The organism is Bacteroides sp. Marseille-P3684 (genome assembly GCF_900291465.1).
GTDB lineage: Bacteria > Bacteroidota > Bacteroidia > Bacteroidales > Bacteroidaceae > Phocaeicola_A.
In genome coordinates, this window is the sequence record NZ_LT985808.1 from 2,030,880 (window position 1) to 2,088,550 (window position 57,671).

At 54.8% G+C, this 57,671-nt stretch carries 42 protein-coding genes, 4 tRNA genes, 1 pseudogene and 1 riboswitch (1 of these 48 only partly in view); of the genes and pseudogenes, 14 read left to right on the forward strand and 33 right to left on the reverse strand.

From position 1 onward, the window contains the following. From C8275_RS07870 to C8275_RS07920, 11 genes and pseudogenes are all read right to left on the reverse strand, one after another. Positions 1 to 231, reverse strand: partial view of a thiamine phosphate synthase gene (locus tag C8275_RS07870; protein WP_022386076.1) — the 5' end (the start) only. It extends 378 nt beyond the left edge of the window; the window shows 231 of its 609 coding nt (coding positions 1-231); its start codon is at positions 229 to 231; its stop codon lies off the left edge, out of view. Between the two features lie 53 nt (positions 232 to 284). Continuing rightward, a complete protein-coding gene (locus C8275_RS07875; RefSeq protein ID WP_106484730.1) occupies positions 285 to 980 on the reverse strand; it encodes a HesA/MoeB/ThiF family protein in 696 nt (231 codons plus the stop codon). Between the two features lie 142 nt (positions 981 to 1,122). After that, entirely contained in the window at positions 1,123 to 2,256 is a 1,134-nt protein-coding gene (thiH, locus tag C8275_RS07880) for a 2-iminoacetate synthase ThiH (RefSeq protein ID WP_022386078.1), read from the reverse strand. A 37-nt stretch (positions 2,257 to 2,293) separates the two neighbouring features. Next, a complete protein-coding gene (thiC, locus tag C8275_RS07885; RefSeq protein ID WP_106484731.1) occupies positions 2,294 to 3,994 on the reverse strand; it encodes a phosphomethylpyrimidine synthase ThiC in 1,701 nt (566 codons plus the stop codon). Positions 3,995 to 4,059: 65 nt separating this feature from the next. Further along, positions 4,060 to 4,836 (reverse strand): thiazole synthase, encoded by a 777-nt coding sequence (locus C8275_RS07890; protein ID WP_106484732.1) that lies wholly within the window; start codon positions 4,834 to 4,836, stop codon positions 4,060 to 4,062. Between the two features lie 27 nt (positions 4,837 to 4,863). Beyond that, on the reverse strand, positions 4,864 to 5,484 hold the full coding sequence (locus C8275_RS07895) for a thiamine phosphate synthase (RefSeq protein WP_106484733.1): 621 nt from the start codon (positions 5,482 to 5,484) through the stop codon (positions 4,864 to 4,866). A gap of 5 nt (positions 5,485 to 5,489) precedes the next feature. Beyond that, the gene (thiS, locus tag C8275_RS07900; RefSeq protein WP_022386082.1) at positions 5,490 to 5,690 is read right to left on the reverse strand and encodes a sulfur carrier protein ThiS; all 201 of its coding nucleotides are present in this window, start codon (positions 5,688 to 5,690) and stop codon (positions 5,490 to 5,492) included. 66 nt (positions 5,691 to 5,756) lie between these two features. Next, a riboswitch (TPP riboswitch) is annotated at positions 5,757 to 5,850 on the reverse strand. Between the two features lie 291 nt (positions 5,851 to 6,141). Further along, positions 6,142 to 7,713 (reverse strand): sodium:solute symporter, encoded by a 1,572-nt coding sequence (locus tag C8275_RS07905; RefSeq protein WP_106484734.1) that lies wholly within the window; start codon positions 7,711 to 7,713, stop codon positions 6,142 to 6,144. Positions 7,714 to 7,847: 134 nt separating this feature from the next. Beyond that, positions 7,848 to 9,653 (reverse strand): corrinoid protein, encoded by a 1,806-nt coding sequence (locus C8275_RS07910; RefSeq protein ID WP_106484735.1) that lies wholly within the window; start codon positions 9,651 to 9,653, stop codon positions 7,848 to 7,850. A gap of 23 nt (positions 9,654 to 9,676) precedes the next feature. Continuing rightward, positions 9,677 to 11,927 (reverse strand): annotated as a pseudogene (locus tag C8275_RS07915) (alpha-xylosidase). Positions 11,928 to 11,956: 29 nt separating this feature from the next. Then, the gene (locus tag C8275_RS07920; RefSeq protein WP_106484736.1) at positions 11,957 to 13,822 is read right to left on the reverse strand and encodes a right-handed parallel beta-helix repeat-containing protein; all 1,866 of its coding nucleotides are present in this window, start codon (positions 13,820 to 13,822) and stop codon (positions 11,957 to 11,959) included. Positions 13,823 to 14,031: 209 nt separating this feature from the next. Between C8275_RS07920 and C8275_RS07925 the strand changes: the two genes are divergently transcribed. Further along, complete coding sequence (locus C8275_RS07925; RefSeq protein WP_106484737.1) at positions 14,032 to 16,482, forward strand: prolyl oligopeptidase family serine peptidase; 2,451 nt, start codon at positions 14,032 to 14,034, stop codon at positions 16,480 to 16,482. Between the two features lie 47 nt (positions 16,483 to 16,529). Further along, positions 16,530 to 17,342, forward strand: coding sequence for a bifunctional hydroxymethylpyrimidine kinase/phosphomethylpyrimidine kinase (gene thiD / locus C8275_RS07930; protein WP_106484738.1), 813 nt, complete (start codon positions 16,530 to 16,532; stop codon positions 17,340 to 17,342). 135 nt (positions 17,343 to 17,477) lie between these two features. Here the strand turns inward: thiD and C8275_RS07935 are convergent, their stop codons facing one another. The 3 genes from C8275_RS07935 to C8275_RS07945 form a co-directional block, all read right to left on the reverse strand. After that, entirely contained in the window at positions 17,478 to 18,119 is a 642-nt protein-coding gene (locus tag C8275_RS07935; protein WP_106484739.1) for an MBL fold metallo-hydrolase, read from the reverse strand. A 64-nt stretch (positions 18,120 to 18,183) separates the two neighbouring features. Further along, positions 18,184 to 18,810, reverse strand: a complete 627-nt coding sequence (rsmG, locus tag C8275_RS07940) for a 16S rRNA (guanine(527)-N(7))-methyltransferase RsmG (RefSeq protein WP_106484740.1) — start codon at positions 18,808 to 18,810, stop codon at positions 18,184 to 18,186. Positions 18,811 to 18,867: 57 nt separating this feature from the next. Beyond that, the gene (locus C8275_RS07945; RefSeq protein WP_106484741.1) at positions 18,868 to 19,665 is read right to left on the reverse strand and encodes an RsiV family protein; all 798 of its coding nucleotides are present in this window, start codon (positions 19,663 to 19,665) and stop codon (positions 18,868 to 18,870) included. 651 nt (positions 19,666 to 20,316) lie between these two features. Between C8275_RS07945 and C8275_RS07950 the strand changes: the two genes are divergently transcribed. Continuing rightward, entirely contained in the window at positions 20,317 to 21,132 is an 816-nt protein-coding gene (locus C8275_RS07950; RefSeq protein WP_106484742.1) for a DUF6261 family protein, read from the forward strand. Positions 21,133 to 21,273: 141 nt separating this feature from the next. On the opposite strand, the gene C8275_RS07955 is transcribed toward C8275_RS07950, so the two are convergent. Beyond that, positions 21,274 to 25,680, reverse strand: coding sequence for a translocation/assembly module TamB domain-containing protein (locus C8275_RS07955; protein WP_106484743.1), 4,407 nt, complete (start codon positions 25,678 to 25,680; stop codon positions 21,274 to 21,276). A 266-nt stretch (positions 25,681 to 25,946) separates the two neighbouring features. On the opposite strand from C8275_RS07955, the gene C8275_RS07960 reads away from it, so the two are divergent. Then, entirely contained in the window at positions 25,947 to 27,347 is a 1,401-nt protein-coding gene (locus tag C8275_RS07960; RefSeq protein WP_106484744.1) for a C1 family peptidase, read from the forward strand. Between the two features lie 95 nt (positions 27,348 to 27,442). On the opposite strand, the gene C8275_RS07965 is transcribed toward C8275_RS07960, so the two are convergent. The 8 genes from C8275_RS07965 to C8275_RS08000 form a co-directional block, all read right to left on the reverse strand. Next, entirely contained in the window at positions 27,443 to 28,468 is a 1,026-nt protein-coding gene (locus tag C8275_RS07965) for a low specificity L-threonine aldolase (RefSeq protein WP_106484745.1), read from the reverse strand. A gap of 79 nt (positions 28,469 to 28,547) precedes the next feature. After that, a complete protein-coding gene (gene serS, locus C8275_RS07970; RefSeq protein ID WP_022386097.1) occupies positions 28,548 to 29,822 on the reverse strand; it encodes a serine--tRNA ligase in 1,275 nt (424 codons plus the stop codon). A gap of 128 nt (positions 29,823 to 29,950) precedes the next feature. Next, positions 29,951 to 30,214 carry a 50S ribosomal protein L27 gene (gene rpmA / locus C8275_RS07975; protein ID WP_022386098.1) on the reverse strand — a complete coding sequence of 88 codons (264 nt, stop codon included), beginning with the start codon at positions 30,212 to 30,214 and terminating at the stop codon, positions 29,951 to 29,953. Between the two features lie 20 nt (positions 30,215 to 30,234). Continuing rightward, complete coding sequence (gene rplU / locus C8275_RS07980; protein ID WP_022386099.1) at positions 30,235 to 30,552, reverse strand: 50S ribosomal protein L21; 318 nt, start codon at positions 30,550 to 30,552, stop codon at positions 30,235 to 30,237. Positions 30,553 to 30,723: 171 nt separating this feature from the next. Next, complete coding sequence (locus tag C8275_RS07985) at positions 30,724 to 31,242, reverse strand: C40 family peptidase (RefSeq protein ID WP_022386100.1); 519 nt, start codon at positions 31,240 to 31,242, stop codon at positions 30,724 to 30,726. A 118-nt stretch (positions 31,243 to 31,360) separates the two neighbouring features. Continuing rightward, positions 31,361 to 32,305 (reverse strand): thioredoxin-disulfide reductase, encoded by a 945-nt coding sequence (gene trxB, locus C8275_RS07990; protein ID WP_022386101.1) that lies wholly within the window; start codon positions 32,303 to 32,305, stop codon positions 31,361 to 31,363. Positions 32,306 to 32,334: 29 nt separating this feature from the next. Beyond that, complete coding sequence (locus tag C8275_RS07995) at positions 32,335 to 32,973, reverse strand: LolA-like putative outer membrane lipoprotein chaperone (RefSeq protein WP_022386102.1); 639 nt, start codon at positions 32,971 to 32,973, stop codon at positions 32,335 to 32,337. 23 nt (positions 32,974 to 32,996) lie between these two features. Continuing rightward, positions 32,997 to 35,489, reverse strand: a complete 2,493-nt coding sequence (locus tag C8275_RS08000; RefSeq protein WP_106484746.1) for a DNA translocase FtsK — start codon at positions 35,487 to 35,489, stop codon at positions 32,997 to 32,999. A 388-nt stretch (positions 35,490 to 35,877) separates the two neighbouring features. On the opposite strand from C8275_RS08000, the gene C8275_RS08005 reads away from it, so the two are divergent. The 6 genes from C8275_RS08005 to C8275_RS08030 all read left to right on the forward strand — a co-directional run bounded on the left by C8275_RS08005 (position 35,878) and on the right by C8275_RS08030 (position 39,951). Beyond that, positions 35,878 to 38,190, forward strand: a complete 2,313-nt coding sequence (locus C8275_RS08005) for an ATP-dependent helicase (RefSeq protein WP_106484747.1) — start codon at positions 35,878 to 35,880, stop codon at positions 38,188 to 38,190. 97 nt (positions 38,191 to 38,287) lie between these two features. After that, complete coding sequence (gene nspC / locus C8275_RS08010; protein WP_106484748.1) at positions 38,288 to 39,481, forward strand: carboxynorspermidine decarboxylase; 1,194 nt, start codon at positions 38,288 to 38,290, stop codon at positions 39,479 to 39,481. A gap of 79 nt (positions 39,482 to 39,560) precedes the next feature. Then, positions 39,561 to 39,633, forward strand: a tRNA-Gly gene (locus C8275_RS08015). Between the two features lie 43 nt (positions 39,634 to 39,676). Further along, positions 39,677 to 39,758: transfer RNA gene (locus C8275_RS08020), tRNA-Leu, on the forward strand. 30 nt (positions 39,759 to 39,788) lie between these two features. Beyond that, a tRNA-Leu gene (locus C8275_RS08025) sits at positions 39,789 to 39,872 on the forward strand. A 6-nt stretch (positions 39,873 to 39,878) separates the two neighbouring features. Further along, a tRNA-Gly gene (locus C8275_RS08030) sits at positions 39,879 to 39,951 on the forward strand. A 173-nt stretch (positions 39,952 to 40,124) separates the two neighbouring features. Here the strand turns inward: C8275_RS08030 and C8275_RS08035 are convergent. Both C8275_RS08035 and C8275_RS08040 read right to left on the reverse strand, forming a co-directional pair. Next, positions 40,125 to 41,117 (reverse strand): transposase, encoded by a 993-nt coding sequence (locus C8275_RS08035; RefSeq protein ID WP_199881879.1) that lies wholly within the window; start codon positions 41,115 to 41,117, stop codon positions 40,125 to 40,127. Beyond that, entirely contained in the window at positions 41,083 to 41,469 is a 387-nt protein-coding gene (locus C8275_RS08040) for a hypothetical protein (RefSeq protein ID WP_106484096.1), read from the reverse strand. Before C8275_RS08040 ends, C8275_RS08035 begins: the two co-directional genes overlap by 35 nt. Positions 41,470 to 41,589: 120 nt before the next feature. Here C8275_RS08040 and C8275_RS08045 point away from each other — a divergent pair, with 120 nt between their 5' ends. Next, positions 41,590 to 44,556, forward strand: coding sequence for a DUF4982 domain-containing protein (locus C8275_RS08045; protein ID WP_106484749.1), 2,967 nt, complete (start codon positions 41,590 to 41,592; stop codon positions 44,554 to 44,556). Between the two features lie 118 nt (positions 44,557 to 44,674). Here C8275_RS08045 and C8275_RS08050 read toward each other — a convergent pair whose 3' ends face one another. Continuing rightward, positions 44,675 to 44,911 carry a hypothetical protein gene (locus C8275_RS08050; protein ID WP_106484750.1) on the reverse strand — a complete coding sequence of 79 codons (237 nt, stop codon included), beginning with the start codon at positions 44,909 to 44,911 and terminating at the stop codon, positions 44,675 to 44,677. An 81-nt stretch (positions 44,912 to 44,992) separates the two neighbouring features. On the opposite strand from C8275_RS08050, the gene C8275_RS08055 reads away from it, so the two are divergent. Together C8275_RS08055 and C8275_RS08060 are read left to right on the forward strand one after the other, a co-directional pair. After that, positions 44,993 to 46,720, forward strand: a complete 1,728-nt coding sequence (locus tag C8275_RS08055) for a transglutaminase domain-containing protein (protein ID WP_157948213.1) — start codon at positions 44,993 to 44,995, stop codon at positions 46,718 to 46,720. Positions 46,721 to 46,733: 13 nt separating this feature from the next. Next, complete coding sequence (locus tag C8275_RS08060; protein ID WP_157948215.1) at positions 46,734 to 47,657, forward strand: FimB/Mfa2 family fimbrial subunit; 924 nt, start codon at positions 46,734 to 46,736, stop codon at positions 47,655 to 47,657. A 93-nt stretch (positions 47,658 to 47,750) separates the two neighbouring features. Here the strand turns inward: C8275_RS08060 and C8275_RS08065 are convergent, their stop codons facing one another. Both C8275_RS08065 and C8275_RS08070 read right to left on the reverse strand, forming a co-directional pair. Continuing rightward, positions 47,751 to 48,950 (reverse strand): FprA family A-type flavoprotein, encoded by a 1,200-nt coding sequence (locus C8275_RS08065; protein ID WP_106484753.1) that lies wholly within the window; start codon positions 48,948 to 48,950, stop codon positions 47,751 to 47,753. Positions 48,951 to 48,961: 11 nt separating this feature from the next. Next, a complete protein-coding gene (locus C8275_RS08070) occupies positions 48,962 to 49,903 on the reverse strand; it encodes a TIGR01212 family radical SAM protein (RefSeq protein WP_106484754.1) in 942 nt (313 codons plus the stop codon). A 203-nt stretch (positions 49,904 to 50,106) separates the two neighbouring features. On the opposite strand from C8275_RS08070, the gene C8275_RS08075 reads away from it, so the two are divergent. After that, complete coding sequence (locus tag C8275_RS08075; RefSeq protein WP_106484755.1) at positions 50,107 to 52,317, forward strand: S9 family peptidase; 2,211 nt, start codon at positions 50,107 to 50,109, stop codon at positions 52,315 to 52,317. A 382-nt stretch (positions 52,318 to 52,699) separates the two neighbouring features. Here the strand turns inward: C8275_RS08075 and miaA are convergent, their stop codons facing one another. From miaA to lpxD, 5 genes are all read right to left on the reverse strand, one after another. Further along, positions 52,700 to 53,614 carry a tRNA (adenosine(37)-N6)-dimethylallyltransferase MiaA gene (miaA, locus tag C8275_RS08080; RefSeq protein WP_106484756.1) on the reverse strand — a complete coding sequence of 305 codons (915 nt, stop codon included), beginning with the start codon at positions 53,612 to 53,614 and terminating at the stop codon, positions 52,700 to 52,702. A 171-nt stretch (positions 53,615 to 53,785) separates the two neighbouring features. Continuing rightward, positions 53,786 to 54,340, reverse strand: coding sequence for a hypothetical protein (locus C8275_RS08085; RefSeq protein WP_022384144.1), 555 nt, complete (start codon positions 54,338 to 54,340; stop codon positions 53,786 to 53,788). A 53-nt stretch (positions 54,341 to 54,393) separates the two neighbouring features. Beyond that, positions 54,394 to 55,161, reverse strand: a complete 768-nt coding sequence (lpxA, locus tag C8275_RS08090; RefSeq protein WP_106484757.1) for an acyl-ACP--UDP-N-acetylglucosamine O-acyltransferase — start codon at positions 55,159 to 55,161, stop codon at positions 54,394 to 54,396. Between the two features lie 52 nt (positions 55,162 to 55,213). Further along, a complete protein-coding gene (locus C8275_RS08095) occupies positions 55,214 to 56,599 on the reverse strand; it encodes a bifunctional UDP-3-O-[3-hydroxymyristoyl] N-acetylglucosamine deacetylase/3-hydroxyacyl-ACP dehydratase (protein WP_106484758.1) in 1,386 nt (461 codons plus the stop codon). Positions 56,600 to 56,609: 10 nt separating this feature from the next. Next, positions 56,610 to 57,653: a UDP-3-O-(3-hydroxymyristoyl)glucosamine N-acyltransferase gene (gene lpxD / locus C8275_RS08100; protein ID WP_022384141.1), complete on the reverse strand. Its 1,044-nt coding sequence runs from the start codon at positions 57,651 to 57,653 to the stop codon at positions 56,610 to 56,612. Positions 57,654 to 57,671: the final 18 nt, after the last annotated feature.

The window sequence follows — 57,671 nt, forward strand, 5'->3', positions numbered from 1 at the left end:
GTTCAGGTGGATACCCAATAGGTTGAATTCTTCCGTCAGGTAGAAATGGTCATGGACGACAATACGTTTGTGGTATTGTTCGGGGATGAGTGTCAGCAGACGCTCTGCATAGATAGGCTCTGTTCCCGGTTTGCGCAGGTGCAGGTAGTCCAGGCCTTCTTCAAACAGGGCGGTGATGATCTGGTCTTCCTCGGTGAAGAATGTCGGGGTAGTTATGACTATAAGTTTCATTCTGGTTCCAATTTTCCGCAAAAGTAGTAACATCTGTTCTAAGTGCGAACAGTTTAGAGCAAAATAATGTTTGATTGCATCGTTCTTAAATCAATCGTCCACAGTTTGCCGATGAGGGGCTCGCCGAATCCCGTGATGACTTTGAGGGCCTCGCATGCCTCTACGCAGCCTACTACGCCGGGGGTAACGCCCATGACTCCCTTGGGTGGAGCGGGCATGGAGAGCATCTCTTCTTCATCGGGATAGAGGGTCCGGTAGTTGACCGGATGCTCCGGATGGTTGAAGACGGCGACTTGTCCGTCGAAGGCGCGGATGCTGCCATAGACATAGATTTTCCCCAGCCGGACACAGGCGTCGTTGATGAGATAGCGGGTGGCAAAGTTGTCGCATCCGTCGATGACCAGGTCATAGGGAGCGATGAGGCTGTCCGCATTTTCGGCTGTGAGTCGGTAAGGATAGGTCTGGATATGGACTTCGCTGTTGAGCCGCTCCAGGCGTTGCCGGGCTTGTTCGGCTTTTGATAGTCCCAGTTCGTCTTCGGCATAGAGTACTTGTCGTTGCAGGTTGCTGTGGTCGACCACGTCGTCATCGACCAGTCCCAGTGTACCGATGCCGGCGCCGGTAAGATAGAGGGCGATGGGAGAGCCCAGTCCGCCTACTCCGACGAGCAGCACTTTGGCACGGCGGATTTTCTCTTGTCCTGCGGCTCCGATTTCGGGGAGCATGGTTTGTCGGTTATATCGGTCCATGTTGAGTATATATATAAGGTGGGTGAATAAGTATAAACGGGGGGATTGTCCAATGACAGGATGGCACGGACGGTTTCATGCTTTCCGGGGAGGGGAAGCTTCCGTTCGTCCGTGCCATCGGTGTCAGGGGTATTGCAAGGAATTATCTTCCGGCAGCTCTTGTCGCATCAAAGCTGGCGTCCCAATCTTTCCAGACCGGTTCGCGTCCCAGACGTTGGAGTGCCTTCCATACTTCGACAGCCTTACGCTCGTCGCTGACGTGGAACTGTTCCAAGGTCTGCGGGTAGCTGTAGTATCCGCCCGGTTCCGTCTTGCTCTCGGCGCTCATGGTGGTCACGCCCAGCGTAGCCATGTGGTCACGGAACTCTGCGCTCTCGCGAGTGGAATAGGAGATATCCACGTCGTGGTCAAAGATGCGCATGGCAAAAGTCAGCTGTGCCAGTTCGCGGTCGCTCATGATGACGTTGGGTTGGAAGCCTCCATTTTCCGAAGGACGCATACGCGGGAAGTTGACACTGTACTTGGTTTTCCAGTAATGCTTCTGCAGGTAGCGCAGGTGATAGGCCATCATGGTGACGTCGGTGCGCCAGTCTTCCAGACCGATAAGGACGCCCATGCCGATGGAGTGCACTCCTGCCTGTCCCATGCGGTCAAAGCCGTTTACACGCCATTCGAAGTTGGATTTCATGCCACGGGGATGGTAAATCTTGTAGTTTGCCTTGTTGTACGTCTCCTGGAAGCAGATGACCCCGTTCAGTCCGTGATGGGTCAGCTCCTCATACTCCTCGGCGCTCAGCGGCATCACCTCAATCTTCAGGTTACTGAAGTAGGGCTTTGCCAGGTCGAGCGCACGGGCAATGTAGGGTACACCTGCCTTGGCTGGATTCTCTCCGGTCACGATCAGCAGGTTCTCGAAGGGGGCAAGCTTCTTGATGGCCTTGTATTCGTTGACCATCTCCTCCTCGGTGAGGATGGTACGCTTCATCGGGTTGCTGGCATGGAAGCCGCAATAGATGCACGAGTTGGTGCACGAGTTGGTGATGTAGAGCGGTACGAACATCGAGATGGTCTTGCCGAAGCGCTCCAAGGTATATTTCTGGCTCAGGCGGGCCATGGTCTCCAGATAGGGTTCTGCCGCCGGCGAAATCAGAGCCATGAAGTCTTCCACGTCACAGTGTTCTTTACTCAAGGCTCGGCGTACGTCGGCGTCAGTCTTTGAAAGGATTTTCTTCGTGGTCTCATCCCACGAAATCTTTTCCAGTTCATCACTAAACATGATTCTTGCTTTTCTATTGATTGTTATAGTCGGTTACTCATTCTTTCTTGACACCTTTCAGGTCGCGGCTGAGCTTCATGGCACAGAAGTTCGGACCGCACATGGTGCAGTATTCTCCGTCGGCATGACCGCCTGCGTTGAAGTATTCCAAGGCACGGTCGGGGTCAAGGCTCAGGTGGAACTGGTCGCGCCAGCGGAACTCATACCGTGCCTTCGACAAGGCGTTGTCCCGTATCTGTGCGCCGGGATGTCCCTTGGCAAGGTCTGCGGCATGGGCAGCAATCTTGTAGGTGATTACTCCGGTACGTACGTCTTCGCGGTTGGGGAGTCCCAGGTGTTCCTTCGGAGTCACGTAGCAGAGCATCGCAGTACCCAGCCAGCCGATTTGGGCAGCTCCGATGGCGGACGTGATGTGGTCGTATCCCGGAGCGATGTCGGTCACAAGCGGGCCGAGGGTGTAGAACGGTGCGTTGTGGCAATGGGTGATCTGACGCTCCATGTTCTCCTGAATCTTGTGCAAGGGCACGTGGCCGGGACCCTCGATAAATGCCTGTACGTTCTTGTCCCAGGCACGGGTAACCAGTTCGCCCATGGTGTCGAGCTCGGCAAACTGTGCCTCATCGTTGGCGTCGGCGATGGAGCCGGGACGCAGACCGTCGCCCAGGGAGATGGCTACGTCGTAGCGGGCGAGGATGTCGCAGATGTCGTCGAAGTGTTCGTAAAGGAAGCTCTCGCGGTTGTGTGTCGTGCACCACTTGCTCATGATACTGCCGCCACGGCTGACGATACCGCACAGGCGCTTGTCTGCCAGGTGTACATTCTTCAGGCGGATGCCGGCGTGGATGGTGAAGTAGTCCACTCCCTGCTCGCACTGCTCGATGAGTGTGTCGCGGTAAATCTCCCACGTCAGGTCTTCCACCTTGCCGTCTACCTTCTCCAATGCCTGGTAGATGGGCACGGTGCCTACCGGGACGGGGCAGTTGCGTATAATCCATTCGCGTGTCTCGTGGATGTTGGCTCCCGTGGAGAGGTCCATCAGGGTGTCGCCTCCCCACTTGCAGCTCCAGACAGCCTTGTCGACTTCCTCGTCGATGCTCGAAGTGGTGGCGGAGTTGCCGATGTTGGTATTGATTTTCACGAGGAACTTGCGGCCGATAATCATCGGTTCACTTTCCGGGTGGTTGATGTTGGCAGGCAGTACGGCACGTCCGGCGGCAATCTCCTGACGGACGAATTCCGGTGTGATGTAGGTGTCGATGCCCAGCTCCTTGCAGTTCATGTTCTCGCGGATGGCGACGTACTCCATTTCCGGGGTGATGATGCCTTGTTTGGCGTAATACATCTGCGTGCAGCACTTGCCTTCTTTGGCGCGGTAGGGCAGGGCGATGTGTTCGAAGCGCAGGTGGTCGAGGCTGTGGTCGTCCCGGCGCATCTTCCCGTACTCGGACGTGATGGAGTCGAGCTGCTCGACATCGCCGCGTCCGGTAATCCAGCTTTCACGCATACGGGGAAGGCCTTTCTTCAGGTCGATTTCCACATTGGGGTCGCTGAAGGGGCCGCTGGTGTCATAAACGTACACCGGTGCATTAGGGGTGACGATACGTTCGCCGTTGACAACTTCTACGGTCGGCGTGAGGTTCACCTTCTGCATGCCTACACGGACGAAAGGATACATGGTCCCTTGCATATAGGCTTTCTCTGCATGTGCGTATGCTTTGTTTTCTGTCTTCTTTTCCATGATAGTGTCTATTTATATAAGGTGTATAAGTAGTTCCTATTGGTTGTGGGTTGATGGTGGATGAATCAGTTGTTCAGGAAGGCTGTCAGGGGAGAGCTGGCGGACGCTTCCAGTGTGTTGCCTACGCTGCCCAGTCCGGCTTCATAGGCACGGCGTCCGGCGATGACGGCTTCCTTGAAGGCTGTTGCCATCTCGACAGGGTTGCCGGCAACGGCAATGGCGGTGTTGACCAGGCAGGCCGATGCACCCATCTCCATGGCTTCGGCTGCATGGCTGGGAGCGCCGATGCCTGCATCCACGACGACAGGGACTCCCGCCTGCTCGATGATGATGCGGATGAAGTCTTTCGTCTGCAGTCCCTTATTGGTCCCGATGGGGGCAGCCAGCGGCATGACGGTGGCGGCACCGGCTTCCTCCAGCTGACGGCAGAGGACGGGGTCTGCCTGGCAGTAGGGCAGTACGACGAAGCCCATCTTCACCAGTTTCTCCGTTGCCTTCAGTGTCTCGACGGAGTCGGGGAGGAGGTAGCGCGGGTCAGGATGGATTTCCAGCTTCAGCCAGTTGGTGCCGAAGGCCTCGCGTGCCATCTGTGCGGCGAAGACGGCTTCCTCGGCATCCCGCACGCCTGACGTGTTCGGCAGGAGCTGGATGTGCGGATGACGGATGTGCTTCAGCATGTCGTCTTCCTTGTTGTCCAGTTCGATGCGCTTCATGGCTACGGTCACCATTTCGGTGCCGGAAGCAAGGATGGCTTGTTCCATCAGTTCGTTGGAGTTGAATTTACCGGTTCCCAGGAACAGACGTGAGTCAAACTCACGTCCGGCTATGATTAATTTTTCCATAATGTTATGATGAATTTGTGATTAAGATTAGACATTGATTCGGACGATGCGCGCCACCTCAGCCACCGGGTCGGCAGCACGGAGGATGGACCCCGAGAGGGCGATGCCCTGTACACCGGTCTGCATGATGGCGGGGATGTCGTCGTAGGTGATGCCCCCGATGGCAACCACCGGTAGCCGGATGCCGCTTTCCCTCATCTGACGGATGATGTCGCGGTAGCCCTCCAGTCCCAGCACCGGGCTGAGATTCTTTTTGGTGGTCGTGAAGCGGAAGGGACCGCACCCGATGTAGTCGGCTCCAGCGCGGTGATGGCTGCATACGTCGTCAAACGTGTTGGCAGTCCCGCCAATCAGGTATTCTTCACCCAGCAGCTGCCGGGCTTCGGCAATGGGCATGTCGTTCTTTCCCAGGTGGACACCGTCGGCATGGATTTCCTTCACCAGCTCCACGTGGTCATCGATGATGAAGGTGGCTTCGTGCTGGCGGCACAGTTCCTGCACCTGGAGGGCCGTTGCCTTCAGTTCGTCAGCGGACGCGTCCTTCATGCGCAGCTGGACCCACTTGCAACCGCCTTCGAGTGCGATGCGGGCAGAGTCAAGGTAGGAATACTGTTCGGTGAAATGAGTGATGAATTGTAAGGGCAGCATCGTCGTTATCCTCCACAGGCAGCTTTAATGATTACAACATGCGCTTCGGCGGGAATCTCTGTCGCGTTCCATTCCGTACGCGGAATCATCTTGTTGTTGACTGCCAAGGCTACACCTTGCCCGGGAAGTTCGAGTTGGGCTGCCAGCGCATCCACATGGATGTGTTCGGCAACCTCGTGCTCTTTGTTGTTTACATAGATTTTCATAAGCCTGTATTTAAATGGGTTCGGGAAACAAAGAGAGTTGCCGGGGAAGGCAAATGGGAGAGAAGAGTTGGATTCCGTAACAATCCCTTCGGCGGTACTAACCGCATCAGGTTCGTAGGGTATGATCTCAGCCCGCCAGTGGGCACCCCTTTGTTTGTTCGGGGGCAAAAGTAATAATAAAGCCGGAAAAGCATGTTTATTTCTTGGAATTTCTTTCGTGATTTTGTGACCATGTCGGGCTGTGACCTCTGTCATCTGCGGCTTCCGGCAGGCTTTCGGGCTCGTCTGTGTACGTCAGAGACTTGATACATGTGGGGGACAGGTGGACCAAAGTATTATACTTAGGTAGGCTAAGTATCATACTTAGGCACCCTAAGTATAATACTTTGGTCTGTCTATCCCGTACCTTCATGCGATACGGGCTGGGGATGTGTGTGATGGGAACGAGGGCTTAGTGTCCGTTGAAGAAGATGTAGAGGGCAATCATGACTACAATCAGGGCCGCCCACAGGAATACGACCGACTTGGCAGGCTTGCCCAGCTTGCCATAGTCCAGCTTGTTGCCTTCGGGTTTCTTGTCGAGCAGGCTGATGATGGTCATGCCCACACAGATGGCGACAAACAGGTCAAACGACAGCATCATGAAGTGAGGCCAGATGCCGGGATACTCTTCCGCCGGGAACACCCACAGGTAGAGGATGCCCACCAGGATGCTGAAGGCTGTTCCGAAGGTCAGCGCAAAGTTGGCGGCACGGGTGGTGGCACGCTTCCAGAAGACGCCGAAGAGGAACACGGCGGACATCGGGGGAGCGATGAAGCCGAGGACCGACTGGAAGATGTTGAACAGGTCCAGTCCCTTGATGCTGTCAATCGCCACACAGATGATGATGGAGATGATGGAGCCGGCGACCGTCACCATACGTCCCACACTGATAATCTCCCGGGTAGAGGCATTCGGACGGTACTTCTTCAGGTAGATGTCGATGGTGAACACCGTGCTCAGGGCATTCAGTGCCGAGCCGACCGTGCTGACCAGGGCAGCCGTCAGTACGGCCATCACCAGTCCGACCATGCCGATGGGGAAGAGGTTGGTGACCATGGTCATGTAGGCTTCGTCCGGGTTCTGGAGGGTGGGGAACAGGGCGAAGCAGATGATGCCGGGGATGATGTAGAGGGGTACGTCGAGAATCTTCAGCCAGCCCGTCAGGTTGGCACCCAGCTGGCCCTGCTTGAGGCTCTTGGCAGCCAGCACCGGCTGGACCATCGACTGGTCCGTACACCAGAACCACACGCCCATGACCGGATAGCCCAGGAGGATGGGCAGCCACGGGAAGGCGGGGTCATCGTTGGGGCGGAACAGGTTCCAGTAGTCCGCAGGGACGGCGGCGGCAAGCCCTTCGGGACCGCCGACTTTCACCAGTCCGACGCCCGTCAGGATGGCGGAGACAACGATGAGCAGCACCATCTGGAACACGTTGGTATACGCCACCGCCTTCAGACCTCCGGCAATGGTGAAGAATGCCGAGATGAGCAGCAGTATCAGGGCGGACTGCCACATGGGGATTTCGAATATCTGACGGATGAGGATGCCGCCGGCAAAGAGCGTCAGGGCAAGCCATGAGATGAGGATGGTCACGATGGTGTACCATGCCAGGATGTTGCGGGTGGACTGACCGAAGCGGCGTCCCATGAATTCCGGGAGGGTGGTCACCTTGGCTCCCAGGTAGCGGGGAGCGAACACGAAGGCAAGCAGGCAGATGAACACGAAGGCATACCAGGCGTAGTTGCCCGAGACGACACCGGTCGTGAAGCCTGCGCTGGCTGAAGCTATCAGCATCGAAGGGCCGACATTGGTGCCCCACATGGAGAAGCCGATGTGATGCCAGCTCAGGGAGTGGTCCGCCATGAACAGGCTGCTGTCCTTCTTACGCTTCATGCTTGCCCAGATGCCGATGGCCATCAGGATGACGAAGTAGGCAGCCAGGATGACCCAGTCGAGGGGCTCGAGAAATCTTGCACTCATAATGTTTGTATCAGATAAAAGGTTAGTAATTCAGTGTTCGCATGCCCGGCTCCTCCGTTGGCAGGAGAAGCCGGGCGGATGCGAAACTTGAGTCAGTAAATCAAAAGTTCAAAAAGTGATGTGGGGGTGCCGCGTCAGGCTACACCCAGCAGCCGTTTGGCAACGGTGACGGCGGAGTTGGCATTGTCGCTGTAGCCGTCGGCGCCAATCTCGTCGGCAAAGGCCTGGTTGACGGGAGCGCCGCCCACCATGATTTTCACCTGGTCGCGGATGCCGGCTGCGCTCACCGCATCGATGACGTCCTTCATGTAGGTCATGGTCGTGGTCAGCAGGGCGCTCATGCAGAGGATGTCGGCATGCTGGTCTTTCACGGCTTGCACAAACTTCTCGGCAGGCACGTCGATGCCGATGTTGATGACCTCGAAGCCGCTGCCTTCCAGCATCGATGCCACGAGGTTCTTGCCGATGTCGTGCAGGTCGCCTTTGACCGTACCGATGACCACACGTCCGATGGTGGTCGAGGCACTGCCCTGAAGGAGGGGCTTCAGCAGCTCCAGGGCACCCTTCATGGCGCGTCCAGCCATCAGCAGCTGGGGCACGAATGCCTTGCCGTCCTGGAAGCGTTGTCCCACTTCGCCCATCGCCTTGATCATGTAGTTGTTGATGATGTCCTGCGGGGGCACTCCCTTCTCGATGGCTTTCCGGGTCACCTCGACAGCCGGTTCCAGCTTGCCGCCGACAATGGCGTCGAACAGCGGCTTCAGCTCTTCATCCTCTTCCCGGGGAGTCTGTACACGGACGGCTTCGCTGTCGGCAGGCTTCTCCTGTTCGGCTGACGGAGCCTGTGCCTCTGTCGGGGTCGAGGACGACTTGCCGCGATACTCCTCGACGATGCGCAGTGCCTGTTCCACCTCCCGTTCGTTGTGGAAGTCCATTTCGAGGTGTACGCCGTCGGCACCGATGTTGTCGAGCAGCGGTTTCAGTTCGTCCAGGGTCACCCAGCTTGCCAGGATGCTCTTGCCGGCGGCGAGGATACGCTTGTAGAGGTCATACCACTTGGGCGACCCGCCTTGCGGCTCACCCACGCCCGGCGTCCACTGGATGGCGTTCAGTTTCTCGATTTCGAGCAGGGCGGGCAGGTGGCGCATGGCGCCTACGCCGTCGAGATGGTAGAGTGTGTAGTCAATCTTCTGGCATTGCTGGCGGATGAAGGGCTGTACGAAACGCCGGTAGTCCGCCTCGCTGATCATCGTGGAGATGTCGCTCTGCAGCTTGGTCATGCGTCCCGGTGCCCACGCCGAGAAGTAGCAGAACGCCATTTCGTCTCCTTCGCGGATGATGTCATACAGCTCGTCGTACACCTGGAAGTAGATGTCATTGATTTGCTGCATCTGGTGTTCCAGTACCTCGGGCTGCATGGCTGTGTCGAGCAGCACCTTGTCGGTGCCCTTGAGGGCGGCCAGCACATCGAGTCCCTCCATCAGGTCGGGCATGCCGACGTAGTAATGTCCCTGTGCCTTCTTCTTGCAGGCACGCAGCAGGTCCTTGTGCAGCTGCCAGGCGGCATTGTTTTCCGGGTCGAACGTGATGTCGTCGGTGAAGTGGGGGTTCGGATGAATCCAGATGGTGTCTTCCCCTCCTTCAAACACGCCTCCCAGGATGGCGGCGAGGGAGCCGGGGCCCAGTTGGGTATTTGCTACGGGCAGGATGTCTGCCAGGAGCGAGCTGTGGGCGACATACCAGTCGAGGTATGCGGCGCGCCACTCCGGGTCGAACCATTTCTGGTTTAAGTCCTTGGGCGGTTCGGGAGCCGGGACGTCGGCGTGCGGGGTCACTCCTTCCTGGAAGTGCTCCCACATGTTCAACACGATGCCTTTGTGGTTCCACCAGTCCATGTAGTGCTGCTTGGTTTCAGCCATATTCTTTTTCCAAGTTTCCATAATACTCTGCCTTTTTTGAATGTTTATCGAATGGTTTTAAAAATGCCTTTGAATCCGGTGTCGATGACAAGTCCGGTCGTTTTGGTAAGATTCATTTCGTCGGTGCATTCCACATCTTCGGGATAGATGGGGATGACGGCGCCCTCGCGTACGAAGACGGGCATCTCCTCCAGCGGGACCTTGACGCCGTAGAGCCACCGGCCGCCCCGGAGCCTTTCACCGGTGAAGAAGTTCACCCAGTCGCCTTCGGGCAGGTAGATGTCCCGGCAGTCGTCGCTGTTCATGACCGGAGCCACCAGGAAGTCGTCGCCGAAGTAATATTCGTCGTCGATGTGCCAGCAGACGCGGTCTTCCGGATGCTCGAATACCAGCGCACGCAGCACAGCATAGCCGGTCTCCGTGGCTTTGCGGCTCTGCTCCACGAGGTAGGGCAGCAGGCGGTAACGCAGTTTCCACCATTGCTTGACGAGCGGTGCGATGGCGGGATAGTGCCACGGCTCGCGCTTGTTGGTTCCGTGATAGCGCATGTGGGAAGAGAACACGCCGAACTGTGTCCAGCGCATGTAGACCTTGTCGTCCACGATGGAGTTCATGAAGTTGGGGAGGGTGTGGAAGCCGGGCACATCGTGGCTCCAGAAGGCGAAGCCCGACAGACCGAAGTGCAGGCCGCCTTTCAGCGAACCTGCCATGCCGTCCCAGGAGCTGCATGAGTCGCCGCCCCAGTGCAGCGGGTAGCGTTGGCATCCCGCCCATGCGGCACGTGCCCACACGATTCCGTCGCTCGTCACCTCCTTGGTCACCTCGTAGGCTGCCTTCTGGTAGAGCAGGGCATAGAGGTTGTTGAGCAGTTCGGGCGGCATGCCTTTGTAGCGGGCATCCATGTGTATGTTTTCACCGAAGTCGGTTTTGATGCACGTCACGCCCATCTCAAGCAGGTTCCTCAGCAGACCCTTGTACCAGTTGGTGGCTGCCGGATAAGTGAAGTCGATGGTCCCGGCATAATCGAGGGCGGAGAAGTTGGAGCCTTCAGAGGCTTGCTGCCTGGTCAGGGGAGCGATGTAGTCGTTGCGGCGGGCTTCGTCGATTTGCTCGGCGTCTTCCGCTACATACGGGAGTTGCCACAGCGAAACCCGGTAGCCCTGCTCTTTCAGGCGATGGATGAACGCCTTGGGGTCGGGGAAACGTTCCTCATTGAATTTCCATTCACACAGCCAGTCGGTGCGGAACCATCCCGTGTCGAGGTGGATGACGTCGCACGGATAATGCTCGGCACGCATCCGGCGGCAAATCTCTTCCACTTCGTCCGCGCTGAAGTAGGTCATGCGGCTCATCCAGATGCCGAAGCTCCAGAGGGGAGGCATGGAGGGATAGCCCGTCAGGTCGCGGTAGCCGCGCAGGATTTCTTCGACGCTGTCTCCCGCGATGAGGAAGACGTCGAGCAGCGCCTGGTCGCTCAGGAATTCCACCGAACGGGTCGAGACGTCAGCCAGCGAGAGCTTGCTGTGGGCACACGTGTGGTAGAAGGTGCCGTAGAGGCGGCTGGAGAGATAGAAGGGGATGTTCTTGTAGGTACGCCGGTTGTTCACGCCTTGTCCGTCCTGGTTCTTCAGGAAGAAGGTGTGTCCGCTCAGGTCCATCTTGGTGAAGCGTTCGCCCGTCCCGGCAAAGCACTCGTCTGCCTTGCATTCGAACGAGAGAGTGGCGCGCTCCTTGTGTCCTTCGCGGACGCAGTAGGCGAGGGGCAGTCCGTCGTAGCGGGGAGGGGAGAAGTGGTCGTAGGCTGCCAGACGGATTTCGCGTTTCCCGTCAGGATAGACCGTGAGGTCGAGTGTCTCCTGCGGGGCGGAGCAGGTCGCTCCAGGGGTCGAGCACGGGTTCCTTGACGTTGATGCGTGCCCGGCAGACCCCGTCGGAAGAACGGATGACCCATTCCCCCTCTCCGGCTTCCACCTGCAAGGGGAGCTTCTGCACGCGGTTGCTGAACTGGAGCATCTCCGAACGGTCGGTCAGCTCATGCTCGCCGAAACCGCAGAACAGCCGGAGGACCTTGTTGCTGTACTGGCGGAGAATCAAGGTGTATGTTTCGCGGGCGACAGCCGTGTCGGCTGCCATGTCGTTCGACAGCATCTGTTTCTGGAAAGGCACGTCCACGCAGACGTCGCCGTCCTTCTCGTAGACGGCAGTCGGCTTGCAGGCTTTCCACAGCGATTCGTCTCTTGACAGGTCAAGGTCGAAGTCCATGAAGTCGAACAGGTGATAGTTGGTTGGTTTCATAAATGTAGGGTTGTTTGCTGATACGGTTGTTAGCGGGTTGTTGCCGGGGTTCCGGCGGCGGTCCTGCGTCCGGCTTTCATCCTGATGCCTTCATCCACCGACGGACCGTTGGTCTTCCAGACGTTGTGCGGACCGGGCTGGTTGGAGTCGAAGCGTTCCTCGGGGCACCAGTTGTCCGCAACGGTGTATCCGTCGGTCGCCTCGTCGAAGTAGATGTAGAAGGCGCGGTCGTTGGTGGCGTACGGCGCATCGGTCAGGTGCTCGATGCGGTTGCCGCACATCCGCGAGCCGGGCTGGTAGGACAACGTGTAGAGTCCGCCGGCATCATACAGCCTGCGGGCGAAGTGGTGCACGTAGTTGTTCTCGACGAGGTTGTTCTTCATGCCGCTTTCACGCAGGGTCCATCCCCAGCCGACGCAGATGCCGGAGTAGTTGACGTGGGACACCTCGTTGTGGGCAATGACCACGTCGCTCACATAGCCGGCACCGATGCCCACGCAGCCCCAGTCTTCGTTGGTCACTTCGGTGATGAGATTGTCGATCACGGTGAGGTGGGAGCAGAGCTCGTCGGCATTGACCGGCTTGAACGGGACGTGTGTCTCGAAGCCTCCGTCGGGAAACGCTCCCATGAGCAGGGCTGTCCCGCCGATGTCCGTGAACAGGCTTTGGCTGACGGACGAGTGGTGGACCGCCCATTCATAATCCAGTCCCGTCGCTCCCAGGTGACGGAAGGTGCACCGTTCGAACCGGATGTCGTGGGCACCGCGTACCCGGATGGCAGCTTCGGGGCGTGCCACCCACGCCTGGTTTTCCAGCGAAGCCTTTTCCGGCAGTCCCGGGACAGCCAGCTTGTAGGCATCCAGCAGACGGAGTCCGCCCTGGAGGGTGACGTGCCCTTCCCGTGAAGGACGGTTCCAGGCGGTATGTTCGAAGCGGATGTTTTCAAACGTCAGGTGATGCACCGGGCGCTCCAGCGAACCGTCCACCCGCATCAGGGATTCCAGGGCGGGTGCGATGGCTGCGACGCGGGTCATGTCTTCCCCCGGACGGGGATAATAGTAGATTTTTCCGGACGGATAAGCCTGGAACCATTCGCCGGGCTCGTCGAGCAGCGCGAGGTCGTTCACCAGGCAGAAGGAGGAGTTCCCCTTCTCTCCGCCGATGACCGGCTGCGGCCACGGATGGGCAAACTCCAGCCGACTCTCGGGATTATGGAAGCGCACGATGGTCGAATCGCCCTGCACATCCAGGCTGCGGACGCGCAGGATGGCGATTGCCCAACGTTGATGGACGATCATCTCCAGTTGGTCTGCCGCGGAGGGGTCCGGCAGGTCGGGCGTCGGGATGGTGATGGTCTCGCGGACGGGATCGAAAGCGTACATGCGCTCCATCACTCCGTCGGCGAACTGCGACGCACGCTGTGCCTTCCGTCCGTTGACCCAGAACTGGCGGAACTCCAGGTGACGGTTGCCCACGACGGGCGCGTCGGCTACCCACACCTTGCCACGGACAGCCTGGGGCAGACGGACGGCTTCACCGGCAGCTACCGGACGCCAGCCTTCCACCCGCACGCCGCCGCTGATGACGGCGTCCCCCTCGCCACGCACGATGGTCGGGCTGTCGGCCGTTCCGCTGTCTTCGGGACGGATGAACAGGGGTTCGGACTGAGGATAGACACCCTCGGCAAGGTGGATGCAGATGCCGCCCTCCGCTTCGGGCATGCGCAGACGGCGCCATTCGCGTGCCTGCTTCACGGCTTGTGCCACGGTACGCAGTGGAGCTTCGCGCGTCCCCGAATGGTTGTCATTGCCGGCGGGAGATACCCAGATGTCGCCTGCCTGTGCCACGGAGCTGCATGACAGGCACAATGCCAGCATGTAGAAAAATCTTTTCATGATAGGAATGTTGTGTTTTCGAGACTTCATAGTCTTAGATGGCGACAAACTTACACAATTCTTCCGTAATAAACGAATAAATTGTACAAATCTCTGCAATCGCCTTTCGCCTTGACGGCTTTGGTTCACGGATGGATGTCCCGTGCGTTTGTAGATAATTATTTATTGCTTAGTTTTGCATCTGTTTTTTCTAAACACACAACTCGACTATGAAGAAAGGAATCATCGTGGGATGCGCCCTTTGTCTGGGAGCACTCTCATCAAACGCCGGGAATGTCGACGTGAAGACATTCCGGTATGCAGGACCCTACGTGGTGCAGACGCCCTTCATGACCGATTCTGCGAACGTGGACGGGAAGCTCTTCCACGAGGAGGACCTCCTGCAGAGTACCTTGTCGCTCGACGCCTTGCGCTCGGGCAAATCGCTCGAAGGCGGCGTGTTGCCTCACACCGCAGGCTATGCCCTGCACCTCGCCGGCTTCACGGTGGACAACACCCGCTTTGCCAAGGGACGCCTCACCGTGCGGGGCGTCAAGCACTACACCGTCTATATCGACGGCAAGGAGCACAAGGGGGAGGAGGTGAGCCTCGAACCTGCCACCCACCGCATCGTCATCAAGTGCCTCACGCAGCCCAATACCGACGACACGCTCTCGGTCTCCCTGGAGAGCGCGCAGGAGGACATCTTCCGGCTCAACGAAACCGGGAAGCGCGCCTACACGCTGGCGGACGTGCTCAACGGCACACGGTTCAGCGGCATCAGCCTGTCGCCTGACGGACGCTACCTCATCACCGCCTACACCACGACGCACGACGACACCTCGAAGAGCCGTCTGTTCCGTGTGACGGAGACTGCCACCGGAAAGACCGTCGCCGAGACCGACCGCAACATCAGCTGGATGCCCAAGGGCAGCCGTTACTATTATATAAGGAAGAACGTCAGCGGGAACGACCTCGTGACCGTCGACGCCCGCGACCTGAGTGAAACGGTGCTCGCCTCCGGCATTCCGGACGGAGCGTTCGAGGTTGCGCCCTCCGAGGACTATCTGCTCTATACACTGACCGACGAGGGACCGAAGGAGCCGGAAGACATCCGTCGCATCCTGGAACCCGACGACCGGCAGCCGGGATGGCGCAACCGCAGCTACCTCGCCCGCTACGACCTGCAGAGCGGACTCCTGCAACGCCTGACCTACGGCTACCGCAGTGCCTACTTCAGCGGCTTCTCTGCTGACGGCAGGGAGATTGTCTTCTCCGTCGGCAGGCAGCGCATCACCCAGAGGCCCTTCAACCTGACGTCGGTCTACCGCATGGACGTGCAGACCCTCCGGGTGGACACGTTGCTCGCCGACGAAGGCTTCCTCTCCGGCTGCATCCTTTCACCGGACGGCAAGCAGTTGCTCGTCACCGGCTCGGGCGACGCGTTCGGAGGCATCGGACTGAACATCCGCGAAGGGCAGAAGTCCAGCTACTACGACAACCAGCTTTTCCTCTACGACCTTGCCTCGCGGAAGGTACGGACACTGACTCGGGACTTCGACCCCAGCGTGTCAACGACCTTCTGGAACAAGGCGGACGGGCGCGTCTACTTTACGGCGAACGACCGGGACTGCGTGAGCCTCTACCGCATGCAGTTGCCCGGCGGACGCATCGACAAGCTTGCCGCGGGCGAGGAAGTGGTGAAGCGTTTCTGCCTGGCAGCGGAAGCACCCCTGATGGCGTATTATGGCGAGAGCGCCTGCAACGGAGGACGTCTCTACACCTTTGACCTGAAGGGCAGCAAGCCCGTCCTGCGCGAAGACCTGGGCAGCCGGCTCACCGACGGCGTCCGCCTGGGCGAATGTCATGCCTGGAACTTCCGCAACTCCCGCGGGGACAGCATCTGCGGACGCTTCTACCTCCCGCCCGGCTTTGATGCCAGCAAGAAGTATCCCCTCATCGTCAACTACTACGGCGGATGCACACCCATCGACCGCTCCTTCGAAAGCCGCTATCCGCTCCATGCGTATGCCGCCTTGGGCTACGTGGTCTACGTCGTAGAGCCCAGCGGAGCGATTGGCTTCGGTCAGGAATTCTCCGCACGCCATGTCAATGCGTGGGGCGATTACACCGCCGACGACATCATCGAGGGCACGCGCCGCTTCTGCGAGACGCACCCCTTTGTCGACGCGAAGAAGGTCGGCTGCATCGGCGCTTCCTACGGCGGCTTCATGACCCAGTATCTCCAGACCAAGACAGACCTCTTTGCCGCAGCGGTCTCCCACGCCGGCATCAGCAACGTCACCAGCTACTGGGGCGAAGGCTACTGGGGATACTCCTACAGCGAGGCGGCGTCGGCTGACAGTTATCCCTGGAACAACGAGGAGTTGTACACCGGACACAGTCCGCTTTTCCATGCCGACAGGATACACACCCCGCTGCTCTTCCTGCACGGGACGGCGGACACCAACGTCCCCATCGGCGAGAGCATCCAGATGTTCACCGCCCTCAAGCTGCTCGGACGGGAGACCGCGTTTGTCACCATCGACGGCGAGAACCACCTCATCACCGATTACCGCAAGCGCATCCTCTGGCAGAACACCATCTTCGCCTGGTTCGCGAAGTACCTGCAGGACGATTCCACCTGGTGGGACACGCTTTATCCCGAACGGAAGATGTGAGCCCCGCCTGCTTGTCAACTTGTTCCCTCCCTAAACTTTATAACTCAATGAACGAATATCCCAAAGTCCTGGCAATTGCCGGCAGCGAGCCCATGGGCAGCGCCGGTGTCCAGGCAGACATCAAGGCAATCTCTGCCTGCGGAAGCTATGCCGCCGGTGCACTGACCTGCATCGTCAACGAGGACACCACCCGTGTCAAGGAAGTCTATCCTCTGCCTGTCGCGCTTGTCATCGGGCAGGTGCGCTCGTTTCTCGACGATGTACGCGCCACCGCCATCAAGACCGGCATGCTCTTTACCGAAGAACTCGTACGCGAACTTGGCAGCACCCTGCGTGACTACCGCGGCATCCCGCTCGTGGTTGACCCCGTCATGGTCGACTCCGGCGGCACCCCGCTCATCCGTCGCGAGGCAATCGATGCCTACAAGGACAGCCTTTTCCCCCTTGCGACGATTATCACCCCGAACTTCCGCGAGGCAAACCTCCTGCTGGACCACACGTTCGATGCCGCTTCACCCGAAGCCGACATCCGCGCACTCTGCCGCTGGGGCAATGCCGCCATCGTGAAGTCCGTCCCCCATCCCGAGGGGCTCATGGACGTGTTCTACTCCGAGGCGACCGGCATGCGCACCTTCGTCAAGGAGAAGGTCGACACGCGCAACGTCAATGGTACCGGCTGCTCCTTCTCTTCGTCCATCGCTGCCTTCCTGTCGCAGAAATACACCCTGGAGGACGCCGTGACACTCGCCGAAGACTACATCGACGGCGCTATCCACCGCGGCGCCACGTACCGGTTCGGGACCGGCTTCGGACCCGTCGCCCATTTCTACCGCCTCTGGCGCAAGGGCGACAAACGCTGACCCTCCGTCCCTGCAAACAGCACGCGGGTGGCGCGCTTCCCGTTCCTTTTCTCCGGAACAGGGAAGACGCGCCACCCGCGTTGTCGTTTTGCTTTGTCTGCCGGGCGCACGGGGCGCTCACGGCGTTGGGTCCGCTCAGCGGAGGTAGATGTTGTACTTCTTCTCCTCGCCGATGGTCGAGGCGGGTCCGTGTCCCGAGTAGATGCGTGTCTCGTCGGGCAGGGGAAGCAACTTCCGCCGGATGCCGTCCAGCAGCAGCTCCTCGCCTCCGCCGCCCAGGTCCGTCCGTCCGATGCTGAAACGGAACAGCACGTCGCCCGTGAACAGGACATGCTCCTCGGCACAGTAGAAGCACAGCGACCCCAGGGAATGTCCCGGCACGTGGAAGATGGTGAATGCATGGTTTCCGAACTTCACCACATCCCCCTCGTCAAGGTATCCCTTCAGCGGGACGGGCGGTTCGCACTCCATGATGCCGAACGAGCGGATGCGGTCCGTCAGCTGGTCCAGCCAGGGCTGGTCTGCCCGGTGCGCCTCGGCGCCGATGCCGTAGGTTTCCCAGATAAAGCGGTTCCCGAACACATGGTCGAAGTGCAGGTGCGTGTCAATCAGTCGCACGATGCGCAGCCCGTTCGCCTGGATGAAGCGCTTGAACTCCTCCTTCTCCGAGTCGTAATAACAGCCGCAATCGATGACGACGGCTTCCTTCGTTTCGTCCCACACCACATACGTGTTCTCCGGGAGCATATTGAATTCAAAAGTCTTGATGTTTAACATGAGCCTGTGTGTTTTAAGTCGGTAATTGCTTGATGAGGCACGTCGGCGGTCAGCCGGAGCACCGTCAACGGTCGATGGACACGAACACCACCTTCTTCGTCTGGAAATACTCCTCCTCGAACCAGGTGCTCAGGTCGCACTGCTCCATGCGGTTCTTGAAGGGCATGACCTCGTGCTGCAGCTCGCCGCCCTTGAGGCAGATGAGCCCGTTGGGATAGGCGTTCCGCTGCTCGCGGGCAATGTTCTTCGTGACAATCTTCACCAGGTCGGCAAGGGGCATCACGGCACGGCTGACCACGAAGTCGAACAGCTCGCGTTCCTCCTCCGCACGGCAGTGGCGCAGGGTCACGTTCTCCAGGTGGATGGCGGACGCCACTTCCGTGGCTACCCGAATCTTCTTCCCGATGCTGTCCACCAGGTGGAAGTGGCATTCGGGGAAAAGGATGGCGAGCGGGATTCCGGGGAAGCCGCCGCCCGTCCCCAGGTCCATGATACGGGTGCCGGGACGGAAATGAATCATTTTGGCAATGGCGAGTGAGTGGAGCACGTGGTGCTCGTACAGGTTGCCGATGTCCTTGCGCGAGATGACGTTGATTTTCGCGTTCCAGTCGGTGTAGAGGTCATAGAGCGCCCCGAACTGCTCCTTCTGGCGGTCGGTGAGCTGGGGAAAATATTTCAAGATGATGTCCATGATTGTTTGAGTTGGCAAGTTTTATGGGTGACAAGGTTTACAGCCGGACGGAGTCGGTCACTTCTTCTCCAGGTCCTTCACGGCTTCGTAGGGAATCGTCAGTTCGGTCGGTCCTGCGGCGTAGGGGGCAATCTCGTAGGCATTGTAGTAGAAGCGGATGCCCTCGGGGGCGAGCAGGAAGTTCTTCGACGGATACATCTCGGTCCACGTCAGGAAGCCGTTCTCATGCAGTTCGTCGAGCGTCTTCACGCCGAGCTTCTCCTCCAGTGCCGTGAGCAGGATGTGCGTCAGGGACTCCTGGTAACCCGGTGCGAACACGTCGTCGAGCGTGAGGAGCTGCCCCGTGGAGGGCACGAAGTTCATGTAGCTGATGGTGTGGCTGCCGTGTGCGCCGCCTTCGTAGCAGATGAGTTCCAGCTGATAGCCCTGCAGGCTGTCGCGTGCCGGGACGAAGCTGCCCCTGAGCTCATATTCGTAGTTGTACCATCCGCCGACCTCTCCCTTGCGCTTCTCTTTCTCATAGAAAGGCTCCAGCTCCTTGTGGTAGCGGGCGATGTAGCTGTTGGCGAACGAGTCGGCAGCGGCAGGGAGAGTGACTCCCGTATAGTCGAACGCAGCGTGGGCGACTGCCTCGTTGATGAGGCGGTTGATGCTGTCGTCCGGAGTGGCGTACGCCAGGTTGATGCGCAAGTCGCAGGCAGGTGAGAGGCTGTCGCCCTGGATGAGGCGTTCAGTGGTGTTGATGACAATCGAATCCACACCCCTTTCGACGGGGGCGACCCGGTGCTGGCATCCGGCGAAGAATAGTCCCATGCCTGCACCTATCATACATACAGCAAACAAGTTCTTTTTCATAACTTCATAGAATTTTTTTGGTGTCAGGTGCAAAAGTAGCGATAATCTTTGGATTCCCGGGAGTCCTTGTCCCTTGCGGGCATTGTTTCTTGTCTATTTTCTTTCCCTTTGGGTTTCGCGGACGCCGTTTTTCCGTTTTCCCCGTGTCGTTTGGGGCTGTTTTCAGCGGAAGTCAGGTTCAGCGGGAACGGCGCGGCGTTACATACAGTGTATATTTCGTGTTGCGGATGTGTTTGGAATTACATACAGTGTATATTTCATGTCGCGGATGTGTTTGGCATTACATACAGTGTATATTTCATGTCGCGGACGTGTTTGGCGTTACATACAGTGTATATTTCGTGTTGCGGACGTGTTTGATATTACATACAGTGTATATTTTGTATTGCGGACGTGTTTGACATTACATACAGTGTATATTTCATCTCGTCGGTCGGTTTGAAGGAAAAAACGGACGTCAGCGTCCGGAAAACGAGGTGGGAGGAAGCATCGAATGCCGTTTGAAGGGGGTTCGAAGGCTGTTTGAAGCGATTGTGCGTGTGCGGGGGCACTTTTCGACGGACGGAAGACCGTTGTCGGGGCTTTTTGCTTACATTCGTGCTTTCGAAGGGAAGGATAGGAAACCTGACCTGTTGTTTCACCTAAAAAAGTATGGAAGGAATGAAAGAGATTAAGGCTATCAGCCTGGAACGGATGAACAACGGTGCGCATTACCTCTACATGAGCACCATGCTGTCGCGTGCCGAGAGTCACGGGAAGCTCCCGGTCAAGGCGGCGGAGCCATTGGCTGCCCTGCGGACGGCTGTCGAGGAGGAGGACCGGTGTCTGGCTGTTTCGCGGAAGAGTCTGCTGACGGATGACATCCGGAAGGCGGACCACGAGCGCGACGTGCTCTTCGGTGCGTACCGGAATGCCGTCCGCAGTTACCTCAGCCTGCCGGAGGAGAAGTTGTCGCAGGCGGCAAAGGTGCTGGACCAGCATCTGACGGATTATCGGATTGACCCGCGGGAGCAGCTGGACAAGGAGACGGGTCTGCTGGTGAATTTTCTTGCCGACCTGGAGACCCGCTATGCCGGGCAGGTCGCCACGCTGTCGCTGTCGCCCTTTGTCACGGGGCTGAAGGAGGTCAACGAGCGTCTGCGTCGGCTGACCAAGGACCGCACGTATGAGCGGATGACGCTGGAGCCGGGGGCGCTCGCCCGGGCGCGTAAGGCGTCGGATGCGGCATACCGCCTGCTGGTGAGGTGGGTCAACGCGCTCGCCCTGCTGGACAACGAGGCGGATTACGCGGAATTCATCGACTATGTGAACACGGAGGTGGTGCACTACAAGCGCGAGGTGCTCGGGCAGCGGGCAAAGGCGCCGTCGGCGTCGGCTGAACAACCGGACGGGCGGACGGAGGCGGGGGAAACGCCGGCTCACCCGTCGGCTGAACAAGATAATACGGACGTGGATGACGGCATCTGACGTCCGCTGAACAAAAGGCGGAGTCGGACAGACGGCAGACAGGCGGACCATCCGGAGGGGAGGATGCCGAGGGGCATCTCCTGCGGGCGGTCCGCCTGTCTGCCGTCATGTGTGTCTGTGAGTGGAGGGAACGGCGGGCGGTCAGAAGTCCCACGACAGTTTCTTCCGGCGTGCCTTCCGGCGCTTCTTCGCCTTCTTCTTCTGTTTGTCGGACGGGACGGTGTCGGTGCGCAGACTGTCGGCGGCGGGGCGGCGGAGGGTGCGGTGGAAGAGTTCCTTCCAGTGACCGAAGTCCCGCTTGAAGAGCAGGCCGATGCCCTGTGTCGTGAGGGTGGTCTTGGCGAAGTAGCGGTCGTTGGTCTGGTTGTAGCCCTTCAGGCGGATGTCGCCGGAGGGGGTGAGGAGCCACTGGACGTCGAAGTCGCCCACGAAGTTGGTGTTGGCGAGCTGATTGTCGCGGTAGCCGAAGTTGCCGTTGATGAGGAGGCGGTTGTTCAGGAGGCGTCCGGAGAGCATGCCCTCGACTTCCATGTCCGTCCAGCCCTTGTCGCCCGTGCTGAGGTTGGTGCCGAAGTTCCACTGGCTGCTGTTGATGATGTGGGAGAGCATGTTGTTGAGCTGTCCCGACAGGGTCGACGAGAGGAGGGAGTTCATGGCGGACGACTGGGTGCCGTTGTCGACGTTGGCGTTGGAGTAGTCGTAGGTGTAGAAGCGGCCGATGCCCAGGAGGTAGATGATTTGCATCTCCATCTGCTCGTCGGTGCTGATGTAGCTCTTCACCAGTTCGCGTTCTTCCTCGCTGACGTTGGGCAGCTCGAGGTCGAAGTGCAGGTTGGGCGTGGCGAGCTTGCCGGTGAGGTTGAGCAGGCAGTTGACCTTGGCGGTGTTCTGCGTGAAGGCGGCGTTGGGCGCAAGGTCTTTCAGGGACGCCGAGTTGACGGTGTAGACGGCCTGCAGGTTGATGTCGCCGTTCTCGGGTCGTCCGCTGAAGGTGATGCTGCCGCCGGGCTGGAGGAGGAAGTCCTTGCGGATGACTTCCTGGAGGCTGAGCTTGTAAAGCCCGTGGTCGAGGGTGTAGGTGCCGTAGAGCTTGAACTCGCCCTTGTTGTAGTAGCTTGCCTGGAAGTTGCCGCTGCCCTGCGCGCTGGCGTAGTCGCCCGACAGGGGGTCCATGATGACCTTGATGGTGGCGTCGGGGGTGACGTCCAGCTGGGCGTTGATGTGGATGTCGGACGTGCCTTCGTCCTCCTCTTCGTCGGTCTCTTCGGACACGGGGTGGCGGAAGGGGTCGGGGATGGAGTCGTTCTCCCACTTGGCGTGGGGAGTCTTGTCGACGAAGGTGATGAACTCGTTGCTGGCTATTTCTTCGGGCGTCCCGAGGTTGTAGACGAAGGTGGTGTTCTTGCCGGTGCGCAGGTTGGTGTTCACGTTCAGGCTGCTGTCGTCGCCCTGCAGGGTGGTGATGCCGGTGCCGTAGATGCTGCCGTAGATGAGGGCATCCTCGCTCTCGGGTGCGTTGTAGAGCAGCATGTTGTCGGTGTCGAAGGTGAAGCGGTAGCGCAGGTTGCGCAGGTGGTCGTGCGCGAGGGTGCCTTCCACCTGTCCGGTGTGTCCGTCCTTGTCGGTCATGCGTGCCTGACGGAATTCGATGGAGCCGGGGAGCAGACTGACGGAGTCGAGCTGCAGGTCGTAGGCGGCGTTGAGTACACCGACGTCGACGCGGGCGTTGCCGGAGGCTTTGCCTTCGAGATTCAGGTTGGCGAAGGGTCCGTGCAGGCGTATGTCGCCCGTGACGCGTCCCGACAGGTGGCGGAACACGCTCGCGGTGTACATGTTGAGGAACTCCAGGTTGGTGCTGTCGGCGGTGATGTGGAGGTCCAGCCCCGCCTTGGGTGGGGAGACCCAACCCTGCACCGTGGTGCGGGCACGACGGGAGGCGTCGCGGATGTCGGCGTCGAGATGGATGTCGCCCTCCTCGGCGTTCCACAGTCCGCGAATCTTCATGTCGCCCATGTAGCCGTGGTTGAAGGTGAAGTCGCGGATGCGGAGGTCGGCGTCGAGCGCGGGGCTCTTCATTGCCTGCGTCACGACCGCCTTTCCGCTGGCGAACCCGCGGAAGTCGACGGGATGGAACTGGATGATGTCGAAGATGTACTCCAGGCGGATGTCATTGAGGTCGACACGGACGGCGTCGTGCTCGTTTTCGGTCAGCTTGCCGTCGATGTGGATGTGCTGCGGCCCGTGTTCAAAGCGGAAGTCGTTGACGACGACCCGTCCGGAGTCGATGTCGATGACCGACGGGCGGAGTGTCCAGGTGGTGTCGTTGATGATGATGTCCGAGGGGAGAATCTCGATGCGTGCGCTCGGGTTGTCGTGCTTCGTGTCCCGCTGACGGAAGCGTGTCACGGTGGCGAACTCGCCGCTGTAGGTGCGTTCGGTATTGTTGCCCCAGTGGAAGAAGGTCTTGAGTTCGTTGTCGCGTGCCTCGGCTTTCAGCGAGAGGTTCAGCATGGAGTTGCCCTGCATCTGCTGCGTGAGCCGCACCAATGCCTGCAGCCGGTCCTGCGGATTGTCGATGAGCACCATGCCCGACTCGTAACGCTTGCCCTTGTAGCTGAAGGCAGGGAAATAGCCTTCGACTTTCACCTGGTTGTTGCGTTCGTGGAAGTATCCCTTGATGGTGGCGGGCATGCGGACGTCGAGCGGGACGCGGAACATCTTCTCCAGCATCTCGGTGTCCGTCAGGCGGAGTGAGAAGCTCAGGCGGTTGTTGCCGGGCTTCGTGTCGGTGTTCTTGCGGATGAACAGGGGCAGGTAGTTGCCGAGCATCCGTGTGAAGCCCCGCGGCAGGTCGGCGAAGGTGAAGTGTCCGTGTCCCTCGCCGTTGAGGAAGTCGGAGTCGATGTGAATCTCCCGTTCCTTCTGCTCATTGGGGTAGGAGCTGACGGTGAAGTGGTGCAGGACGTAGTTGCCTTCCGGTGAACGGAAGTGCAGGCTGTCGACGTGTATGTTTCCCGTGAAGTTGTCGAAAGTGTTTCCTGTGAAGTTCGTACGGATGCGTGCGGAGAGTTCGCAGCCGGGATACTTGTCCGTCAGCCCCAGGCGGTCCGGCCGCAGGTGGTCGAGGGAGGCGAGGAGGTTGAACTCGGGGATGGATTTCGTCGGGTTGAAGTCCCCGCTGACGGCGAGGCTCCCGTCGGCATCCTCCAGGTTGAGGAAGCCCCGGTAGTAGCCTTCGCGGTAGTTCACGTTGAGGTGGATGTCGCCGTAGCTGTGTCCCTTGTATTCCACGAGGGGCAGGTGTCCCGTCACGTTCAGTGTCGGGTAGCTGCTGCCGGTCTGCTGTCCCTTGACCTCGACGTTCAGCGAGACGCGCCCCAGGTCCGGTTGGGCAAGGAGGCTTCCGAGTTGGAATCCCTCGGTGAGGAGTTGTCCGTGGAAGGTCTTCTGCTGTCCGTCCAGTCCCAGGTGCAGGTTGGTGTCCAGTTCGCCTGCCGCGCTCCGGATGAGTCCCTGGAGCTGCAAATCCTTGAGCATGCCCCGTGCGCTGCCTTGGAAGGAGAGATAGCCCAGCCTCGTGAGCAGCGGATGGATGGTCTCCATGCCCAGGTTCTGCGTCAGGAAGCGGAAGCCGGTGCTGGTGACGTTCAGTTCCGGCAAGGTGCAGTCGAAGAACCGGCGCGACGGTTCGAACGGGTTGCGCACGCGGCAATGCAGGCGCAGGCGGACGTCGTTGTTGTCGGAACGTATCTGCAGGTGGCTGAGGGTGACCTCCTTCTCATTGCCCTGTATGCCTGCCTGCACCCACAGCGGGTCGTTGAAGGACGCGAGGGCGGGCACGAAGCATTGCAGGTCGCTCAGCGTGACGGACGAGCGTCCGATGCCGCCCCTGACGCGCATCGTCTTCCACGGCTCCCGGGCGCCGGAGTCGTAGGCAGCCTCCAGCGTGTCGAGCCGCAGGAGCGTGCCCGGCATCTGCAAGGCGAAGCGCGAGAGCGTCAGGTGACGCGGATTGGCGACCAGCTTGCAGGCAAGGTTCTCCAGCGTGAGCCCGGAGTGTTCCCGGAAGCTGAGGTGGCGTATGGTGGTGTTGATGGAGTCGTTGCGGAGCGCCTTGAGCGAGATGTTCGCCCGGAGGTCTTCGAGAGCGAGGTGCCGGGCGTTGAACCGTCCGGGAGTCTCCTCTGCAGACGCCAGGTTGTAGGTGATGCGTCCGTGGCGGATGAGCAAGGCGTTGATGCGGAGGCTCAGGTCGCTCCCCGACGAAGGTTCGTCGGACGAGAAGGCGTCGATGAGGAACTGGTAGTTGGGGGCGGCGGCAGAGTCGCGCCTGGCAAGGTTGAGGTGCATGTTGTGCAGCTGCACGTTGTTGATGACGATGTCTCCCTGCAGCAAGGCGCGCAAGTCGAACTTGGCAGAGACGCGGTCCGCCTTCAGGAGGACGTTCCCCTCGCGGTCTTCGATGCTGACATTGTCGATGATGGCGCGGTTGACCAGCCCGACGTCGACGTTGCCCACAAAGACCTCCGTCTGCAGGAGTTTGCTCAATTCTTTTGATACCCATACGGACAAATGCTGCTGGACATAGGGGATGTTCAGCAGGAGTATCAGGGCTGCATACAGGCAGAGTATGCCGGTGATGCAGATGCGCGCGATGTTGCTAAGCCGTTTGATAAGTCGTCTGTCTTTTTCGTTTGAGGAGCAAAAATACGAATTCTCGCGTCTTGCCGCGGAAAAAGAGCGTAAAAGATTGTTGCAGGCTCAAGATTCTTTTTTAAGTTTGCGACAAATATCTTTTAAAATTCTTTCAATCTATGAAGAAATCTATCCTTTCAGTCTGCTTAATGACCCTGGCATGGGGCGGATTGCAGGCACAGCAGCAGGGAGGCATCTCTGAAGACATGTTGCGCGAAATCAGAAAAGCGTACAAAGGTACGGCAGCCGACAAGGCTTTGCTGAACGCCATTACAGCCAATGACATCCGTGTGTTGGCGTTGAATCATGAAAATGCAGCGGACTTTGACACGTATTTCAGTGACAAGGTCCTGTCGCGCGGCATCACCGACCAGAAATCATCGGGCCGCTGCTGGCTGTTCACGGGATTGAACGTGATGCGTGCCAAAATGATTGCCAAGTATGACCTCCCTTCGTTGGAATTCTCGCAGAGCTACGGTTTCTTCTGGGATCAGCTGGAGAAGTCGAACCTTTTCCTGCAGGGCATCATCGATACGGCAGACCGTCCGATGGACGACCGCATGGTGGAGCATCTCTTCAAGAATCCGTTGAGCGACGGCGGACAGTTCACCGGTGTCATGGATATCGTGATGAAATACGGTGTCGTGCCCAAGGGAGTAATGCCGGAGACCTTCAGCAGCGAGAACACGGCACAGATGGCAAACTTCATCAAGCTGAAGCTGCGTGAGTTCGGTCTGCAGTTGCGCGACCAGGCTGCCAAAGGCGCCAAAGCCAAGCAATTGGAACAGAGCAAGACGGAGATGCTGGGAACCATCTACCGCATGTTGGTACTCACGCTGGGCGAGCCTGTCACCGAGTTCCAGTGGGTGATGCGCGACGCCGACGGCAAGCCGCGCGGTGAGATGAAGACCTATACACCGCAATCCTTCTTCAAGGAATTCATCAACGAAGACTATGTGAACGACTACATCATGGTGATGAACGACCCGTCACGTCCCTATTGGAAGGTGTATGAAATCGACTACGACCGGCATGCCTACGACGGCCACAACTGGTTGTACGTCAATCTGCCGATGGATGAAATCAAGCCGATGGCGATTGCCTCCATCAAGGACAGCACGATGATGTACTTCTCCTGCGATGTGGGCAAGTTCCTCAACCAGAAACGCGGCTTGCTCGACCTGCGCAACTACGATTACGATTCGCTCTTCGGCACTACGTTCGGCATGGACAAGAAGCAACGCATCCAGACCTTCGCCAGCGGTTCGACGCATGCCATGACCCTGATGGCGGTAGACCTGGACGCCAATGGCAAGCCCAAGAAATGGATGGTGGAGAACAGCTGGGGACAGGTGGGATACAAGGGCCATCTCATCATGACCGACCAATGGTTTGATGAATACATGTTCCGCCTGGCTGTCAACAAGAAGTATGTTCCTGCCAAGGTGCTGGAATTGCTTGAGAAGGAGAAACCCGTCCGTCTGCCCGCCTGGGATCCGATGTTTGCGGATGAAGAATAAGTGACGATTTCAGCCTACGGGAAACGTCCTGTTGCATCATAACAAAGGTGGCATCTTCTTTGCGGAGGGTGCCACCTTTGTCTTAGCAGGTATTCTTATAAAAGTTCAATCAGTGCGTCCACATCTTCTTCGCGGGTCGCCCAGCTCGTAGCGAACCGGACAGCGGAGTGCGATTCGTCGATGACCGCCCACGTCTCGAAGGTCGCATGGCGGTGCAGTTCCTCCTTCTGCCGGTTGTTGAGAATCACGAACTGCTGGTTGGTCGGCGAATCCATGAAGAAACGGTAGTGCCTGTCAGCAAATCCCTTTTTGAGCTTCTCTGCCATGTCGTTGGCGTGCCGGGCGATGCGGAAATACAGCCCGTCGGTGAACAGCGTGTCGAACTGGATGCCCAGCAGACGTCCCTTTGCCAGGAGGGCACCGTGCTGCTTGATGATGGGGAAGAAGTGAGTCAGCAGCCGGGGATTGGTCACGACGACCGCTTCGCCGAACAACGCTCCGACTTTCGTTCCACCGATGTAGAAGACATCGCTCCAGCGTGCAATATCTTCCAGCGTGACATCTGCCGGTATGGCCGTCAGTCCATAGCCCATCCGCGCCCCGTCGATGAAGAGCGGGATGTGGTGGCGGTGGCATGTTTCGCTGAGCGCCTCCAGTTCCTTCCGGCTGTAGAGCGTGCCATATTCAGTCGGGAAGGAAATGTACAGCATCCCCGGAGCCACCATGTGCTCGTAGGTCGCATCCTGGTAAAACGACGTGATGTAGCGATCCACATCCTCAGCCTGGACCTTCCCGTCGGTCTGTGGCAAGGTCAGGACCTTGTGCCCGCTGGCTTCGATGGCTCCGGACTCGTGCACGTTGATGTGTCCAGTCTCGGCAGCCAGTACGCCTTCATACGTGCGGAGCAGTCCGTCGATGACCGTGGCGTTGGTCTGTGTGCCCCCTACCAGGAAATGTACGGCAGCCTCGGGACAGTTGCAGACTTGCCGGATTTTCTCTTTGGCACGTTGTGTGTAGATGTCGCAGCCATAACCGGGTGTCTGTTCCAGGTTTGTCTGCAGGAGACGTTCCAGGATGAGCGGATGCGCTCCCTCCATGTAGTCGCAGTCGAAATGTAGCATGTTGAGTCAGGTGTAAAGATAAAAGCACGAACCCGTAAGTTCCCCGGATTCGTGCTTTGTATGAATTTATTGGTATGAATCAGTCGATCATGTCGAAGCCGCAATACGGAACGAGTGCCTTCGGGATGCGGATGCCCTCGGGTGTCTGGTTGTTCTCCAGCAATGCAGCCACGATGCGCGGCAATGCCAGTGCAGAGCCGTTGAGGGTGTGGCAGAGTTCCGTCTTCTTTTCCGCCGTACGGTAACGGCACTTCAGGCGGTTTGCCTGATAGGTGTCGAAGTTGGATACGGAGCTGACTTCCAGCCAACGTTGCTGAGCTTCCGAATAAACCTCGAAGTCATAGCAGATGGCAGAGGTGAAGCTCATGTCTCCTCCGCACAGACGAAGGATGCGATAGGGGAGTTCCAGTTTCTTCAGCAGCCCTTCCACGTGGTCCAGCATTTCCTGGTGTGACTGACGGGAATGCTCCGGCTTGTCGATGCGCACCAGTTCCACCTTGGAGAATTCATGCAGGCGGTTCAGTCCGCGTACTTCCTTTCCATAGGAGCCGGCTTCCCGACGGAAACACTCCGTGTATGCGCAATTCTTGATCGGGAGGTCCTTCTCATCGAGGATGACATCGCGGTAGATATTCGTGACAGGCACTTCAGCCGTCGGGATGAGGTAGAGGTCATCGACTTCACAATGATACATCTGTCCCTCCTTGTCAGGCAACTGTCCCGTGCCGTATCCCGATGCGGCGTTCACGACCGTCGGCGGCATGATTTCCGTATAGCCTGCCTCGCGTGCCTCATCCAGGAAGAAGTTGATCAGCGCACGTTGCAGCCGTGCCCCTTTCCCTTTGTATACGGGGAATCCGGCGCCGGTAATCTTTACGCCCAAGTCAAAGTCGATGATGTCGTATTTCCTGGCAAGCTCCCAGTGAGGCAGTGCGTTCTTGGGCAGTTCTGTCTCCATGCCGCCCATCTTGACCACGACGTTGTCTTCCGCAGTCTTGCCCTCAGGCACTTCGTCGTAAGGGATGTTGGGAATTGTGTAGAGCAGAGCCTGCATTTCGTTGGCAGCCCCTTCCTTGGCTTCCTCCAGGCTTTTGTTGGCTTCTTTGATTTCAGCCACGCGTGCTTTTGCCGCTTCGGCTTCCTCTTTCTTTCCGCTCTTGATCAGTGCGCCGATTGTCTTGGAAGTAGTATTGATTTCGGCAAGGTTGTTGTCGAGTAGTGCTTGTGAGGCTTTTCGTTTATCGTTTAGTTCTATTACTTTAGCGATGACTTCTTTTGCATGTTCGAAATGTTTCTTTTCCAGTCCACGGATGACTTTCTCCGTGTCGTCTGTAATTTGTTTGATGGTAAGCATATCTGTATGTCTTGTTAAATTCCTGAATGGTATGTAGAATCGCTTGCAAAGATAGAGATTCCTTTGTATAAAATACAAAAAAGGCTCACGGATTTTCCATGAGCCTTTCTATGTCTTCAGTATGAGGTTTACGCTTCAGCCGTCGGGATAATTGATACGTAACTCTTGTTGTTACGTCCCTTTTTGAAGCATACAGTACCATCTACCAATGCGTAAAGAGTGTGGTCACTACCCATGCCGATGTTTTCACCGGGATTGTGCACAGTACCTCTTTGACGAACAATGATGTTACCGGCTTTGCAAACTTGTCCACCAAATATCTTTACGCCTAATCTTTTACTTGCTGATTCACGGCCGTTCTTTGAACTACCAACACCTTTTTTATGTGCCATTTCTACTAAAATTTAAATGATTAAGCAATAACTTGTTTGATTGTTAACTCTGTGAATTGTTGACGGTGACCGTTCAACTTTCTGTAGCCTTTTCTTCTCTTCTTGTGGAATACGAGGACCTTGTCGCCCTTTACCAGATGAGAAACTACTTCGCAAACAACTTTTGCACCTTCTACAGTAGGAGCACCTACCGTTACATTACCATTGTTGTCAACCAACAAAACTTTGTCAAATTCAACAGTTGCGCCGTTTTCAGCATTCTGAATGTGGTGTACAAACAGCTTCTTGCCTTCTTCAGCTTTGAACTGTTGTCCGTTAATTTCTACGATTACGTACATTTTATAATAAGATTAAACGGTTTCTCCGTCAGGTGAACATCGGCCTTCCGATATTACTTCTTCGTACCCGAACGGACTAAATCGGGCGCAAAATTACATCAATCGGTTGATATACACAAATGTTTGTAGAGAAAAAACAGAACAGTATCAGGTTTGCCCTACTAATAAATGTTATTTTACTCTTCCTCCGGAGAGCCAGTAGCGTTTCCAATAGCTTTCATCCAAGTCACTGACGATGACTCCCTGGCTGCTGCTGGCATGGATAAATTTGTTGTTCTTCAGGTAAACACCGACGTGATTGGCAGTGCGTCGGGAACGCTTCCCATGAAAAAAGACGAGGTCGCCTTCCTGTAACTGCCGTTTGCTGATGCGTCGGCAGTCCTTTTTGAGTTGTCCGTCGCTGGAACGTTGCAGCTTGACCTTATATACCTTATTATATAGGGCGGCTGTCAGTCCGGAACAATCCACTCCCTTGCGGTTGCTTCCTCCGTTGCGATAAGGAGTTCCAATCCATTTGGATGCTTCCACGTAGAGACGGTGGTTGTCTTCCTGCTCGATGTCCATTCCCAAGGTGATACCGGCACGCGCCAGTTCGCGGTAATTGTAGGAGGGGGTGATGCTGCGGCACGAAGACAGAAACACAAGAAACAGCAGACACAGGCTGAAGGATAGGAGAGTAGTTTTTCTCATCTCGTAAGTCGTTGGTTGAAGAATAGGGACAGGCAAGTCTTTTGCTTGCTCAATGAAAAAACGCAGATGGCATGGCTTGTGATAGCCTGATGTCATCTGCGTTATCCGTTACACAGACTTAGAGTCCGTGTTCGCTCAAGTATCTTTCCACTTCGATGGCTGCCTTGCAACCGCTTCCTGCCGCCGTGATAGCCTGACGGTAGTGCGGGTCGGCAACATCGCCGGCAGCAAATACGCCGGGTACTTTTGTACGCGGAGTTGCTCCTTCCGTGATGATGTAGCCAACTTCGTCGGTGTCTACATAGGGCTTAAAGATGTCGGAGTTCGGTTTATGCCCGATGGCGAGGAAGAATCCGTCAATAGCAATGTCGTAACGTTTCTCTTCCGGTTCACCCATCTTGTAGACAACATGTGCGCCTTCAACACCGTTTTCTCCAAACAAGCCTACTGTATTGTGTTCAAAAAGCACCTCGATTTTCGGATTGTTCAGTACGCGGTCCTGCATGATTTTGGATGCACGCAGATAAGGTTTGCGGACGATGAGGTATACCTTGGAAGCCAATCCCGACAGGTAGGTAGCCTCTTCGCAGGCAGTGTCACCACCTCCGACCACGGCTACCACTTTCTTGCGATAGAAGAATCCGTCGCAGGTAGCACAAGCACTGACGCCCATACCTGCGTATTTCTTTTCATCTTCCAATCCCAGGTATTTGGCTGTTGCGCCGGTGCTGATGATGATGGTGTCGGCTTCGATTTCTTTTCCATCGTCAATCGTAACCTTATAAGGAGCTTTGCTGAGGTCGGCTGCTACGGCGATACCGCTACGGATGTCAGCACCGAAGCGTTCAGCCTGTTTGCGCAAGTCTTCCATCAGTTCCGGTCCGGTAATTCCTTCCGGATATCCGGGAAAATTCTCAACTTCTGTCGTCGTAGTCAACTGACCGCCCGGTTGGATTCCTTCATAAAGGACCGGAGCAATATTTGCACGACCGGTATAAATTGCCGCTGTATATCCGGCAGGACCTGAACCGATGATCAGGCATCTAACTCTTTCTGTACTCATACTGTTTGATCTTATTTATGTGATTCTGATTATCTCAAGTCAATGACTTCAGCATTCGGATATTGCTTTGTGTCAAAGATAAACCGATTGTCCGGTAAAAGTAGAGCTTTTTTCAGAGATGTAACTTCTATCTCATTGATATTTTTGTTACAATCTGTTATTTTGATATAAAGAGGTTGCGCATTGCGCTTGTCGACATACAACTTGACAGCCTGAATCTCTTGTTTGGGATTTTCCGCTTGCAGGTCGATTTCGTCGATGGCTTTTCCCTGATAGTTCTTGCGTGCCCCTACCCGATAGGTGTAACCTTGCTTGTACAGGCCGATGAAGGCATAGGGATTGATGCTCTGCAGTTCCTCAGGTGTCGGGTTGCTGACGTTCACTTCCTGGTTGGCAGGCAGGTAGCTCCACTGTGTCTTTCCATCGAACCACGTGATGGCGGATGGAGTCGTCAGATGAAACTTGTTGCCTTTTACGGCAATGCTTCCGGAGGTTTGGTCCTGTTTGTTCCCATTTGTCCAGAATCTGAATTTCACGTCTACCCCCTTATCGTTGAAGATGGCAGCGGTCTTGTCCAACAGCTGACGGGCCTGCGTCTCTTTTTGCGCCTGCACTCCCAAGGTGCAGACGGATAATAATATGCATGATAAAATGTTCCTGATTTTCATAATGATATTGAGCTTACTAAAGTTTATTGTTGCAAATTTGCCAATCGCGTTTCCAGGTCATCCAAGTCTACGCATAGCACTTGACGTGCCTTGCTGCCTTCACTGGGACCGACGATACCGGCATGTTCCAGCTGGTCCATGATGCGTCCCGCCCGGTTGTAGCCAATGGAGAATTTGCGTTGGATAAGGGAAGTTGAACCTTGCTGGTAGCTGACAACCAGTCTGGCTGCATCGGCAAACATCGGGTCGAGTCGGTTCATGTCCACCTCATTCATGCTGCTGTCACTCTCTTCTCCCACATATTCCGGCAGGTAGAAGGCCGACGGGTAGCCTTGCTGGTGGCTGATGTACTCCGTGATGTTTTCCACTTCAGGCGTATCGACAAAGGCGCATTGGATACGGGTCAGTTCGTTTGACTGGGAAATCAGCATGTCTCCACGTCCGATGAGTTGGTCCGCTCCCGGGGTGTCGAGGATGATGCGTGACTCCATCATCGTGGATACCTTGAAGGCAATCCGTGCCGGGAAGTTAGCCCGGATGACTCCCGTGATGATATTGGCGGCAGGACGTTGGGTCGCGATAATCATGTGGATACCTACGGCACGTGCTTTCTGGGCGATACGGGCAATCGGTGTCTCGATTTCCTTACCGGCTGTCATGATCAAGTCGCCGAACTCATCAATGATGACAACGATATAGGGCAGGAACTTATGTCCCTTTTCCGGATTCAGTTGCCGGTTGATGAACTTCTGGTTGTATTCCTTGATTTGGCGCACGTTTGCGGCTTTGAGCAATTCATAACGGTTGTCCATCTCGATACAGAGTGATTGCAGCGTCTGTATCACTTTGGTCGGGTCTGTGATAATCGCTTCATTGCCATCGGGCAGTTTCGCCAGGAAGTGCTTCTCAATGGGATTGTACATGCTGAATTCGACCATTTTGGGGTCAACCATGACGAATTTCAATTCTGCCGGGTGCTTTTTATAGAGCAAGGAAGTAATGATGGCGTTCAATCCGACAGACTTACCTTGTCCGGTAGCTCCTGCCACCAGGACGTGTGGCATTTTGCATAAGTCAGCGACAAACACTTCGTTGGTGATGGTCTTACCCAATGCGATAGGAAGGTCGAAAGTTGACTCCTGGAATTTCTTGCTGGCAATGATGTCGCGCATGGGGACAATCTTAGCCTTCGAATTAGGCACTTCGATACCGATCGTTCCCTTGCCGGGTATCGGGGCAATGATGCGGATACCTTTGGCTGCCAGGCTCAGGGCAATGTCACTGCCCAGGTTGCGGATTTTGGCAATGCGCACTCCCTGTGCCGGCGTAATCTCATACAAGGTAATGGTCGGACCGACTGTGGCATTGATGGAAGAGATTTCCACACCAAAACTACGCAGCACGTCGATGATGCGATCCTTGTTGGCATCCAGCTCATCCCGGTCGATGGACGGAGAGTTGTCCTCGTATTTTTTCAGCAGGTCAATGGTCGGTGCATGGTAGTTCTCCAAATCGAGTTTGGGATTGTAGGGAGGAAGCTGGGTAATTTCGTTGTCTTCTTCCGTTCCACCGATACTGACTTCCATCTCCGGGGCCTTGTCAGGCTTCGGAGAAGTCGGAGGGGGTACTAATGTGCTTTTTTTTTCATCCTCAGGCGTTTCTTCCGCTTCTTCCTCCATAGTTGTGAGTGTTGCCTGGCGACGGGAGGCGTTTGCAGGCGATGACGGAGTCGTATCCAGATTGAAAGTCAGCGGTTGGGGCTCCTCTTCCACATCCTGAGATGTTGTGTCCGGTGTCTTTTCTTCCGTATGTTTTGGTTCTGTTGTATCATTCTGTTGTGGAGCAGGAGCCGCAGCAGCAGACACAGTTGTATCTTTCTTCTTCTTGAGAGACGGATGAAGGATACGGCGTACGACACGGATGGTGGAACGGCTCATATATACAAGGTAAATGACAGCTACCCCCAATAGCAGGAGGATAACTCCCGTAGCACCAATCTGTGAAGACAGCCACATGCTGATGTTATGTCCGTGGATTCCGCCCGGGTAGATAAAACTGTTTCCAAACGTACTTTCAAACAAAAAGCCAAAGAAGATAGAACCCCATATCATCAGAATTGTACAGCTGATGAACCATTTCCATATCCGGAAATGATACTCAGCCTTGACAAGCTGCAGACCAGCGATCCCCAAGAAGATTGCGATGAAATAGGCGGAAAAACCGAAGCAGCGATTGATGAGGAATTCTGCAAGAACAGCTCCTCGTGAACCGGTTGAATTCTGTATGTTGTTGTCGACTGAAAGTAGTTCTCCTGTCTCCGGATTCGCTACAATGCTTTGGTCGGCACCTCCGTTGAAGAAGAAGGAGGTAAATGCCAGCAATAGGTAGAAAGAGAATATAATACACAAAAGCCCGAAAATGAATTGGACGGTTTCACTTCTCAGGATGTGAACGATATTGCGTAAGGTGGATAATTTGTCTGTAGAAGCAGCAGCTTCTGTCTTTTTCTTCGTCATAGCCTGTTCGAAATTTTATGGATGATTTCGTTTATGGTCATTCTCTAGTTTGTCTGTCATGGTTTGTACAATCATGACTGTTTCTTCCCGGACGGTCTTTAGCTTGTTTGGATAGACTCGTTTTAAATCAAAAATCCACTCAAAAGCCAATGAACAATCGGGGCGAATTTTCATGCAAACTTACGGAATTTCTCCGGAATAAACGAAGAAATCTTCGCGGAAAGCTGTCATTATGTTGGGTACTGCCCGTTTCCTGTAGCGTTTGGTTTCTCTGTCGGGGAGAAAGGTGACGTGCCGGTCAGCTGCTTGAGAGGAAATCTTTTTAGGGCTATGATTTTTTGCCTGTTTATTCTACTTTATCTAAGTTTGCGCCCAAATAGAAATTCTGATGCAAGCGAGTACAAATTATATAGATGAATTGAATGAGAGTCAGCGGGAGGCCGTGTTGTATATTGACGGACCTTCGTTGGTGATAGCCGGAGCCGGTTCAGGTAAGACGCGCGTATTGACCTATAAAATTGCTTATCTGCTGGAACAGGGCTATGAACCTTGGTCCGTATTGGCGTTGACCTTTACCAATAAAGCCGCAGCGGAGATGAAGAGCCGCGTGGCACGGCAAGTGGGATGGGAGCGTGCCCGGTATTTATGGATGGGAACCTTTCATTCCATCTTTGCACGCATCTTGCGGACGGAGGCTGAGGTCCTGGGCTTCAAGTCCAACTTCACTATTTATGACCAGACCGATTCCCGCAGCCTGATAAAGGCAATCATCAAGGAAATGGGGCTGGACGATAAGACTTACAAGCCGGCTTCTGTGCAGAGTCGGATTTCCAATGCAAAAAACTATCTGGTGTTACCGCAGGCGTATGCCTCCAATACAGAATTGCGGGAGTCGGACCGGGAGGCGAAGATGGGTGATATATATAAGGTATATCTTCGCTATTGGGAACGTTGCCGGCAAGCCGGAGCCATGGACTTTGATGACTTGTTGCTCTATACCTATTTATTGTTTGAAGAACATCCTGAAATTTGTCATAAATATGCGGAACGTTTTGCTTATGTGCTGGTCGACGAGTATCAGGATACAAACTTTGCCCAGCATAGCATTGTGTGGCAACTGACCAGGGAGCGGCAACGTGTCTGTGTCGTTGGCGATGACGCGCAAAGTATCTATTCCTTCCGGGGTGCGAATATCGACAACATTCTGAAGTTTACCCGCCAGTATAAGGATGCCAAGCTGTTCAAGCTGGAACAGAACTATCGCTCGACACAGACGATTGTAAACGCAGCCAACAGTCTGATTGAGAAAAACAGGGAGCAGATCCGCAAGGAAGTCTTTTCGGAGAATGAGACGGGGGACCGCATCAAAGTGACAGATGCCTATTCCGATGTGGAAGAAGGAGAGATTGTGGCCAATAAGGTGGTGGAGCTGCATCGACGGGAAGATATAGCTTATTCCGACTTCGCCATCCTTTACCGTACCAATGCACAATCGCGAATCTTTGAAGAGGCATTGCGTAAACGGTCTTTGCCTTATCGCATCTATGGAGGTCTGTCATTTTATCAGCGGAAGGAAATCAAGGATGTGATAGCCTATTTCCGTCTGGTGGTGAATCCCGACGATGAAGAAGCGTTCAAGCGTATCATCAATTATCCAGCCCGTGGTATCGGCGATACGACCGTCAATAAGATCATTCAGGCAGCCACTGAAGCTCACGTCAGTCTGTGGACCGTCCTGTGCCAGCCTGAGGCGTATGCACTGTCCATTAATAAGGGCACTGCAAACAAGCTGATGGCGTTCCGGCAGTTGATAGCGAATTTTCAGGCACGTGTGATGACGGAGGATGCATACACACTTGGAGCAGACATCATACGTCAGTCCGGTATCATCAATGAAATCTATCAGGACAAGTCTCCGGAAAGCTTGAGTCGTCAGGAGAATGTGGAAGAACTGGTGAATGGTATACATGATTTCTGTAGTACCCGTCAGGAAGAAGGAGAGGCGGAACATGTGTATCTGCCGGATTTTCTGTCTGAAGTATCATTGCTGTCCGACCAGGATATGGATCGTTCTGATTCCGAAGAGAAGATTACCTTGATGACGGTACATTCAGCCAAAGGCTTGGAGTTTAACACCGTCTTTGTCGTAGGCTTGGAAGAGGACTTGTTCCCCAGTGCGATGGCAAAGAACTCTTATCGGGAGCTGGAGGAAGAACGTCGCTTGTTCTATGTGGCTATTACCCGGGCAGAGAAACATTGCTTCCTTTCTTTTGCACGGAGTCGGTTCCGTTATGGGCGCATGGAGTTTGGCAATCCGAGCCGTTTCCTGCGTGATATTGATGCACGATTCTTGGAACTCCCCCAAAACATGCAGACTTCTTCCCGACGTGTCACACCGGTGCGCAAGACTACCGAGCCCGTACGTTCCCGTCTTTTTGCAGAAGAACGTCCGAAGGGCAAGACAGAAGCTCCGGAGACTCCCCGCTTGAAGAAAATGACCAGCACGGAGCCTGTGGCATCTTCGGGTACAAACAGCTATGGAGTATGTGCCGGTCAACAGATCGAACATGAGCGCTTTGGCATAGGAATAATCGAACGCGTGGAGGGGACGGGAGAGAACTGTAAAGCGACTGTCCGTTTCCAAAATGCCGGAGTAAAGCAACTTCTGTTGAAGTTTGCCCGTTTCAAGGTTATCGGGTAAGCGGTGGAAACCGGTCCATTGCTTCCGGCTGGCTGCAGCTGGGAGTGGCTTCAGTCGAATCGAATGTGAAATAAATAAATCTACAATAGTTTATAGAATGGAAAGCAACCTTCATTTTTCAAAGGTGTCAGAACATCTGGACATTATCCCTTCTCCTTGTTATGTGATGGAAGAGGAACTGCTTCGTCGGAATCTTGAACTGATTCGTTCGGTCAAGGAACGTGCCGGGGTGGAAATCATATTGGCATTTAAATCATTTGCCATGTGGAAGTCATTTCCGATTTTCCGGGAATATATTCATTTTACGACAGCCAGCTCTCCCTATGAGGCTCGTTTGGCTTTTGAAGAGTTTGGGAGTAAGGCACACACCTATTCTCCGGCTTATACGGAGGAGGACTTCTCTGAAATATTGCGGTGCAGCAATCATATTACATTCAATTCTTTCAGTCAATATGAACGTTTCTATCCGCAGGTGAAAGCCTATGCGGAACCCATATCGTGTGGCATCCGTGTCAATCCCGAATATTCGGAAGTGGAAGTGGAGCTGTACAATCCCTGTGCGCCGGGTACCCGTTTTGGAGTGACTGCCGATTTGTTGCCGGAGCAGTTGCCTGAAGGAATCGAAGGATTTCATTGTCATTGTCATTGTGAGAGCAGTTCCTATGAGCTGGAACATACGTTGCAGCATTTGGAAGAGAAATTCTCCCGTTGGTTCCCTCAATTGAAATGGCTCAATTTGGGGGGCGGGCATTTGATGACTCGGGAGGACTATGATGTGGAACATCTCGTCCGTCTGTTGCAAGGCTTGCAAGCGCGGTATCCCCATCTGCATCTTATCCTGGAGCCCGGTTCCGCTTTTACCTGGCAGACGGGACCGCTCGTCAGTCGGGTAGTAGACATCGTGGAGAGCCGTGGCATACGTACAGCCATTTTGGACGTAAGTTTTACCTGTCACATGCCCGATTGCCTGGAGATGCCCTATCAGCCTAAAGTACGTGGAGCGGAAACATTGCCGGATGAAGCGGTGAAACATGCAAAGCCCAATGACCCGATTTACCGTTTGGGCGGAAATAGTTGCTTGAGCGGGGACTATATGGGGGCTTGGCGCTTCGATCACTTCCTGCAAGTGGGTGAGCCTGTCATCTTTGAAGATATGATACATTATACAATGGTGAAAACCAATATGTTTAATGGCATCCAACATCCTGGAATCGCCTTGTTGCGTGCGGATGGGACATTAGACGTATATAAGCGTTTTACCTATGAAGACTATAAAAATCGCATGAGTTAGTGATTTTTTTTGTCGAATTGTTTGCAGGTTTCAAAATTATGCCTACCTTTGCAACCGCAATCGAGAAACAAAGATTGATGCGGAAATAGCTCAGTTGGTAGAGCACAACCTTGCCAAGGTTGGGGTCGCGAGTTCGAGTCTCGTTTTCCGCTCAATCAATCGATGAAACCAATCCGGAAGTGTCCGGTATCAGTTGCCCAAGTGGCGGAATGGTAGACGCGCTCGTTTCAGGTGCGAGTGGTTAACAGCCGTGCAGGTTCGAGTCCTGTTTTGGGCACTGATTTTGAAAGCAAATTTTTGACATGCTGGAGAGATGGCGGAATTGGTAGACGCGCTACTTTGAGGGGGTAGTGGCAATTATGCCGTGTGAGTTCGAGTCTCATTCTCTTCACGCTTTGCGGAAATAGCTCAGTTGGTAGAGCACAACCTTGCCAAGGTTGGGGTCGCGAGTTCGAGTCTCGTTTTCCGCTCGTCAGAGGAAGTCTATTGAAAAGATAGTCTTCCTTTTTTTGTATCCAGACCGCTCTGTATTTACAGGGTTTCCCATCCGTTATCTACTTTTCCCCTCTGTGCCATCATGTACCCGATACGCAGATGAAAGCCAAGGAAGGGCTCTATCAGCAGAATGAGGAGCAGTAGAAAATCAGTGGGGATAACCATACAGCTTTGCGATTCTGAAGAGGAAGAATTTTTTGTCTACGACTCCATGCAGATTCGCCCTGAAAAGTTTGATTTTGGCGTTGAATGATTCGGCTGCCGCATTTGATGAGCGTTTGTTGTAGAAGTTCAGGATTTCGTCATAATGCTCATAGAATGTCGAGGCAATGACATTGAACTGCTTCATTCTTGAATCATCGACTTTGTTGTACCATTTGGCCATGCTCAACCGCGCTGCATCTTTGATGGTGTTCTTTGAGAATATCATTCTTAATGAGTGGGACAGACCATAAGCCATTTTGATGTCAGGATACTCCTCGAAGAGGATTTTAGCCCTTTCCTTTTGTCTTTCCGTCCATTTGTCTGCTGATTTGAACAGAAGGTAACGGCTTCTGATGAGCAATTCCGGACGCGTGTCTCCATTGGAAAAGCGGAACGGCACATAGGGCTTGCCGGTTTGTTTGCACTCTTCCATTTCTTCATTGCTTTGCTGCAAGGCGTCCCAACGGTGCGCCACACGGATTTCCTGCACGGCATCACAAGCCAGTTTCTGGATGTGGAAACGGTCAATCACTCTTTGAGCCTTCGGAAATGCGACAGAAACAATCTTGCGCATTGAATCGGAAAGGTCAAGGGTCACTTCCTCCACTTTCATGCGTTCTTCCTCGTCTATCAACTTCAGCACCTGTATCACGTCTTCCGATTTCGTGCCGGAAACGACCGCCACCAGACTTCCTTCACCTGTATGCCGGTCACGGTTGGTGACAAACGTATACAGCTCCCCATTGGACAGGGAAGACTCGTCTATGGCAAGATGCCGGCCTATGTTTTCGGGAAACAACAGCCATGAATCGGCATGGTCTAGCTGGTCCCAGTCGTGGAAGCCGCTTAGCGTTTCCTTGTACTGTTTCTCAAAGGTATGTGCATTTATGTGGTAGAATGTTTCAAGCGTACGGCAGGTCACAGGGGATGTCTCCATACGTTTCTTTTAAAAAAGCCCCGAACTCCTTGGAGTAACGGGTTCCTTTGCAGGCTATGTCAAGGCTGATTGGAAGGCTGAAACTCTTGCCTGTACGCAGGTCGGTCCACCTGCGACGGCGTATGACCAGTATGACCTTATGGTCGCGTATCGGGAAATCGGTTACATTCACAGCCTCCATGAAGCCTTTGGATGCAAAATTGGCATCTGATGACAATCCCGCATTCATTAACTCGTCGAGATAAATATGAATCTCTGTCCGACTCTGTTGCACACCTGCTATCTCAAAATGATCCAGTATTTCTGAAGGCAGCACGATACGCGCAAGCACTTCCAATTGATTCTTTTCCATAAGGCAAAGGTCGGAATTCCTCTGGATATTGGAAAACTAATCCCCACTGATTTTCTACTGCTCCCAGAATGAGGCTTACGTTGACAGACAAAGAAACAATAATCAATAACAGACAATGATATGAAAAGCAGACTTTTCTTTTTCACGATGCTGCTGGGCGTGATGTTCGCACTGAACATGCACGCTGCAGAGCGTAAGAAGTACAACTTCAACAGTGACTGGTGCCTGCTGGTGGGCGATGTGCCTGCGGCCAAGAATCCGGACTTCGATGATGCGGCGTGGAGTCGGGTGACTTTGCCGCGAGCTTTCAACGAGGATGAGGCTTTCCGTCTCTCCATCGAGCAACATACCGACACCGTAGTGTGGTATCGCAAGCATTTCCGATTGGAGAACCTGAAAGACAAGAAGGTGTTCATTGAGTTTGAGGGGGTTCGCCAGGCGGGAGAATTCTATCTGAACGGACATTATCTGGGCTTGCACGAGAATGGCGTAATGGCTGTGGGATTCGATCTCACTCCCTACATGCAGGAAGGCGAGAATGTGATAGCTGTGCGTACGGACAACAACTGGTTCTATCGTGAGAAGCGTACCAACTCCAAATTCCAGTGGAGTGACCGCAATTTCAATGCCAATTACGGTGGTATACCCAAGAATGTGTTCCTGCATGTGACCGACAAGGTGTATCAGACTCTACCTTTGTACAGCAGCCTGCGTACAACCGGGGTATATGTCTATGCCACCGATTTTGATATACCCGGACGCAAGGCGAAGATTCATGCCGAGTCGGAGGTGAAGAACGATGCGTCCGAAGCCCGCACGTTCGGTTACCGCGTGACGATACTCGACCCTGACGACAAGGTGGTGAAGACCTTTGAAGGGGAGAAGCTGACTTTGCAACCCGGCAAGACCGGCCTGGTGAAGGCAGCCGCCGACGTGAACGGGCTGCATTTCTGGAGCTGGGGCTATGGCTATCTTTATAAGGTAAAGACTACGTTGCTCGATGAGAAGGGAGAGGCGTTTGACGAAGTGATGACCCGTACGGGATTCCGCAAGACGCGTTTCGGTGAGGGCAAGATATGGCTGAATGACCGGGTAATCCAGATGAAGGGATACGCTCAGCGCACGAGCAATGAGTGGCCGGCTGTAGGCTTGTCTGTTCCTGCCTGGCTAAGTGACTACTCCAATGGTTTGATGGTGGAGGGGAATGCCAACCTGGTGCGCTGGATGCATGTCACACCGTGGAAACAGGATGTGGAGTCATGCGACCGTGTCGGCTTGCTCCAGGCCATGCCTGCGGGTGATGCGGAGAAAGACCGTCAGGGACGCCAATGGGAACAGCGTACTGAATTAATGCGGGATGCCATCATATATAACCGTAACAATCCGAGCATTATTTTCTATGAGTGCGGCAATGAGTCTATCAGTCGTGAACACATGATTGAGATGAAAGGCATCCGTGACCGTTTTGACCCCTTCGGCGGTCGTGCCATCGGTTCACGTGAGATGCTTGATATCAATGAGGCGGAATATGGAGGCGAGATGCTTTACATCAACAAGAGCAAGAAGCATCCCATGTGGGCTACGGAGTATTGCCGTGATGAGGGCTTGCGCAAGTATTGGGATGAATACAGTTATCCTTTCCATAAGGAAGGCGCCGGGCCGCTTTATAAAGGCAAGCCTGCCACAGATTATAACCGCAATCAGGACATGCTGGCCGTAGAACAGGTGCGTCGCTGGTATGACTATTGGCGGGAACGTCCCGGAACGGGGCTGCGTGTGAGCGCCGGAGGTACGAAGATTGTCTTCTCTGACACGAACACCCACTATCGTGGTGAGGAGAACTATCGTCGCAGTGGGGTGGTGGATGCCATGCGTATCTCCAAGGATGGTTTCTTTGCCCATCAGGTGATGTGGAATGGTTGGGTAGACACCGATAAGTATCAGACTTACATCATTGGTCATTGGAACTATCCGGAGAATACCGTGAAGCCTGTCTATGTGGTGTCCAACGGGGAAGAGGTGGAACTTTTCCTGAACGGTCAGTCCCTGGGCAAAGGCAAACGTGAATATCATTTTCTCTTTACCTTTGACAAGGTAGCCTGTCAACCGGGCAAGCTGGAAGCAGTCAGCTATGATGCCAATGGTAAGGAAGTGAGCCGCTATGCACTGCAGACAGCCGGTGAGCCCGTGAGCCTGAAACTGACGGCTATTCAGAATCCGGAGGGATTCCATGCCGATGGAGCTGATATGGCACTGCTCCAGTTTGAGGTGGTAGACAAGGACGGGTGTCGTTGTCCGCTCGACAACCGCATGGTGAAGTTCACGTTGGATGGAGAAGCCGAATGGCGTGGTGGCATTGCCCAAGGGGCATACAATCATATCCTTGATACCAACCTGCCCGTGGAGTGTGGCATCAATCGTGCACTCATCCGCAGTACGACCAAGGCGGGAAGGATTACCGTGAAGGCCGAGGCTGAAGGATTGCCTGCAGCAACGCTCGTATTGCAAACCGTCCCCGTAAAGGCCGAAGGTGGTTTGAGTGAATATTTACCCCAAAACACGCTGAAAGGAAGTCTGCTCAAAGGAGAAACTCCACAAACTCCTTCTTATGTGGACACCAAGCACGACGTGGCCATTGTTTCAGCTCAGGCAGGGGCCAACCAGGCGGATGCCGTACTGAGCTATGATGACAACGAACTGAGCGAATGGGCCAATGACGGACAGCTGTCTACCGCATGGATTACCTATACATTGGCACGTGAGGCTGAAGTGGATGACATCTGCATGAAGCTTAACGGTTGGCGTTCACGCAGCTATCCGTTGGAAGTTTATGCAGGCAACAAGCTCATCTGGAGTGGAAACACGGAGAAGAGCCTTGGATACATTCATCTGGAAATAGCTGAACCTGTCCGTACGAATGAAATTACAGTGCGTCTGAAAGGCAGCACGACGGATAAGGATGCGTTTGGCCAGATTGTTGAAGTGGCGGGTGGTGCAGCCAACGACATGGAGAAGAAAGCCCGAAAGAGCAAGAGCCGTCATAACTTGCGCATCATAGAGATAGAATTTCTTGAATCTGTGAGGTGATGCAAGACAGGCATGACTTATAGAGGAGAGCTGTAATCAAACCTCCGGCAGGCTGAGTGTGAATGCTTGGTCTCCGGAGGTTTGGTCTTATATGGTGGAATGTCATTTTGTCAAAATGTCAAATGAAGCTTTCCGTCCGGCTGTATTTTATACCTGAAGTCAGGGTGGGATGGGGACAAGTCTCTCCAGACGTTTGTTCGCGTAAATCTTCTTTTTGCTTGATTTTGTTACCCGAATCGTCGGTACAGGTTTCTTTTTGATGATTGTCTGTGACGGTTGTTGTGGGGTGTTTGTTGACATGGTATTTTGCGCTTCCGGGTGAAAAAGGCGTCATCTTGTAACCCTTTTTTTCCATTGAATCGTCTTTAAGAAGCATGAAGAGACGAATGCAAGAGAGACATTCGTTGCATAGTATTAATTTTAAAATGATAGAGACATGAAAAAAATGCTGGTTTGGAGCATGCTCTTTCTCGCTTGGGGAGGAGTCGTTTCCTGTTCCGATGATGACAACGCATTGCGTCCGGTTAGTATGGCTGTTGGATTGTCTACTGGAGAGGGAAGTGACGTCGCATTGGATGAATTGACGTCTTTTGACTACTTGGTGTGGAACTCAACTACAGGTGAACTGGTTCCGATAGAGGGAGCGGAACAGGGGGTTGCAAGTCTGGACCCGTCGGCCTTGGCATCCAGGGCTTTTCAATTGAACTTGTCGGCTAAAGACACTTATCAGGTGTATGCCATGGCAGTAAGGGAGACCGCTGCGGACGGTGGCATGACGGCTACTCTCGTTAATCCTACACGGACGGAGCAAATGATAGATCCACGTACTGTAGTATGGAAGACGGATGTGGACGGCGAATTGCAACAGACGGATTTGTTTCATGGGGTGGCAACCTTGTCGGCAGCGAATGCCGGACAGTTGGATTTGGAACGTGCGGTCGGACAGGTGTCGATCGAGTTGCCCGACCGAGAAACCGTTACAATAGATTCTTTGGCGTTGGAAGTTCCCGAGGACAAGTTGAGCCTGGCGATATTGCGGGATGGGACCCTGGTGAAGGGAACGGAGGCAACTCCACGGAAATGGGCAGTCCCGGAAGTGTTCTATATGCTGCCTATGGAAGAGCCTGCGGCCTCCGGTGCCGTATTGCATGTCTATGTGACTACACAGAAGGGGGAGGCAGTGGACTGCAAGGTGTCGTTGGATGAGATTGGCTTCCAGGTAAAGAAGAACCAATGTCTGCATGTGGACCTGTCTGCCATGTCATGGAACGAGACTGGAGAATTGATGCCGGCTTTTGTTCCGGTTGTGGAGTGGGGCGAAGTGATATCCATGGAGCTGGGGGCTGCGGATGTGCCCAGTTTCATTCCGGGTGATGAGCTTTGGCCGGATATGGACGTCTACTACTATTATGGATTGCTGAATGAGGCGCAACAGGCGGCTTACCTGGAGGTATTGAAGGCAGCTGTGGCATTTGATGACGGAGGCAGTGCGCTGGCACGCGTGACCATTCCGGTGCCGATGGAGCTGGAGCGGACGGAAATCACGGAACTCTCCAATGCCGTGACCTATGATCTGCCTTCACTCTTCCACTTGTCATCGGTCGCAAACCACGGTACTTATAAGACTTGGATTACATTGCGCTTTGCGTACCCCTACGAAGATTACGTGTTCAAGTATAAGGCTGTTCTGGATGCTTCGAATGCCATCATTGACCGGATGCCGGAGGGATTGGATGAATATGGCAAAGCGAAGTATTGTTATGAAGAGCTGCTGAAATACGTGACTTACGGTCAGATGGAAGGTTCAGCCGGCAATCTCTACGGTGCTTTCGGACTGCGTAAGATTGTCTGTGAAGGCTATGCCCGCGCTTACCAGTACTTGTGCCAGCGTGTCGGTCTGCAGGCTATTTACATGACCGGAAATGCCTATCCGAACGGCAACATACCGGTGAATCATGCCTGGAACATTGTACGCATCGACGGCAAGTATTATTACGCAGACCCGACGTTCGATGACGGCATGACTGCCGGTTCGGATGTGGTGCGATATGACAACTTCCTGAAGTCGGCTGCTACGTTTGGAGTGCTGCATGACTTGAATCTTACGCCGGAAGGCATTACAATCAGCTCTGAAGATTATCCACTTGATATTACCGAACAATAAAAATGATTCACGTATGAAACGTATTCTATATTATTTATGCATGGCATGCCTGTTGGTTGCATGCCAGGAAAATGAGGAGATGTGGCAAGGCAATGATGGAACGAGTGAAGGTACACGGGTGACCGTCCGTTTTTCACCGGTACAGGCATACTATGGGGAGGTGGCCTCGCGAGGGGTTGACGACGTACAGGGGAGCACCATTCAGGAATTGCTTTATCGCCTCCATTATGTCTTGACGGATTGTGAGGGGAACATGCTGGAGCACGACACCGTGACTGCGGAGGAACTTCCCGGGTTCACGTCCCTGAATCTTACCCTTCCGCTGGGAACGTATCATTTGTATGTATTGGGAGAGGGACTTAACGAGGGTTTCATCCATGTGAACGAGGAAGTGCAGGCGATAGACTCGGATTCTGCTGTCTGGTTCCGGAACATCCGTTTCCAGCCGGTGCGTCGTGAGCTGTTCTATGCACAGCACACGTTCGTGGTGGAGGGTACGGAGGCGGGAACGTCTTTCAGTGTAGAGCTGCAACGGCAGGTCGGTATGGTCGACCTGAAAGTGAAGTGCAGCGACGAGCATTTCGATTTGCTGGGAGTGACACTGATGATTCCGGACGGATATGCTGGCAATACGCTGAGTGTGGATGGCAAGGTGGCTTTCGACTGGTCGCAGACCAACGGTACGGGATATTTCTGGACCAAGAATATCGGCTATGGCAATGCGCCCATCAACTGGGAAGAGGAGGGAAGTACTTATCGCACCCGTTTCTTCATGTTGCCGACGTTGGCGGATTATGAAGGCGAGCAGGCTCCTTGGCTCATGTGCACCTATCTCACCGGCGCCAACGGTAACTTGTTCAACAAGGAGGTTTCCCTGAAGGGGCTGACTATCGCCCCCAACCAGGTGACTTCCATCACACTGGATCTGGATAAGTAGCCGGGCAGTCCGGGCATAAGAAAGAGGGTGTGTCAAAAGCGATTCTTGGAACGTTGCTTTTGACACACCCTTTATCTTTTGGTACGGGAAGACTTAAGCCGGTTGACGGTCCATCTTCAGCCGGTCTGCCATGGCTCGTGCCAGGGCTTCACATGCCTTGCGGGTATCCGGCATCAGCCCCTGCTTCATCTCGACCGGATTGCCTACAACCTCGAAACCTACCTTTTCACTGAATGCAGCCAACCGTTTGACCGAATGGCAAGCCCAGGAGAAGGAGCCGAAATAGCTCAGGTAACGGTCCTTGATGCCTCGCATCTCGATTTCGCTCATGAGCATCTCCATCTGCGGGAAGATGGAGGCATTGTATGTGGGGGCGCACAGGATGATGCCTTTGTAACGGAAGATGTCGGCAAGGATGAACGAGTGGTTCGTGCGTGCCACATCATGGAGCACCACTTTGCGGATGCCTTCGCGCGACAGTTCTTCTGCTACGGCTTCGGCTGCCTGCTGCGTGTTGCCATACATGGAACCGTAGGCTATAACCACTCCTTCTTCCGTGGCATAACGGCTCAGGCGGTCATACACGCTGATGACACGGGGCACATTCTCGCCGGTCCACACCGGACCGTGGGTTGCACAAATCATGTCGATTTCCAGGTCTTTCAGCTTTTGCAGGGCACGCTGTACCGGTGAACCGTATTTGCCGACGATGTTGGAGTAGTAGCGTTCCATCTCACTCCAGTAGATGGTCGGGTCCATCTGATAGTCGAGCGGTGTGCCGTTGAGTGCGCCGAAGCATCCGAAGGCATCCCCGCTGAAAACGATGTGGTCGGTCAGGTCATAAGAGACCATTGTCTCGGGCCAGTGCACCATGGGAATCATGTGGAAGCGGAGTACATGGTGCCCCAGCTCCAGCGTGTCACCTTCGTCGATGACCTTGGATGAAGAAGCAGTCCCGTAATAGCCTTTCACCATCTCAAGTGCCTTCTTGTTCGTCACGACGGTCAGTTCCGGATAGAACTGGCGGAGCAGGCGGATGGAACCGGAGTGGTCGGGCTCCATGTGGTTGATGATCAGGTAGTCGATGGGGCGGTCACCAATGACCTCCTTGATTTTATCGAGGAAGAGGTCGAAATAGTTCGCATCGACCGTGTCGATGAGCGCTACTTTCTCGTCAGCAATCAGGTAGGAGTTGTAAGTCACTCCATAAGGCAATGGCCACAAGCCTTCGAATAGGGTTTTGATGCGGTCGTTTACGCCGACATAATGTACTTTTCCTTTTAGGGTTATCATTGTTGTTTGTGTTATAGGGTTATTTGTTTTGCTTCATAAAGTCTTCCCTGCCATGTCTGCCGTTGCCGCATCCGCTTCTTGACCCGTTCCGTGAACTCATGGTTCTTGATGCCCCAGTCGGGAGCAATCAGCAGTTCCTTGGGGGACTGGGAGACGAAGCGTTCCAGTATCAGGTCGGGGCGCAACCGCTCGATGTAGTCAATCACCAGCTCGACATACTCGTCTGCCGTATACAGGTGGAAGTCTGACGGAGACTGGCTGTATTCATGCGCCATGCGTGTCCCTCTGATGAGTTGCAGCTGGTGCATCTTCAGGGTGGTCAGAGGCAGACGGGAGAGGATGCGTGCCTGCTCCATCAGCTCCTCATGCCCTTCGCCGGGCAGCCCGAGGATGACGTGTGCACCGGTGGCTATGCCGGCCTGGGCGGTACGTTCCACGGTTTCGCGGGCCGTCTCGAAGGTATGCCCGCGGTTGATGCGTTTCAGGGTCACGTCGCTGGTGCTCTCGATGCCATATTCGACAAGGAGGAAGGTCCGTCGGTTGAGCTCGCTCAGGTACTCCAGCAGTGAGTCGGGCATACAGTCGGGGCGGGTTCCGATGACCAGACCGACGACCTGCTCGACGGCGAGGGCCTCTTCATATTTGGCCTTCAGCTCCTCAACGGCAGCATACGTGTTGGTGTAAGCCTGGAAGTAAGCGAGGTATTTCATGTGGGGATATTTGCGGGAGAAGAAGGCTTTCCCCTCTTCCAGCTGGGCGGTGATGGACTTGTCCGTCCGGCAATAGGCAGGATTGAAGGTCTGATTGTTGCAGTAGGTGCACCCTCCGTGTCCGACAGTCCCGTCCCGGTTCGGACAGGAAAAACCGGCATTCAATGAGATTTTCTGTACTTTCTCCTTGAAGCGCCTTCCCAGGAAGACATTCAGGTCATTGTAGAGAAGAGATGATTCCATGTCGTATCATTGTGTTTGTGGTGGGTTGCCTTTGTGCATTCATACTAAAGCCTTGCCTGTCTGTTGACTGGTCTGTGGGCTGTAGAACAAACTCTTGCTGACATCAGGTCTCATAAAGTGGGTACAAAAATACGAAAAAGAAGTGGAAATAACCGGTGAAAGCTTTACATTTGCGGCATCGGATACTATAATTAACCTATTATATGAAAAAACTAACGATTTTATTGGCTCTCTTTTTGGCTTGTGCGGCGCCGTTGCTACGGGCTGCTGACAAGCTGGAGATGCGGGACGTAGTGTCAGGAAAGTATGCAGCGCAACGCATCTACGGTGTGAATCCGCTGCTTGATGGTGAACACTATGCACAGATCAGTCCCGACGGCAAGCGCATAGTGAAGTACTCTTTCAAGGATGGCAAAGAGGTGGGCACGTTGTTCGATGTGGCTACAGCCCGGAATGTCAAGCTGGAAAGCTTTGACGGCTACATCATGTCCCCCGATGAAAGCCGCATCCTGATTCAGACCAAGACGCGTCCCATTTACCGCCGTTCGTTCACGGCGGAATATTATATCTATTCCGTGCGGAACAACACGCTCGAGCCGCTTTCAGAGAACGGTCCGCAGCAGGTCCCCCTGTTCTCACCCGACGGAAACAACATTGCCTTTGTGCGCGACAACAACCTCTTCCTGGTGAAACTCCTGTTCGACAACAGCGAGTCGCAGGTGACAAAGGACGGCAAGTTCAACGAGGTGCTCAACGGCATTCCCGACTGGGTCAATGAAGAGGAGTTCGGCTACAACCGGGCGTTCGACTTCAGTGCCGACAGCAAGATGATTGCGTTCATCCGCTTTGATGAGACGAAGGTCCCCCTGTTCTCGTTCCCCCTCTACCAGGGGATGGCTCCCGCCTATGAGCAGTATGCCGAGTATCCGGGAGAGTATTCCTACAAATACCCGGTGGCAGGTGCACGGAACTCCGAGGTGACCGTGCAGACGTATGACATCAAGAGCCACGTCATCCGTCAGATGGAACTTCCGCTGGACAAAGACGGCTATGTGCCCCGCATCAAGTTCACCGACGACCCCGACGGCTTGATTATCACGACCCTCAACCGCAATCAGAACCGTTTTGAAATCTACATGGCAAACCCGCGTTCGCGTGTCTGCCGCCTCCTGGTGCGCGACGAGGCTCCCCAGTACATCAAGGAATCGGCGTACGCGGACCTGCATTTCTACGACGATTCGTTTGTGATGATGAGCGAGCGCGACGGTTTCAACCACCTGTATCTCTATTCGCTGAACGGGAACCTGTTGCGTCAGGTGACCAAAGGCGAGTTCGAGGTGACATCCTTCATCGGCTGGGACCGCAAGAACAACGTGTTCTACTATGAGAGCAATGAAGAGAGTCCGCTTTGCACGGCTGTCTATAAGGTGGATGCCAAGGGTCGCAAGACGAAGCTGAGCCAGCAGCGTGGAACGAACAACTCCATCTTCAGTGCCGACCTGCGTTACTTCATGAACACGTACACGAACCTGGATACCCCGCTGCTCATCACGCTGCATGACAACAAGGGCAAGCTGCTGACGACGCTCGTTGACAATCAGGCACTGAAGGACCGTCTGGCAGCCTTGAATCTTGGGAAGCGCGAGCTGTTCACCTTCCGGACGTCCGACGGCACGACCCTGAACGGCTGGATGGTGAAACCCGCTGACTTTGATGCTTCCAGGAAGTATCCGGTGGTCATGTACCAGTACAGCGGACCGGGTTCGCAGATGGTGACTGACAGCTGGAGCAACGGAAGCCGTGGCAACGGATGCCTGTGGGAACAGTACATGGCAGAGCAGGGCTTCATCTGTGTCTGTGTCGACGGACGTGGAACCGGCGGACGCGGGGCTGCCTTTGAGAAGTGTACCTACATGAAGCTGGGTGTCCAGGAGGCGCACGACCAGGTGGAGGCTGCCAAGTACCTGGCATCGCTGCCTTACGTGAAAAAGGAGGCTATCGGCATCTGGGGATGGAGCTACGGAGGCTATAACACACTGATGTCGCTGAGCGAGGGCACGCCGGTGTTTGCCGTCGGTGTGGCAGTGGCACCTCCCACCTGCTGGCGTTACTATGATTCCGTCTATACCGAGCGCTTCATGCGTACGCCGAAGGAGAATGCGGAAGGCTACCGGCTGTCTTCGGCCCTGGAGCGTGTAGGCAACCTGCACGGCAAGCTCCTGCTGGTTCACGGACTAGCGGACGACAACGTCCACTTCCGCAATACCGCCGAATACAGCGAGGCGCTGGTGCAGGCGAATATTCAGTTTGACATGCACGTCTACACCAACCGCAATCACAGCATCAACGGTGGTAATACCAGTCTGCATGTCTATTCGCTCATTGCCGACTATTTCATTGAGAACCTGAAGTAAAATCCGGCTTCAGTTCCGTTATGCTTACTCCACGGACGGGGATGGACAGTGTGCCTCCTCGTCCGTGGATGTTTTTTAGGACGGACGCATCCCGGGTCCTTCCCGGACTGCCCGTGGGCGAACGCGCATCCATGCCCGGGACAGACGTCATGCAAGTGCGGGATAGATGGGATACAAGCCGGGCTTATACGGACCAAAGTATAATACTTAGGCACCCTAAGTATTATACTTAGCCTACCTAAGTATAATACTTTGGTCTGTCAAGGTACGGCTTTGACGAGGTCTCTCCAGGGCTTGGACAACGCTTATCCTCCGGGAGCAAGTGCGTCAGGTGCTTCCGGTCCGTCAATGATGGTATGGAACAGGGGGTGTGAGGTGGTGGTTATTCGGATTTAACGGCATTCAAATGGTGTTCGATATGCGTTTGAATGGCATCCTTCTCGTCCGGGTGGAACCAGCAGATTTCCGGGTCACGCTTGAACCAGGTCATCTGTTTCCGGGAATAGATGCGGGAGTTCTGCTTGATTTTCTCGATGGCGAACGGCAGGTCCCATGTCCCGTCGAAGACGTTGAACAGCTCTTTATATCCCACGGTGTTGAGGGAGTTCAGCTGTCTGTAGGGATAGACCCGGCGGGCTTCCTCCACCAGTCCGTCGGCAATCATCTGGTCGACCCTGCGGTTGATGCGGTCATACAGCTCCTCGCGCTCGCGCCGCAATCCGATTTTTATCATGCGGAAGGGGCGTTGCTTGATGCCTTGCGTCCGGTAGGAGGTGTAGGTGCGTCCGGTCATGTAACAGATTTCCAGCGCATGGATGACCCGCTTGGGGTTCTTCAGGTCCACGATGGCATAATATTCCGGGTCGAGCAGCTTCAGTTCGCCGCAGAGTCCCTCCAGCCCGACCTCGGCGTAGTGCTCCATGACCTGGGCGCGTGTCTCCGCATCCACCGTCGGTATGTCATCGATTCCCTTGCATACGGCATCTACGTACATCATGGAGCCTCCGGTCATGAGCAACACGTCGTGCTGTTGGAACAGCTCCGCCATGAGTTGCATCGCGTCGGCTTCATACTGGGCGGCACTGTAGTAATCAGTCAGTTGCAGCGTCCCGATGAAATAATGCCTTACCCTCGCCAGCTGTTCGGGCGTAGGGGCTGCCGTACCAATCTTCAGGTCGGCATAGAGCTGTCTGGAGTCGCACGACAGGATGGGGGAGTGGTAGCGTTCAGCGATGGAGAGGCTGAGTTCGGTTTTGCCTACGCCGGTGGGTCCGATGAGGACGATGAGGTGTTTCATGAAGTCTGTGTCTGATAAAAAGGGTGTTGTCGTCAGGGTGATTGCAAGAGAGGCACAAAGACACAGGGAGAATGGCTTTCCGGGAAAGGCTCTCTGTGCTTTTGTGCCTCTAGGTGTTGGACCGGGGTTGCACGCTCTCTCACGGTGTCGGCGTGAGGGCAGCCGTCGGCATCAGTAGCGGTCGTAGTCGTTGCTGTTTCCGCCGTCCATCTCGAACCCGTCGGGGTCGAATTCTTCCGGGTCGAACGACTGGTCGCCGTAGAAGTTCTCGTCGAGGTCCAGTGAGTTGGAGGCATTGTTCTTTGCCATTTCATCAAAGTCGACCGACTGCTTGGGGGCGGTGCCATGCTTGCGCGAGCAGACCGGTTTGTCCAGGCTCTTGCCCGGAAGGACCTCGCTCAGTTCGATGAAGAAGACACGGTCCGTCAGCGGGTCGAACACGTAGAGCAGGCGTTGCTTCTCTTCCTCCACCAAGTCGCTCAGGCGGGTGTCTTTCATGATCCAGGCATCCTCGTCAGAGCTGGTTCCCATATCTTCGAGAGTCACCTCTTTTTCCTTCTCCCAGTCTTCATCGCAAATGAAGAAGGAGGTCATCTGGTCGTCTTTGTAGCCGCACGATGCCAGGATGGCTTTGTGGAAGTCAAGGAACGTGGCATCGGAGTCTATCTTGATTTCTCTGACGAAATCATCCACCTCGTCGGAGACAATGGTAAATCTGTAAATCATGATGAATAGTTTTTAGTTGCCTGCCCGGGATAACCCGAGTGGCTGAGTTGGGCTTATCTGATTATACCTCGTTGTGATTCTTTGATGAACGAGATGATGTATTCAATCTCTTTGCTCATCGGCACTTCTGTCTCCACTTTTGCCAAAGCGTCGGTTACATTCAGTCCGCTCTGGTAGATGATGCGGTAGGCATTGTGTATGTTCTCAATCAGTTCGTTGGAGAAGCCGCGGCGGCGGAGTCCGACGATGTTGATACCGGCATACGTGATGGGCTCGCGTCCGGCAATGATGAACGGGGGAATGTCCTTGCTGAAGCGGGAACCACCCTGCACCATGGTGTAGCCACCTACGCGGCAGAACTGGTGCATCAGGACGGCGGCACTGATGATGGCGTTGTCGTCGATGATGATTTCTCCCGCCATCTTGGTGGAGTTGCCGATGATGCAGCCGTTGCCCACATGGGCGTCGTGTGCCACGTGTACGCCTTCCATCAGGAGGTTGTTGCTACCGACGATGGTACGTCCTTTGGCTGCCGTTCCGCGGTTGATGGTCACGTTCTCACGGATGGTGTTGTTGTCGCCGATTTCGGCTGTGGTCTCTTCGCCACGGAACTTCAGGTCTTGAGGAATGGCGCCGATCACGGCTCCCGGGAAGATGCGGTTCCCGTTGCCGATGCGTGCACCATAGAGAATGTTGGCATTGGACATGATGACGTTGTTGTCGCCGATCACCACGTTCTTGTCGATGAAAACGAATGGACCGATTTCCACATTCTCACCAATCTTTGCTTCAGGATGAATGTATGCTAATGGACTTATCATAAAATGTATACTGATAAATATGAGGAATCAGGCACGTTGGGATGCCTGTGTGTTACTTGTTCTTTACGATTTGTGCCATAAATTCAGCCTCGCAGACCACCTTCTCTCCGACGAAAGCATAACCTTTCATGGTCGAGATGCCACGGCGGATGGGGGCGAGCAGTTCTACCCGGAACAGCAGGGTGTCGCCGGGAACGACCTTCTGGCGGAATTTCACGTTGTCGATTTTCAGGAAGTAAGTCGAATAGCGTTCCGGCTCATCCACTGAGTTCAGTACCAGCAGACCGCCGACCTGTGCCATCGCCTCGATTTGGAGTACTCCCGGCATGACCGGTTCCTGGGGGAAGTGGCCGACGAAGAAAGGCTCGTTGGCTGTGATGTTCTTCACACCGACGATGTAGTTGGCGCCGATGGCAATCACCTTATCGACCAGTTGGAATGGGTAGCGGTGGGGAAGAAGTTCGCGGATGCGGTTCACATCCATGATGGGGGTCTCGTTGCAGTTGTAGACCGGTGCCTGGATGTCGTGCTGTTTGATTTCCTTGCGGAGCAGACGGGCGAATTTGTTGTTGACGGTGTGTCCGGGACGGGTTGCGATGATGCGTCCCTTGATGGGTTTGCCGATGAGTGCAAGGTCTCCGATGATGTCGAGCAGCTTGTGGCGTGCCGGTTCATTCGGCCATACGAGCGGTTTGTTGTTCAGGTAGCCCACCTTGGTGGCGTCGTGGTGTTCCACCTTCATGATGTCGGCGAGCTTGTCAAACTGTTCTTGAGGCATTTGCCGTTCGTAGATGACAATGGCATTGTCGAGGTCGCCTCCCTTGATGAGTCCGGCAGCAAGCAGCGGCTGTATTTCGCGGACGAACACGAAGGTGCGGCTGGAAGCAATCTCCTTGGGGAAGTCGCTCATGTTGTCCAGTGTGGCAAACTGGTTCGACAGGATTTGCGAGTCGTAGGAAATCAGGACGTTCACGCTGAAGTTCTCATCCGGCAGGACGATGATGGACGACCCGGTGGTCTCATCCTTGTACTCGATTTTGGATTTGATGATATAGTAATCCTTTACGGCATTCTGCTCTTCGATACCGACACGTTCAATGTTTTCCACATAGGTCTTGGCACTACCGTCGAGGATGGGAAATTCGGGTCCGTTAACCTGGATGAGACAGTTGTCTATGCCGGCAGCATAAAGGGCTGCCAATCCATGTTCAACGGTGCTGACCTTTACTCCGTTTTTGGAGAGTACGGTGCCTCGTGTCGTTTCAGTCACATTTTCTGCGACAGCATCGATGATGGGTTGTCCCTCCACATCGATGCGTTGGATTTTATAGCCATGATTGTCCGGCGCAGGATTGAATGTCACTGTCAGGTTCAGACCGGTGTGCAGTCCTTTTCCGCAGAGGGAGAAGCTGCCTTTAAGTGTTTTCTGTTTCAACATGGGTCTATGCTTATTTGTTTAATTGTTTCTTCAGTTCTTCAATTTCCTTCTCCATTCGGTTCAGTGTCTGATACATGTCGGGGAGTTTTTTATAGATGACCGAACTCTTGAAGAATTGCTTGGCATCGATGGCGGGGCTACCCATGATGGTGAGGTTGTCACCTTTCACGGTGCCGGGAATGCCCGACTGTGCACCGATATTCACGTGGTTACCCACGCGGATGTGTCCTGCCAGTCCGACTTGCCCGCCGAACATGCACCATTCGCCCACCTTGGTAGAGCCTGCGATACCGACTTGAGATGCCATCACGGTGTGGCTTCCCACTTCCACATTGTGGGCTATCTGGATCAGGTTGTCCAGCTTGACTCCCTTGTGTACGATGGTTGCTCCCATGGTGGCACGGTCCACGCACGTATTGGCGCCGATTTCCACATCATCCTCCAGCATGGCGATACCGATTTGAGGAATCTTCTCGTAGCCTTCAGGCGAGGGCGCAAAACCAAATCCGTCGGCGCCTACCACACTTCCGGCATGAAGGATGCACCGTTTGCCGACGCGGCAGTCATGGTATACGGTGACATTCGGATAAAGGATACTGTTTTCGCCGATGACAGCGTTCTCACATACGGTCGCATGTGGATGGAGAGCTACCCCGTCGCCGATGACGGCATTGGCGCCGACATAGGCAAAGGCATCGATATAGACGTCCTTCCCGATTTTGGCTGTCGGGTCGATGCAGGCCAACGGGTGGATGCCAGTCTTCTTCGGCTTACTCATCTCATACAAAGTGAGCAGTTTGGCGACACTCTCGTAGGCATTGTCTACTTTTATGAGTGTAGCGTTGACGGGTCTTTCGGGTTCAAAGTCTTTGTTGACCAGGACGATGGTCGACTTGGTTTCATAAATGTAGTGGGTGTATTTGGGGTTGGAGAGGAAAGAGATGGCCCCGGGCACCCCTTCTTCAATCTTGGCGAAGGTGTGAACTGTGGCATTTTCGTCTCCGACGATGACTCCGTGAATAAATTCTGCAATTTGCTTTGCTGAGAATTCCATAAGCTAGTCTTTTATATC

Excerpts from the sequence above, each read along its gene's own strand:
- C8275_RS08060 (WP_157948215.1), top strand. The coding sequence starts at position 46,734 with ATGAAACGTATTCTATATTATTTATGCATGGCATGCCTGTTGGTTGCA.
- rplU (WP_022386099.1), bottom strand. The coding sequence starts at position 30,552 with ATGTACGTAATCGTAGAAATTAACGGACAACAGTTCAAAGCTGAAGAA.
- C8275_RS08035 (WP_199881879.1), bottom strand. The coding sequence starts at position 41,117 with ATGGAGACATCCCCTGTGACCTGCCGTACGCTTGAAACATTCTACCAC.
- C8275_RS08045 (WP_106484749.1), top strand. The coding sequence starts at position 41,590 with ATGAAAAGCAGACTTTTCTTTTTCACGATGCTGCTGGGCGTGATGTTC.
- rpmA (WP_022386098.1), bottom strand. The coding sequence starts at position 30,214 with ATGGCACATAAAAAAGGTGTTGGTAGTTCAAAGAACGGCCGTGAATCA.
- C8275_RS07945 (WP_106484741.1), bottom strand. The coding sequence starts at position 19,665 with ATGAAAAAGAACTTGTTTGCTGTATGTATGATAGGTGCAGGCATGGGA.
- lpxD (WP_022384141.1), bottom strand. The coding sequence starts at position 57,653 with ATGGAATTCTCAGCAAAGCAAATTGCAGAATTTATTCACGGAGTCATC.
- C8275_RS08075 (WP_106484755.1), top strand. The coding sequence starts at position 50,107 with ATGAAAAAACTAACGATTTTATTGGCTCTCTTTTTGGCTTGTGCGGCG.
- thiS (WP_022386082.1), bottom strand. The coding sequence starts at position 5,690 with ATGAAAATCTATGTAAACAACAAAGAGCACGAGGTTGCCGAACACATC.
- lpxA (WP_106484757.1), bottom strand. The coding sequence starts at position 55,161 with ATGATAAGTCCATTAGCATACATTCATCCTGAAGCAAAGATTGGTGAG.
- C8275_RS07960 (WP_106484744.1), top strand. The coding sequence starts at position 25,947 with ATGAAGAAATCTATCCTTTCAGTCTGCTTAATGACCCTGGCATGGGGC.
- C8275_RS08055 (WP_157948213.1), top strand. The coding sequence starts at position 44,993 with ATGAAAAAAATGCTGGTTTGGAGCATGCTCTTTCTCGCTTGGGGAGGA.
- rsmG (WP_106484740.1), bottom strand. The coding sequence starts at position 18,810 with ATGGACATCATCTTGAAATATTTTCCCCAGCTCACCGACCGCCAGAAG.
- C8275_RS08050 (WP_106484750.1), bottom strand. The coding sequence starts at position 44,911 with ATGGAAAAAAAGGGTTACAAGATGACGCCTTTTTCACCCGGAAGCGCA.
- C8275_RS07875 (WP_106484730.1), bottom strand. The coding sequence starts at position 980 with ATGGACCGATATAACCGACAAACCATGCTCCCCGAAATCGGAGCCGCA.
- C8275_RS07920 (WP_106484736.1), bottom strand. The coding sequence starts at position 13,822 with ATGAAAAGATTTTTCTACATGCTGGCATTGTGCCTGTCATGCAGCTCC.
- nspC (WP_106484748.1), top strand. The coding sequence starts at position 38,288 with ATGGAAAGCAACCTTCATTTTTCAAAGGTGTCAGAACATCTGGACATT.
- serS (WP_022386097.1), bottom strand. The coding sequence starts at position 29,822 with ATGCTTACCATCAAACAAATTACAGACGACACGGAGAAAGTCATCCGT.
- C8275_RS07905 (WP_106484734.1), bottom strand. The coding sequence starts at position 7,713 with ATGAGTGCAAGATTTCTCGAGCCCCTCGACTGGGTCATCCTGGCTGCC.
- thiC (WP_106484731.1), bottom strand. The coding sequence starts at position 3,994 with ATGGAAAAGAAGACAGAAAACAAAGCATACGCACATGCAGAGAAAGCC.
- thiH (WP_022386078.1), bottom strand. The coding sequence starts at position 2,256 with ATGTTTAGTGATGAACTGGAAAAGATTTCGTGGGATGAGACCACGAAG.
- C8275_RS07985 (WP_022386100.1), bottom strand. The coding sequence starts at position 31,242 with ATGAGAAAAACTACTCTCCTATCCTTCAGCCTGTGTCTGCTGTTTCTT.
- C8275_RS07895 (WP_106484733.1), bottom strand. The coding sequence starts at position 5,484 with ATGCTGCCCTTACAATTCATCACTCATTTCACCGAACAGTATTCCTAC.
- C8275_RS08085 (WP_022384144.1), bottom strand. The coding sequence starts at position 54,340 with ATGATTTACAGATTTACCATTGTCTCCGACGAGGTGGATGATTTCGTC.
- C8275_RS08095 (WP_106484758.1), bottom strand. The coding sequence starts at position 56,599 with ATGTTGAAACAGAAAACACTTAAAGGCAGCTTCTCCCTCTGCGGAAAA.
- C8275_RS07935 (WP_106484739.1), bottom strand. The coding sequence starts at position 18,119 with ATGTTAAACATCAAGACTTTTGAATTCAATATGCTCCCGGAGAACACG.
- thiD (WP_106484738.1), top strand. The coding sequence starts at position 16,530 with ATGAACGAATATCCCAAAGTCCTGGCAATTGCCGGCAGCGAGCCCATG.
- C8275_RS07950 (WP_106484742.1), top strand. The coding sequence starts at position 20,317 with ATGGAAGGAATGAAAGAGATTAAGGCTATCAGCCTGGAACGGATGAAC.
- trxB (WP_022386101.1), bottom strand. The coding sequence starts at position 32,305 with ATGAGTACAGAAAGAGTTAGATGCCTGATCATCGGTTCAGGTCCTGCC.
- C8275_RS07925 (WP_106484737.1), top strand. The coding sequence starts at position 14,032 with ATGAAGAAAGGAATCATCGTGGGATGCGCCCTTTGTCTGGGAGCACTC.
- C8275_RS07995 (WP_022386102.1), bottom strand. The coding sequence starts at position 32,973 with ATGAAAATCAGGAACATTTTATCATGCATATTATTATCCGTCTGCACC.
- C8275_RS08065 (WP_106484753.1), bottom strand. The coding sequence starts at position 48,950 with ATGATAACCCTAAAAGGAAAAGTACATTATGTCGGCGTAAACGACCGC.
- C8275_RS08000 (WP_106484746.1), bottom strand. The coding sequence starts at position 35,489 with ATGACGAAGAAAAAGACAGAAGCTGCTGCTTCTACAGACAAATTATCC.
- C8275_RS08005 (WP_106484747.1), top strand. The coding sequence starts at position 35,878 with ATGCAAGCGAGTACAAATTATATAGATGAATTGAATGAGAGTCAGCGG.
- C8275_RS07965 (WP_106484745.1), bottom strand. The coding sequence starts at position 28,468 with ATGCTACATTTCGACTGCGACTACATGGAGGGAGCGCATCCGCTCATC.
- miaA (WP_106484756.1), bottom strand. The coding sequence starts at position 53,614 with ATGAAACACCTCATCGTCCTCATCGGACCCACCGGCGTAGGCAAAACC.
- C8275_RS08070 (WP_106484754.1), bottom strand. The coding sequence starts at position 49,903 with ATGGAATCATCTCTTCTCTACAATGACCTGAATGTCTTCCTGGGAAGG.
- C8275_RS07910 (WP_106484735.1), bottom strand. The coding sequence starts at position 9,653 with ATGGAAACTTGGAAAAAGAATATGGCTGAAACCAAGCAGCACTACATG.
- C8275_RS07890 (WP_106484732.1), bottom strand. The coding sequence starts at position 4,836 with ATGGAAAAATTAATCATAGCCGGACGTGAGTTTGACTCACGTCTGTTC.
- C8275_RS08040 (WP_106484096.1), bottom strand. The coding sequence starts at position 41,469 with ATGGAAAAGAATCAATTGGAAGTGCTTGCGCGTATCGTGCTGCCTTCA.